General features: G+C 62.9%; 51 protein-coding genes (2 of these 51 only partly in view). 20 read left to right on the top strand and 31 right to left on the bottom strand.

Going from position 1 to position 56,923, the window contains the following annotated elements; all coding sequences use genetic code 11:
* Positions 1-1,094, bottom strand: the 5' portion of a protein-coding gene (locus tag H163_RS0101860) for a dipeptidase (protein ID WP_019962840.1). 295 nt of this gene lie to the left of the window's left edge; only the first 1,094 of its 1,389 coding nucleotides appear in the window; its start codon is at positions 1,092-1,094; the stop codon falls past the left edge of the window.
* Between the two features lie 227 nt (positions 1,095-1,321).
* On the opposite strand from H163_RS0101860, the gene H163_RS0101855 reads away from it, so the two are divergent.
* The gene (locus H163_RS0101855; RefSeq protein WP_019962839.1) at positions 1,322-2,707 is read left to right on the top strand and encodes a multicopper oxidase family protein; all 1,386 of its coding nucleotides are present in this window, start codon (positions 1,322-1,324) and stop codon (positions 2,705-2,707) included.
* Between the two features lie 8 nt (positions 2,708-2,715).
* Here H163_RS0101855 and panC read toward each other — a convergent pair whose 3' ends face one another.
* The 3 genes from panC to H163_RS0101840 form a co-directional block, all read right to left on the bottom strand.
* A complete protein-coding gene (panC, locus tag H163_RS0101850) occupies positions 2,716-3,570 on the bottom strand; it encodes a pantoate--beta-alanine ligase (RefSeq protein ID WP_019962838.1) in 855 nt (284 codons plus the stop codon).
* Positions 3,567-4,406: a 3-methyl-2-oxobutanoate hydroxymethyltransferase gene (gene panB / locus H163_RS0101845; protein ID WP_019962837.1), complete on the bottom strand. Its 840-nt coding sequence runs from the start codon at positions 4,404-4,406 to the stop codon at positions 3,567-3,569. Before panB ends, panC begins: the two co-directional genes overlap by 4 nt.
* Positions 4,407-4,554: 148 nt before the next feature.
* Positions 4,555-6,114, bottom strand: a complete 1,560-nt coding sequence (locus tag H163_RS0101840) for a helicase HerA-like domain-containing protein (RefSeq protein ID WP_019962836.1) — start codon at positions 6,112-6,114, stop codon at positions 4,555-4,557.
* Between the two features lie 185 nt (positions 6,115-6,299).
* Here H163_RS0101840 and H163_RS0101835 point away from each other — a divergent pair, with 185 nt between their 5' ends.
* A complete protein-coding gene (locus tag H163_RS0101835) occupies positions 6,300-6,707 on the top strand; it encodes a DUF4332 domain-containing protein (protein WP_026355344.1) in 408 nt (135 codons plus the stop codon).
* An 84-nt stretch (positions 6,708-6,791) separates the two neighbouring features.
* Here the strand turns inward: H163_RS0101835 and H163_RS0101830 are convergent, their stop codons facing one another.
* Positions 6,792-7,493, bottom strand: coding sequence for a helix-turn-helix transcriptional regulator (locus tag H163_RS0101830; protein WP_019962834.1), 702 nt, complete (start codon positions 7,491-7,493; stop codon positions 6,792-6,794).
* A gap of 407 nt (positions 7,494-7,900) precedes the next feature.
* Between H163_RS0101830 and H163_RS0101825 the strand changes: the two genes are divergently transcribed.
* Both H163_RS0101825 and scpA read left to right on the top strand, forming a co-directional pair.
* Positions 7,901-9,889, top strand: coding sequence for a methylmalonyl-CoA mutase family protein (locus tag H163_RS0101825; protein WP_244296058.1), 1,989 nt, complete (start codon positions 7,901-7,903; stop codon positions 9,887-9,889).
* A complete protein-coding gene (gene scpA, locus H163_RS0101820) occupies positions 9,886-12,051 on the top strand; it encodes a methylmalonyl-CoA mutase (RefSeq protein WP_019962832.1) in 2,166 nt (721 codons plus the stop codon). Before H163_RS0101825 ends, scpA begins: the two co-directional genes overlap by 4 nt.
* A 183-nt stretch (positions 12,052-12,234) precedes the next feature.
* Here scpA and H163_RS0101815 read toward each other — a convergent pair whose 3' ends face one another.
* Both H163_RS0101815 and H163_RS0101810 read right to left on the bottom strand, forming a co-directional pair.
* Positions 12,235-13,554, bottom strand: a complete 1,320-nt coding sequence (locus tag H163_RS0101815) for a type II toxin-antitoxin system HipA family toxin (RefSeq protein ID WP_026355343.1) — start codon at positions 13,552-13,554, stop codon at positions 12,235-12,237.
* Positions 13,555-13,803 (bottom strand): helix-turn-helix domain-containing protein, encoded by a 249-nt coding sequence (locus H163_RS0101810; RefSeq protein WP_019962830.1) that lies wholly within the window; start codon positions 13,801-13,803, stop codon positions 13,555-13,557.
* Between the two features lie 355 nt (positions 13,804-14,158).
* Between H163_RS0101810 and H163_RS0101805 the strand changes: the two genes are divergently transcribed.
* From H163_RS0101805 to katG, 4 genes are all read left to right on the top strand, one after another.
* The gene (locus H163_RS0101805; protein ID WP_019962829.1) at positions 14,159-15,481 is read left to right on the top strand and encodes an NAD(P)/FAD-dependent oxidoreductase; all 1,323 of its coding nucleotides are present in this window, start codon (positions 14,159-14,161) and stop codon (positions 15,479-15,481) included.
* An 813-nt stretch (positions 15,482-16,294) separates the two neighbouring features.
* Positions 16,295-16,738, top strand: a complete 444-nt coding sequence (locus tag H163_RS0101800) for a type III PLP-dependent enzyme domain-containing protein (protein ID WP_019962827.1) — start codon at positions 16,295-16,297, stop codon at positions 16,736-16,738.
* A 33-nt stretch (positions 16,739-16,771) separates the two neighbouring features.
* On the top strand, positions 16,772-18,256 hold the full coding sequence (locus H163_RS0101795; protein ID WP_019962826.1) for an aldehyde dehydrogenase family protein: 1,485 nt from the start codon (positions 16,772-16,774) through the stop codon (positions 18,254-18,256).
* A 578-nt stretch (positions 18,257-18,834) separates the two neighbouring features.
* Positions 18,835-21,012: a catalase/peroxidase HPI gene (gene katG, locus H163_RS0101790; protein ID WP_019962825.1), complete on the top strand. Its 2,178-nt coding sequence runs from the start codon at positions 18,835-18,837 to the stop codon at positions 21,010-21,012.
* 159 nt (positions 21,013-21,171) lie between these two features.
* Here katG and H163_RS21960 read toward each other — a convergent pair whose 3' ends face one another.
* The 6 genes from H163_RS21960 to H163_RS0101765 all read right to left on the bottom strand — a co-directional run bounded on the left by H163_RS21960 (position 21,172) and on the right by H163_RS0101765 (position 24,149).
* Positions 21,172-21,498, bottom strand: a complete 327-nt coding sequence (locus tag H163_RS21960) for a hypothetical protein (RefSeq protein WP_147290399.1) — start codon at positions 21,496-21,498, stop codon at positions 21,172-21,174.
* A 110-nt stretch (positions 21,499-21,608) separates the two neighbouring features.
* A complete protein-coding gene (locus H163_RS0101780; protein ID WP_019962823.1) occupies positions 21,609-22,271 on the bottom strand; it encodes a haloacid dehalogenase type II in 663 nt (220 codons plus the stop codon).
* Positions 22,272-22,361: 90 nt separating this feature from the next.
* Positions 22,362-22,550 carry a hypothetical protein gene (locus H163_RS24240; protein ID WP_147290400.1) on the bottom strand — a complete coding sequence of 63 codons (189 nt, stop codon included), beginning with the start codon at positions 22,548-22,550 and terminating at the stop codon, positions 22,362-22,364.
* Positions 22,519-22,944, bottom strand: a complete 426-nt coding sequence (locus tag H163_RS23530) for a TM2 domain-containing protein (protein ID WP_019962822.1) — start codon at positions 22,942-22,944, stop codon at positions 22,519-22,521. Before H163_RS23530 ends, H163_RS24240 begins: the two co-directional genes overlap by 32 nt.
* Complete coding sequence (locus H163_RS0101770; protein ID WP_019962821.1) at positions 22,941-23,294, bottom strand: zinc-ribbon domain and TM2 domain-containing protein; 354 nt, start codon at positions 23,292-23,294, stop codon at positions 22,941-22,943. Before H163_RS0101770 ends, H163_RS23530 begins: the two co-directional genes overlap by 4 nt.
* 243 nt (positions 23,295-23,537) lie before the next feature.
* Positions 23,538-24,149: a LysE family translocator gene (locus tag H163_RS0101765; protein ID WP_019962820.1), complete on the bottom strand. Its 612-nt coding sequence runs from the start codon at positions 24,147-24,149 to the stop codon at positions 23,538-23,540.
* A gap of 282 nt (positions 24,150-24,431) precedes the next feature.
* On the opposite strand from H163_RS0101765, the gene H163_RS0101760 reads away from it, so the two are divergent.
* Positions 24,432-25,289, top strand: coding sequence for a branched-chain amino acid aminotransferase (locus H163_RS0101760; protein WP_019962819.1), 858 nt, complete (start codon positions 24,432-24,434; stop codon positions 25,287-25,289).
* Positions 25,290-25,301: 12 nt separating this feature from the next.
* Here the strand turns inward: H163_RS0101760 and H163_RS0101755 are convergent, their stop codons facing one another.
* The 5 genes from H163_RS0101755 to H163_RS0101735 all read right to left on the bottom strand — a co-directional run bounded on the left by H163_RS0101755 (position 25,302) and on the right by H163_RS0101735 (position 30,033).
* A complete protein-coding gene (locus tag H163_RS0101755) occupies positions 25,302-26,471 on the bottom strand; it encodes a YbfB/YjiJ family MFS transporter (protein ID WP_026355341.1) in 1,170 nt (389 codons plus the stop codon).
* 103 nt (positions 26,472-26,574) lie between these two features.
* A complete protein-coding gene (locus H163_RS0101750; RefSeq protein ID WP_019962817.1) occupies positions 26,575-26,940 on the bottom strand; it encodes a c-type cytochrome in 366 nt (121 codons plus the stop codon).
* Positions 26,941-26,997: 57 nt separating this feature from the next.
* Positions 26,998-27,786: an ABC transporter ATP-binding protein gene (locus H163_RS0101745; RefSeq protein ID WP_019962816.1), complete on the bottom strand. Its 789-nt coding sequence runs from the start codon at positions 27,784-27,786 to the stop codon at positions 26,998-27,000.
* Positions 27,783-28,826, bottom strand: coding sequence for a FecCD family ABC transporter permease (locus H163_RS0101740; protein ID WP_019962815.1), 1,044 nt, complete (start codon positions 28,824-28,826; stop codon positions 27,783-27,785). Before H163_RS0101740 ends, H163_RS0101745 begins: the two co-directional genes overlap by 4 nt.
* A gap of 82 nt (positions 28,827-28,908) precedes the next feature.
* Positions 28,909-30,033 carry an ABC transporter substrate-binding protein gene (locus H163_RS0101735; protein ID WP_019962814.1) on the bottom strand — a complete coding sequence of 375 codons (1,125 nt, stop codon included), beginning with the start codon at positions 30,031-30,033 and terminating at the stop codon, positions 28,909-28,911.
* 201 nt (positions 30,034-30,234) lie between these two features.
* Between H163_RS0101735 and H163_RS0101730 the strand changes: the two genes are divergently transcribed.
* The 4 genes from H163_RS0101730 (at position 30,235) to H163_RS0101715 (ending at position 32,730) form a co-directional block, all read left to right on the top strand.
* Positions 30,235-30,684, top strand: a complete 450-nt coding sequence (locus H163_RS0101730; protein WP_019962813.1) for a c-type cytochrome — start codon at positions 30,235-30,237, stop codon at positions 30,682-30,684.
* Positions 30,685-30,708: 24 nt separating this feature from the next.
* Complete coding sequence (locus H163_RS0101725; protein WP_040677766.1) at positions 30,709-31,626, top strand: c-type cytochrome; 918 nt, start codon at positions 30,709-30,711, stop codon at positions 31,624-31,626.
* An 85-nt stretch (positions 31,627-31,711) separates the two neighbouring features.
* The gene (locus H163_RS0101720) at positions 31,712-32,395 is read left to right on the top strand and encodes a Crp/Fnr family transcriptional regulator (protein WP_019962811.1); all 684 of its coding nucleotides are present in this window, start codon (positions 31,712-31,714) and stop codon (positions 32,393-32,395) included.
* 134 nt (positions 32,396-32,529) lie between these two features.
* The gene (locus H163_RS0101715; RefSeq protein ID WP_019962810.1) at positions 32,530-32,730 is read left to right on the top strand and encodes a YgaP family membrane protein; all 201 of its coding nucleotides are present in this window, start codon (positions 32,530-32,532) and stop codon (positions 32,728-32,730) included.
* Between the two features lie 75 nt (positions 32,731-32,805).
* Here the strand turns inward: H163_RS0101715 and H163_RS0101710 are convergent, their stop codons facing one another.
* Positions 32,806-33,153 (bottom strand): hypothetical protein, encoded by a 348-nt coding sequence (locus H163_RS0101710; RefSeq protein ID WP_147290401.1) that lies wholly within the window; start codon positions 33,151-33,153, stop codon positions 32,806-32,808.
* A gap of 409 nt (positions 33,154-33,562) precedes the next feature.
* On the opposite strand from H163_RS0101710, the gene H163_RS0101705 reads away from it, so the two are divergent.
* Both H163_RS0101705 and H163_RS0101700 read left to right on the top strand, forming a co-directional pair.
* The gene (locus tag H163_RS0101705) at positions 33,563-34,018 is read left to right on the top strand and encodes a cache domain-containing protein (protein WP_019962808.1); all 456 of its coding nucleotides are present in this window, start codon (positions 33,563-33,565) and stop codon (positions 34,016-34,018) included.
* 72 nt (positions 34,019-34,090) lie between these two features.
* Positions 34,091-35,791: a methyl-accepting chemotaxis protein gene (locus H163_RS0101700; protein ID WP_019962807.1), complete on the top strand. Its 1,701-nt coding sequence runs from the start codon at positions 34,091-34,093 to the stop codon at positions 35,789-35,791.
* 68 nt (positions 35,792-35,859) lie between these two features.
* Here the strand turns inward: H163_RS0101700 and H163_RS0101695 are convergent, their stop codons facing one another.
* The 5 genes from H163_RS0101695 to H163_RS0101675 all read right to left on the bottom strand — a co-directional run bounded on the left by H163_RS0101695 (position 35,860) and on the right by H163_RS0101675 (position 41,141).
* Entirely contained in the window at positions 35,860-37,068 is a 1,209-nt protein-coding gene (locus tag H163_RS0101695) for an ABC transporter permease (RefSeq protein ID WP_019962806.1), read from the bottom strand.
* Positions 37,069-37,071: 3 nt separating this feature from the next.
* Positions 37,072-38,214, bottom strand: coding sequence for an ABC transporter permease (locus H163_RS0101690; protein ID WP_019962805.1), 1,143 nt, complete (start codon positions 38,212-38,214; stop codon positions 37,072-37,074).
* The gene (locus tag H163_RS0101685) at positions 38,214-38,927 is read right to left on the bottom strand and encodes an ABC transporter ATP-binding protein (RefSeq protein ID WP_019962804.1); all 714 of its coding nucleotides are present in this window, start codon (positions 38,925-38,927) and stop codon (positions 38,214-38,216) included. Before H163_RS0101685 ends, H163_RS0101690 begins: the two co-directional genes overlap by 1 nt.
* Complete coding sequence (locus H163_RS21950; protein WP_160118252.1) at positions 38,924-39,994, bottom strand: efflux RND transporter periplasmic adaptor subunit; 1,071 nt, start codon at positions 39,992-39,994, stop codon at positions 38,924-38,926. The genes H163_RS0101685 and H163_RS21950 overlap by 4 nt, the downstream gene beginning before the upstream one ends.
* A 91-nt stretch (positions 39,995-40,085) precedes the next feature.
* Positions 40,086-41,141, bottom strand: coding sequence for a helix-turn-helix domain-containing protein (locus tag H163_RS0101675; protein ID WP_040677947.1), 1,056 nt, complete (start codon positions 41,139-41,141; stop codon positions 40,086-40,088).
* A 389-nt stretch (positions 41,142-41,530) separates the two neighbouring features.
* On the opposite strand from H163_RS0101675, the gene H163_RS0101670 reads away from it, so the two are divergent.
* Both H163_RS0101670 and H163_RS0101665 read left to right on the top strand, forming a co-directional pair.
* Positions 41,531-41,992 (top strand): cache domain-containing protein, encoded by a 462-nt coding sequence (locus tag H163_RS0101670; protein WP_019962801.1) that lies wholly within the window; start codon positions 41,531-41,533, stop codon positions 41,990-41,992.
* Between the two features lie 95 nt (positions 41,993-42,087).
* The gene (locus H163_RS0101665) at positions 42,088-43,788 is read left to right on the top strand and encodes a methyl-accepting chemotaxis protein (RefSeq protein WP_019962800.1); all 1,701 of its coding nucleotides are present in this window, start codon (positions 42,088-42,090) and stop codon (positions 43,786-43,788) included.
* Positions 43,789-43,862: 74 nt separating this feature from the next.
* On the opposite strand, the gene H163_RS0101660 is transcribed toward H163_RS0101665, so the two are convergent.
* On the bottom strand, positions 43,863-45,944 hold the full coding sequence (locus H163_RS0101660; protein WP_019962799.1) for a S9 family peptidase: 2,082 nt from the start codon (positions 45,942-45,944) through the stop codon (positions 43,863-43,865).
* Between the two features lie 196 nt (positions 45,945-46,140).
* Between H163_RS0101660 and H163_RS0101655 the strand changes: the two genes are divergently transcribed.
* The gene (locus tag H163_RS0101655) at positions 46,141-46,530 is read left to right on the top strand and encodes a hypothetical protein (RefSeq protein WP_019962798.1); all 390 of its coding nucleotides are present in this window, start codon (positions 46,141-46,143) and stop codon (positions 46,528-46,530) included.
* A 45-nt stretch (positions 46,531-46,575) separates the two neighbouring features.
* Here H163_RS0101655 and H163_RS0101650 read toward each other — a convergent pair whose 3' ends face one another.
* The 6 genes from H163_RS0101650 to mobA all read right to left on the bottom strand — a co-directional run bounded on the left by H163_RS0101650 (position 46,576) and on the right by mobA (position 52,320).
* On the bottom strand, positions 46,576-47,457 hold the full coding sequence (locus tag H163_RS0101650; RefSeq protein ID WP_019962797.1) for an NAD(P)-dependent oxidoreductase: 882 nt from the start codon (positions 47,455-47,457) through the stop codon (positions 46,576-46,578).
* Positions 47,458-47,539: 82 nt separating this feature from the next.
* Positions 47,540-48,373, bottom strand: a complete 834-nt coding sequence (locus H163_RS0101645) for an ABC transporter permease (RefSeq protein ID WP_019962796.1) — start codon at positions 48,371-48,373, stop codon at positions 47,540-47,542.
* Positions 48,370-49,083, bottom strand: coding sequence for an ABC transporter permease (locus H163_RS0101640; protein WP_019962795.1), 714 nt, complete (start codon positions 49,081-49,083; stop codon positions 48,370-48,372). Before H163_RS0101640 ends, H163_RS0101645 begins: the two co-directional genes overlap by 4 nt.
* Positions 49,084-49,277: 194 nt before the next feature.
* The gene (locus H163_RS0101635; RefSeq protein WP_019962794.1) at positions 49,278-50,054 is read right to left on the bottom strand and encodes an ABC transporter substrate-binding protein; all 777 of its coding nucleotides are present in this window, start codon (positions 50,052-50,054) and stop codon (positions 49,278-49,280) included.
* 261 nt (positions 50,055-50,315) lie between these two features.
* Positions 50,316-51,578: a molybdopterin molybdotransferase MoeA gene (locus H163_RS0101630; protein ID WP_019962793.1), complete on the bottom strand. Its 1,263-nt coding sequence runs from the start codon at positions 51,576-51,578 to the stop codon at positions 50,316-50,318.
* 115 nt (positions 51,579-51,693) lie between these two features.
* Entirely contained in the window at positions 51,694-52,320 is a 627-nt protein-coding gene (mobA, locus tag H163_RS23880; RefSeq protein ID WP_026355337.1) for a molybdenum cofactor guanylyltransferase MobA, read from the bottom strand.
* Positions 52,321-52,441: 121 nt separating this feature from the next.
* Here mobA and H163_RS23520 point away from each other — a divergent pair, with 121 nt between their 5' ends.
* Both H163_RS23520 and H163_RS23515 read left to right on the top strand, forming a co-directional pair.
* Positions 52,442-54,445: a HAMP domain-containing methyl-accepting chemotaxis protein gene (locus tag H163_RS23520; RefSeq protein WP_019962791.1), complete on the top strand. Its 2,004-nt coding sequence runs from the start codon at positions 52,442-52,444 to the stop codon at positions 54,443-54,445.
* A gap of 810 nt (positions 54,446-55,255) precedes the next feature.
* Positions 55,256-56,923: the 5' portion of a HAMP domain-containing methyl-accepting chemotaxis protein gene (locus tag H163_RS23515; RefSeq protein ID WP_019962789.1), read on the top strand. It continues 336 nt past the right edge of the window; the window shows 1,668 of its 2,004 coding nt (coding positions 1-1,668); it begins with the start codon at positions 55,256-55,258; the stop codon falls past the right edge of the window.

The raw sequence follows: 56,923 nt of genomic DNA, 5'->3' as shown, positions 1-56,923 counted from the left end.
AAGTCCACCGTGCAGTCTGCCGGGACCTTGGAACGCACATAGGCACGGAAGGCTTCGCGCACCTTTTCCGGGTCCTGATCGCCAACGAGGCGGAAGGTGAACTTGGCGTGCGCCTCTGCGGGGATCACCGTCTTGGAGCCGGGGCCCTGATAGCCACCCCACATGCCGTTCACTTCGGCGGTGGGACGGGTCCAGATATGCTCCAGCGGCAGGCGGCCCTTTTCACCGCGCGGATACTTGAGGCCGATCTCGCCGAGGAATTCCTCCGCCGAGAAGTCGAGCTTCGACCACATGGCGGCGAGGCTCTCCGGCAGGTCATGCACGCCGTCATAGAAGCCGGGCAGGGTGATGCGGCCATTCTCGTCATGCAGGCCCGCAATGATGCTGGCGACGATGTGGTTCGGGTTCTGTGCCGAGCCGCCGTAGCTTCCCGAGTGCAGATCGCGGGCAGCGGCCTTGACGATGATCTCGTCTCCCACCATGCCACGCAGCATCAGCGAGATGGCCGGGGTGTCCCGGTCCCACATGCCCGTGTCGCAGACAAGTGCGAGGTCGCAGGAGAGCTCGTCCTTGTTGGCTTCGAGGAAGGGATGCAGCGAGGGCGAGCCGGATTCCTCCTCACCCTCGAACAGAATGGAGACATCCACCGGCAGATCGCCCGTTTCGGCGATATAGGCGCGGGCGGCTTCGACGAAGGTCATCAACTGGCCCTTGTCGTCGGCGGCACCGCGCGCAACGATCATCTTCGAGCCATCGGCGCGGGTCACAATGCGCGGCTCGAAGGGATCAGTCTCCCAAAGGTTCAGCGGATCGACCGGCTGCACGTCATAGTGGCCGTAGAACAGCACATGCGGGCCGGGCTTGCCGGACTTGCGGTGGCCGACGACCATCGGATGGCCCGCCGTGTCGCGCACGCTTGCGGGAATGCCGATGCCGGTCAGTTCTGCCGCCAGCCACTCGGCCGCCTTGCGGCAATCGGCCTTGTAGGACGGGTCGGTGGAGATGCTGGGGATTTTGATAAGGTCGAAGAGGCGCGCAAGGGCGTTGTCGAGATCCGCGTCAATGCGGGCGAGAACCTTGTCGATCTGGCTCATGAAGAGGCTCCTGGGGTATGTCTGCCATCAAGGGGCAAAAGGCGGGGGGCGAAGGCATGGGGCCTTGCTCCGGTTGCGCCACAATGGCGGCATCGGACAAGCGGGGCAAGTGTGCTGCGGACAAAGGACACAGTTGGCTGCGCCCTGCGTCAATCCGTTCCTTCCGGCCAAATTGCATCTGGCCGCGCCGGTGCTAGGATCGCCGGTACAAGCTGAAGGAAAAACTCATGTTCTCCATCTCCCGCCGCGAATTCCTGACCGGGACTGCCGCAAGCCTTGCGGCCTTCGGGGCGGGCGGCCTCGCCGCAAGCCGGGCAAAGGCGGCGGATTTCGTGCTGCCGATCCGCCCTTGCGAGCATGAATTGCGCCCCGGCATCGTCACCCGCGGCATGATGGGCTTCGGCGAAACGGGCGTGCCGCCCGTGCTGCGGCTGAAGCAGGGGCAGCCCTTCATTGTCGATGTGCAGAACCAGCTGGAAGAGGCTTCCGTGGTGCATTGGCATGGCCTGCGCATCGCCAATGCCATGGACGGCGTGCCCTATCTGACGCAGGACCCGATCGGGCCGGGACAGAGCTTCCGCTATGAGCTGACCGCGCCGGATGCCGGCACCTTCTGGTATCACCCCCATTGCAACACGCTGGAGCAGATGGCCAGAGGGCTGACGGGCACGCTGATCGTGGAAGAGGCGGAAGATCCCGGTTTTGATCTCGACCTGCCGCTGAACCTGCGCGATTTCCGGCTGGGCAGCGACGGGCAGTTCATCGAGTTCTACAAGCTGCGCAATGCGGCCAGAGGCGGCACGCTGGGCACGGTCTCCACGGCAAACTGGCAGGAAGAACCCGTCTATGAGGCTCCTGCCGGCGGGCTGGTGCGGCTGCGCCTGATCATGACGGACGTGACGCGCGTTGGAACCTTTGCTGTGTCAGGCGGCGAGGCGCAGGTGATTGCGCTCGATTCCAACCCGCTGGCGTCTCCTCTTTCCGCAGACAGTATTCTTCTTGCCCCCGGCCAGCGCGCGGATGTGGCGCTGCGCATGCCGGACGGGGAAGGGCAGGAGGTGCTGGTGACGCTGGCTACCCAGAAGGGGCCGCGCGTAATGGCCAGGCTGAAGGGGCAAGGACAGAGCCTGAAGCGCAGTCTGGCGGAGCTGAAGCCGCTGCCCGCCAATCCCGTGCCGCTGCCGGATCTGGCTTCTGCGGAGACAATCGACTTCGTCTTCGGCTGGACGCCAGACGGTACCGCCCCGCAGCCCAGCATCTGCGGCACGCTGGGGCTGAACTTCTGGTCGATCAACCGTGTGGCCTGGCAGGGGGACACGCCGGGGCCGGTCGATCCGCTGGCGGTGCTGCGCAAGGGCAAGTCCTATGTGCTGCGTCTGCGCAACGAGACGCAGAACGACCACCCGATCCACCTGCACGGCCTCTCGTTCCAGCTGCTGCGCTCCAACAAGCGCGAGTTGCCGCCGCTGGTGACCGATACGGCGCTGCTGATGGCGCAGGAGACGATCGAGGTTGGCCTTGTGGCCGATAACCCCGGCAACTGGGCCTTCCATTGCCATGTCATCGAGCACCAGAAGACCGGTCTGACGGGATATATCGCCGTTGAGGCGTGATGCCGGGGTTACCCCCTCGGCATCACCTCCACATTGTCGATGAGGCGCACGCCCTCGAGCCAGACGGCGGCGAGGAGGCGGGCGGGGCGGTCGGCGCGGGCAAGCGGCGTCAGATCGCTTTCAGCGCGCAGTTCCAGATATTCAAGGTCGCCAAATCCGGCAGCGGCAATGGCTGCGCGGGCGTCTGCCAGAACAGGCTCAGCCGCTTCGCCGCCGGACAGGCGCTCTGCGGCGGAGAAGAGGACAGAGGGCAGGGCTGCTGCCGCGCTGCGGGCCTGCGCTGACAGGCGCACATTGCGGGAGGACATGGCCAGGCCATCCGCCTCGCGCACCGTCGGGCAGGGGACGATCTCCACCGGGATGTCGAGATCGCGTACCATGCGCTTGACCACTTGCAGCTGCTGGAAATCCTTCTCGCCGAAGAACGCAAGGTCAGCGCCGGTCTGCAGCAGAAGCTTGCTGACGACCGTTGCGACACCATCGAAGTGCCCGGGCCGGTGCGCGCCGCACAGACCTTCGCTGACGCCGCTGACGGAGACATTGGTGGCAAAGCCGTCGGGATAGATCTCTTCCACTTCCGGCGCGTAGAGCACATGGGTGCCGAGCGGCGTGAGCTTGGCCGCATCGCTTTCGACCGTGCGCGGATAGGCGGCCAGATCTGCGGCGTTGTTGAACTGCTTCGGGTTGACGAAGAGGGTGACGATGACCCGGTCGGTGCGGGTGAGGGCGTTGCGCACGAGGCTGAGATGGCCTTCATGCAGCGCGCCCATGGTCGGCACCACGCCAATGGTCAGCCCCTCGCGCCGCCAGCCGGCGGTGCGGGCACGCAGGGCGGCAAGGCGGTTGATCGTCTCAAGGCTCATGCTTTTTCTCCCTTGGAGCGCGGTGCGTCAGCAAAGACATGCTCGGGGCCGGGGAAGCTGCGGGTGCGCACCTCTTCGGCATAGGCGGCAACGGCGGCTTCAGCCGTGTGGCCCAGTTCGGCGTAGCGCTTGACGAAGCGGGGGCGGAAGGCGGTGAACATGCCGAGCATGTCGTCGATGACGAGGATCTGCCCGTCGCAATCCACCGAGGCGCCGATGCCGATGGTTGGAATGGCAAGCTCCTGCGTGATCTGACGCGCGAGGCTGTCCGGCACTTTTTCCAGAACCACGGAAAAGGCGCCGGCCTGCGTCACCGCATGGGCATCGGCCAGAATGCGGGCGCCATCCTCGCCCCGTCCCTGCACCTTGTAGCCGCCAAAAGCGTTGACCGCCTGCGGCGTCAGGCCGATGTGGGCCATGACGGGAATGCCGCGCCGGGTGAGGAAGGCCATGGTTTCCGCCATCGTCTCGCCGCCCTCCAGCTTGACCGCGCCTGCGCCCGTTTCGCTCATCAGCCGGGCAGCGTTGCGGAAGGCCTGTTCCGGGCTCTCCTCGTAGGAGCCAAAGGGCATGTCGATGACGAGAAGAGCCTTTTCGACCCCGCGCCGGACGGCCTGGCCATGCAGGATCATCATGTCCATGGTGACCCCGAGCGTCGATGGCAGGCCATGCAGCACCATTCCGACACTGTCGCCCACCAGGATAATGTCACAGGCGGTGTCGGCGATACGGGCGACAGGGGTGGTGTAGGCGGTGAGGCACACCAGCGGTGTGCCGCCCTTGCGGGCCTTGATGGTGGGCGGCGTCAGGCCGCTGACGGAAGCCGAAGCGCTCATGCTGTACCTCCCAGAGGCCTGAAAGCGGAGGCTGCCGGAAGGTCCGGGCGGGGCCACCGCAGGCCGATGCGTTGCGCATGGCCTGCGTCATTGGCATATTTTCTTGCGCCTGCGAAGTGAATTGTGCGCTGCGATGGTAGAGCCGTGCTCAGAAGCCCCGCTTCAGCGAGCCCAGAACACCGCGCACCAGCGCCCGGCCCAGCGAGGAACCAAGGCTGCGGGCGGCGGACTTCATGCCTGCCTCCAGTGCAGTGTCGCGGGAAGAAGCCCGCTGCCGCCGCTGGGTCTGGCTGTCCTGCCGGGGCCGGTCGTCGCGGCCGAAATCCGGCAGCTGAAAGCCGGTGCGCGTGCGGCGGACAGGCTCCTCCCGGTCATAGGCGCCGGTGCGAAGATCGTCTTCACGCTGGCGCTCCTCGACCCGCGCCTGATCACGCGCGCGCTCGGTCAGCATTTCATAGGCGGATTCCCGGTCGCGGGCGCGCTCGTAAAGGCCAAAGAGAGGACTGGACTGGATGCAGTCGCGCCGCTCCGCCGCGCTGATGGGGCCAAGGCGGGATGAGGGCGGACGGATGAGCGTGCGCTGCACGACAGAGGGCACGCCCTTGCCTTCCAGCGTCGAAACCAGCGCCTCGCCGACGCCCATTTCCATGATGACGCTGCTTGTATCAAGGTTCGGGTTGGGGCGGAAAGTTTCAGCGGCCGCACGCACGGCCTTCTGCTCGCGCGGGGTGAAGGCGCGCAGGGCGTGCTGCACGCGGTTGCCAAGCTGCGCCAGCACCGTTTCGGGCACGTCCATCGGGTTCTGGGTGACGAAATAGACGCCCACGCCCTTGGAGCGGATCAGGCGGACAACCTGCTCGACCTTCTGAAGCAGGGCCTTGGGCGCTTCAGTGAACAGCAGATGGGCCTCGTCGAAGAAGAAGACCAGCTTCGGCTTCTCCGGATCGCCTACCTCGGGCAGCTCCTCGAACAGTTCGGACAGCATCCACAGCAGGAAGGTGGCATAGAGCCGGGGCGAGTGCATCAGCCGGTCGGCGGCCAGAATGTTGATGGTGCCAAGCCCGTCGCGGCTCTGGCGGGCAAAGTCGCGGATGTCGAGGGCAGGCTCGCCAAAAAACTTGTCCGCCCCCTCGCGCTCCAGCACCAGCAGGGCGCGCTGAATGGCACCGACAGAGGCGGAAGAGACATTGCCGTAGATGCGCGACAGTTCGGCCGCCCGTTCGCCCACATGGGCAATCATGGCACGCAGATCCTTCAGATCCAGCAGCAGCAGGCCTTCGTCATCGGCCAGTTCAAAGGCGATGTTCAGCACGCCTTCCTGTGTGTCGTTGAGGTCCAGCATCCGGGCGAGCAGCAGCGGCCCGATCTCCGAGACGGTTGCCCTGAGCGGATGGCCCTGTTCGCCGAACACATCCCAGAACACGGTTGGAAAGCCTTCAAACTCATAGCGGTCAGCAAAGCCGATTTCCTTTGCCCGCTTCAGCAGGAAGTCCTTCGGATCGCCCGGCATGGCAAGCCCGGACAGATCGCCCTTCACATCGGCGCAGAACACCGGAACGCCAGCCTTCGAGAAGCCCTCCGCGAGGATCTGCAGTGTCACCGTCTTGCCGGTGCCGGTGGCGCCGGTGATGAGGCCGTGCCGGTTGGCAAGCTTCAGGTTGAGCACTTCGTCCTTGCCGCTGCCACCAATGAAAATGCTGTCCGTCACGTTTTCCGTCCCCTGGCGTCTGTCTGTCAGTGAGTTCTATCACCGCATGTCGCCCGGTCCAGAGGCAAATCTGCCTCGGGAAAATGTTGCGGCATGGCTGATTGTATTTTCTGACGCAGCGGCTTCAATGGATTGGGGTAGGCGCTGCGGCGCCGCACCGGTGGGAGCCAAAGGGAGTAATGCGCATGTCTTATTCAGTCATCGACATTGAAGGCATCGGCCCTGTCTATGCCGAAAGGCTGCATGCCGTAGGGATCCGGACGACCGCTGATCTGCTTGAGCGTGCCAGTGACCCTAAGGGGCGTGAGGCGCTGGGCGCCGAAACTGGCATCGACCACAAGCGGATCCTGAAATGGGCCAACATGGCCGACCTGATGCGTATCAAGGGCGTTGGAGAGGAATACTCTGAACTGCTGGAAGCTGCCGGTGTCGATACGGTGAAGGAACTGAAGCACCGGGTGCCCGCAAATCTGACCGCGAAAATGGCCGAGGTGAATGCGCTGAAACACCTCGTCCGTCAGGTGCCATCAGAGGCAATGGTGGCCCGCTGGATCGAAGAGGCCAAACAGCTTCCTGCCGTCCTCACATACTGACGGCAGAGCTTTGCAGCTGCCTGACAAACGAAAGGCCCGCCGGATGATGCCGGCGGGCCTTCAAAGTCTTGCTGTGATCCGCACTCAGACGCGGATCTGGCCGTAGCGCAGGGCCTCAACGACCGTATGGGTCTTGTTGGAGGCGTTCAGCTTGACGCTGGCGTTCTGCAGGTGGGCATGCACCGTGCGCTGGGAAATATCCAGCAGCTCGGCGATTTCCCCGGCGGTCTTGCCGAAAGCGGTGAGCTCAAGCACCTTGCGTTCGCGGGTGGACAATGCTCCGGGGCGCTGGGCGGTGATGACGCCCATGTCCTGCAGCTTGACGAAAACGGCTTCCGCGATCATCTCGATGGCTGCCAGAGAGCACTTGTCAGCCTTCAGGCTGGGACCGGCGCAATAGACGAAGGCCTGGAAGGGCTGCAGCTCGGTCACCGGTACGGCGATGATCTGGTAGCCTTCTCCAACCGCAGCCATCAGGCGCGAATGCTGGGTGTCTCCGGCCGAAACAGTCCAGACCGATGCCCGGTCGGAGGCAAGGCCGAGGGACAGGACGGCATCATTGGCCGAGAGCGGCGGGTTGTCACCGGCGCCGGAGCGGGCATCCGGCCAGCGGTAGCGCTGAACAAGGCTTTCGATGGAGCGCTTGGGCATCGGCAGGCCGGTGACGAGGATATGGGTTGCCCCAAGGCGGCGCAGATTTGTCTCCAGAACGTCAAGGACAATCTGGGCAGAGTTAGACTCTGAAATGGTACGCAGCTGCGTGCTGAGTTCAGCTTCATCCATCATTGTGCACATCCATATATAGGCGGCATGAACCGCTTGTTGTTATACTTCCGGTAATACGGAAGTTTGACCTCGTTCGGGTCTGCAGGCCGCTCGCTGTTTTTTGATGGGAAGCGTTTCCGGTCTGCGGGCTGCTGGGAAACAAGAGTTTTGCTTGCCCAGAAGCTTATCTTTGCTTTTAGCCCAGAAACCATAAAAATACCAACCGTAATATGAGCATAGTTTTTGCCAAATCCGCCAATTTGCACTCTGCAAGCGGAGCAATTTGCCAAAGACGGGGGAAGGTGCGCCTTGGCGGCTTCAATCCGGCGGCCGGGCTCGCGAAGGCGAAAAGGCTTCAGCCTTTGGGCGAGCTTGTTTCGCTCTTCTCCAGATGGAATAAAGGTGACATTCCCGAGGAGTTGAGCGTCGTGGCAGAACTGCACCCGGACTGGACACCAGATGAAACCGCTTGGCTGGCGGCCGTTGACAAGGCGCTGAAGGGCGCCCCGCGCGAGCGTCTGGTCGCGCGCAGTGAGGACGGTTTTGCTATCGAGCCGCTGTATGCGCGCAAGGCCGATGCCGCCCCGCGCGCAGGCCGGCAGGCCGGTCAGCCCTGGAAGATCCTGCAGCGCGTTGATCATCCGGATATCGAAACGGCCAACCGGCTCATGCTGGAGGACCTGGCTGGCGGTGCCGATGGCATCGATCTGGTGCTCACCTCATCGGCCAGTGCCTATGGGTTCGGCTGCGGGGCGCAGGACGCGGCAGGCTTCGACCGTCTGTTCGAGGGCGTCTACAGCGATCTCATCACCATTCGCCTCGACGGTGGCTATGAAAACGGATCGGCGCTGACCCTGCTGCTCGGCCATGCCCTGAGAAAGGGGCTCGACCCCTCGCAGCTGAACATCATTTCCTGCAGTGATTATGTCACCAAACTTGTCCTCACGGGCACGCTGAAGAACTCGGTTGCCGTTCTGCGCAAGCGGATGGCCGATCTGGACCGTTTCGCTGCGGATCGCGGCCTGAACGGGCCGCTGATGTGCGGCGATGGCCGCAGCTGGCACAACCGTGGGGCGACAGACGCGCAGGAACTTGCCTGGACGCTGGCAACCGCCCTGCAGTATCTGCGCGACTTTGATGCAGAAGGGGCAGGGGGGGACAACCCAGCCGCCCGCATCAGCATGACGCTGGCTGCCACGGCCGATCAGACCGGCACCATCGCCAAGGCCCGTGCCATCCGGCGGCTCTGGGCCGCGGTGCTGGCGCAAAGCGGCTTGCCGCAGCATCATCTGCAGCTGCACATGGAAACATCCTGGCGGATGCTGACCAAGGCCGATCCATACGTGAACATGCTGCGCAGCACCGTCGCCTGCTTTGCCGCCGGTGCCGGCGGGGCGGACAGCATCACGGTGCTGCCCTTTACCGCCGCCTGCGGCTTGCCGGACAGTCTGGCCCGGCGCGTTGCCCGCAACACGCAAGCCATTCTGATCGAGGAATGCAACCTGCACCGGGTGGCCGATCCGGGTGCCGGTTCTGGCGCCATCGAAGCCCGCACGGACGCTCTGGTGGCTGCGGCCTGGGAGCTGTTTCAGGAAACGGAAGCTGCCGGAGGCATCCTGGAGGCGATGGTTGCGGGCAGCGTGCAGAAGCGCCTGGATGCGGCAAGGGCGGAGCGATGCCAGAAGATTGCCCGGCGGCGCCAGCCGATCACCGGCGTCAGTGCATTCCCTAACCTTAAGGAAGGGCCCGTTCGCGTGCTGTCCGGTGAGCATCTGCTGCTGGATACAGGATCGGCGGCCATTGCCCTGCCCAAGCCGGGGGAGGGGCCGGTGATGCAGAGCATCTTCGAGGCTCTGGAACAGGGCGCAACGCTGACCGACATCATGGCTTCCCGCCCGTTGATCGACAACATTCAGCTGCTGGCACTGTTCCCCCGGACGGAGCGCCTGTCCGAGCCATTCGAGCACCTGCGGGAGGCTGCAGCCCTGACCAATCCGGCAGGGCGCACCGTTTTCCTGGCGGTTCTGGGGCCGCTGGCGGATTTCACCGCAAGGGCAACCTGGGCCAAGAACTTCTTCGAGGCGGGCGGCCTGCCGGTGACCGGCGGGGCTGAGACAGATGGCATCGGCGCCACCGTCGAGGCCTGGCGCGCCAGCGGGGCGCCGCTGGTCTGCCTCGTCTCTTCCGACAAGATTTATGCCGCGCAAGGCGCGGAAGCGGCCGCTGCCCTGTCTGCCGCCGGGGCCAGGCACATCTATCTGGCCGGAAAGCCGGGTGAACTGGAAGCGCCGTTGAAGGATGCGGGTGTCGGCGTCTTTGTCTTTGAGGGCTGTGCCATGCTGGACATCCTTGCCAATGCGCACCGGCGTCTTGGATTGCCGGTTGCGGCGGAAACATCAGGGGAGGGGCTGCTGTGAGCCGTATTCCGAATTTTGCCGACCGCCCGTTCCGTGACGCACTGGGCAAGGCCGAAGCGCCTGAGGGCCTGGACAGCTGGATGACGCCGGAGGGCATCGCCGTGCCGCCGGTGCCAACAGCTGCCGATCTTGAGGGCCTCCCGCATCTCGACAGCTACCCCGGCCTGCCGCCTTTCGTGCGCGGGCCTTACCCCACCATGTATGTGCAGCAGCCCTGGACCGTGCGCCAGTATGCGGGCTTCTCCACGGCGGAGGATTCCAACGCCTTCTACCGGCGCAATCTGGCGGCCGGACAGAAGGGGCTTTCCGTCGCCTTCGACCTTGCCACCCATCGCGGCTATGACAGCGACCACCCGCGTGTGGCCGGGGACGTGGGCATGGCGGGCGTGGCCATCGACAGCATCTTCGACATGCGCACGCTGTTTTCCGGCATTCCGCTGGACCAGATGAGCGTGTCCATGACCATGAACGGTGCCGTGCTGCCGGTGCTGGCGCTCTATATCGTTGCCGCCGAAGAGCAGGGCGTGGCACAGAACCTGCTGTCGGGGACCATCCAGAACGACATCCTGAAGGAGTTCATGGTCCGCAACACCTACATCTACCCGCCCGCGCCCTCGATGCGGATCATTTCGGACATTTTTGCCTATACCTCGCAGAACATGCCGAAATTCAACTCCATCTCCATTTCCGGCTATCACATGCAGGAGGCCGGGGCGACGGCGGATCTGGAGCTGGCCTATACCATCGCCGACGGCATCGAATATGCCCGCGCCGGGGTGGCGGCAGGCATGGACATTGACCAGTTCGCGCCGCGCCTGTCGTTCTTCTGGGCCATCGGCATGAACTTCTTCATGGAAGTGGCCAAGCTGCGTGCCGCGCGCCTGATCTGGGCGCAGCTGATGCAGCAGAACTTTGCGCCGAAGAGTGACAAGTCCCTGTCGCTGCGCACCCATTCGCAGACTTCCGGCTGGTCGCTGACGGCGCAGGATGTCTACAACAACGTCATCCGCACCTGTGTGGAGGCAATGGCGGCGACGCAAGGCCACACGCAGTCGCTGCATACCAACGCGCTGGATGAGGCGCTGGCCCTGCCGACCGACTTTTCCGCCCGCATCGCCCGCAACACCCAGTTGTTCCTGCAGCAGGAAAGCGGCACCACCAGCCCCATCGACCTGTGGGGCGGGTCCTTCCATGTGGAGAAGCTGACGGCTGACCTCGCCGCCAAGGCCATGGCGCATATCACCGAAGTCGAGGCGCTGGGCGGCATGGCCAAGGCCATCGAAAAGGGCATTCCGAAGCTGCGCATCGAGGAGGCCGCCGCCAAGACGCAGGCGCGCATCGACAGCGGCGCGCAGACCGTGGTGGGCGTCAACAAGTACAAGCCGGACTTTGAAGAGCCCATCGAGGTTCTGAAGGTGGACAACGCGCAGGTGCGCGCCATGCAGATCGAAAAGCTGCAGCGCCTCAAGGCCGAGCGCAACGAGGCCGAAACACAGGCCGCGCTGGCCGCCCTTACCGCCTGCGCTGCCTCCGGCGAAGGCAACCTGCTGGATCTTTCCGTCAAGGCGGCAAGGGCGAAGGCGACGGTGGGCGAAATCAGCCTGGCGATGGAGCAGGTGTTTGGCCGCCACAAGGCGGAGATCCGCTCCATTTCCGGCGTCTACAAGCGCGAGGCAGGAGCCATGTCGGACAAGGTGGGCAAGGTGCAGAAGCTCGTCGAGGCCTTCGAGGAAAACGACGGGCGCCGCCCGCGTATCCTCGTCGCCAAGATGGGGCAGGACGGCCACGACCGCGGCCAGAAGGTGATCGCCTCCGCCTTTGCTGATCTCGGCTTCGACGTGGACATCGGTCCGCTGTTTGCAACGCCTGAGGAAGCCGCCCGGCAGGCGGTGGAAAACGACGTGCATGTGGTGGGCGTCTCGTCGCTGGCCGCCGGCCACCTCACCCTGGTGCCCGCCCTGAAGGCGGCACTGGCCGCTGAAGGGCGCGAGGACATCATGATCGTCGTCGGCGGCGTCGTCCCCCCGCAGGACTACGACGCCCTCTACGCCTCCGGCGCCACCGCCATCTTCCCCCCCGGCACCGTCATCGCCGACGCCGCCGTGGACCTCATCGCCAAGTTGAACGCGAGGCTGGGGTATGAGGGGAGTGCGGCGGCGTAGCGGCTCAGATTCCTCACAAAGCTGGTGTTCTCTCCTTCGTCATGGCCGGGCTTGTCCCGGCCATCTGCAGGTCAACGGCTTGTGCAGATCCTCGGTACAACGCCGGGGAGGGCGATGGAGGGGCAAAGGTATTCGGTTTTGGAGCCACCGTTGCCTTGTGTGCCGGCAATGCCTCAAGCTGCGTCAGTTGGCGTTGCGCCAGAGTTCGATGCTGCGAAGGCGGGATCTCATGCCTTGCAGGGTTGAGTGCACCAGCTCTTCAGGAAAGGAGCCGGGCAGTGAAGAGATGCAGGCCTGCGCGGCTGCGTGGCCTGTGTCGAGCAGCGTTTCGAGTTCCCGGGCGATGATGGCCGGATCAAAGTCACACCGTCCTGCCGTCTGAAGGAAGTGGCGGGGTGTGATGCTGGCGATCTTGTAGTGATTGCGGTCCCCTGCCGAAATGGCCATCTTGAACCTGCTGATATCCACCTGACCGGCATCAACGCTCGGCTGTGCTGTCAGCACATCATACAGCGGGGTCAGCTGGTAGCGGCCTCCGGTCAGCAGGAAGATACTGAAGTTCTTGGCGTGGCCATCCGTTGCTCCAATCAGCCAGAAGACGATCTGAGCCTTGAGGTAGGCGCGTTGATCCTCCTCCGGCCTATCGCAGCCCTTCAGCAGCGTCATGACAGCTTGATTGTCCGGCCCGCCATCCGCCTGGTATTTGCGCTCGGGCGGTACGGACAGCGCCTGACACATATCCTCCTGCGGCAGCCGCAGCAGGCGGCCATCAGCTGTCCAGAAGCGGTCGAAACGCTCAATGACAAGGGCCTTGGTGCCAGCAAAGTCCACGATCCCGGCATTGGCTACCGGGAGGCCGAAAGCCGCACAGAGGCGCAGGCAGAGATATTCATTCTCGACGCTGTTGCTGAGGTCGATGCCGCCCGGAATCTGGCCGATCTGAGGCTTGATGATATGCGTCGTGGGTGTCGTCCCCTGGGGGATCATCCATTGCCCGGCATGGCGCAGCAAGGCGGTCTTTTCCTGCGCGCCTGCAATTGAAATCCTGAACGCGTCCTCGCCATCCATGCCTAGCGGGGCCATCTTGAGGGCTGCGATCTTCCGGGCGATACCTTCATTGCTGATCGGGTGGCCGGAGATGGTTCCGGCCTTGCCCGGATCAGCATCCTCTGCAAGGAATTGAAGCGCTCCAACGCAGTCGCCGCCGATCTTGCTGAGCAGGCTGTAGGCATCCGTGCCGTGCGCCTTCACCCTTGCAGCGACCTGACGGCGTATTCCGATGTTGTCCGGCAGCAGGTTTTCAAAGAAGGAAATGACGGCAGCACCGGAATAGCGCTCTTCGCGCAAGGGGAGGGACAGGGAGACCGGAAAGGCATGTTCCCAATCCAGCCAGTCCCTTTCATAGCTGAACAAGACGGCGCCGTTGGCTTCCTGCATGAACAGACCTGCCCTGCGCCCGTTGATCAGCACCTGTAGCGGAGGGTTTTGCCTCTTGCGCGCCATTCAGAAGATGTCCTCGAAGCTGACCGGGGAGGTGGTGCGCTCCTGGATGACGAGTTCGAGATTGAGGGCGGAGAGAACGTCAGTCAGCGTTTTCAGCTGGGCGCCGCCTTCACCCTTTTCCAATTGAGAGATTGTCGCCTGCCGCAGGCCGGTCTTTTGACCAAGCTGGGCTTGTGTCAGGCCTTTCAGTTTGCGCTGCCGCCGTATGGCGGCGCCAATCTGGAATGGGATGCGGACAATGGTGCTCATGAAGCCTCGCAGGCGCTGCTGCTCATCCTATACGCCCCAGCGTATCAAAATAATTTATACGCTACAAGGTATAAAATTACGTTATACGCAGCGGCGTATAAATGAAAATAATACGCTTTAGCGTATGTATGGCACTGACTTGCTTGAATGCTGGTGTCAGGCCAAACGGGCACCCCGTTGGATGCAGAACCAGACCCTGCCAGACGTGAGCAGATCGTACCGGCCGGACGGCCCGAAAGACCGCAGATCTGGCGGCATCCTGGGTGATTTCGGCGCATTGTTTTGCCGGCATGGTGCGATGAAGGGCTGATCGGGCCTTTGTGTCCGCAGTCCTGCAGCCGAGGTTGATTGGAACATGCCGCCCATAGTCGAACGCATTCCGAGCGATGAACGCCTTCCGGCTGAGGCCGATGCCGTCATTGTGGGCGGGGGCATCCTCGGCGCCACCGCTGCCTATTTCCTGGCAAAGCGGGGCCTCTCTGTGGCGCTGCTCGAGAAGGGGCACATTGCCTGCGAACAATCGAGCCGGAACTGGGGCTGGTGCCGCCAGCAGAACCGCGACAGGCGGGAGTTGCCGCTCTCGGTGATCTCCATGCGGCTGTGGGACGAGCTGACCCGGGACATCAATCGGGATCTCGGCTTCCGGCGTTGCGGCCTTGTTTATGCGACCCATGACGAAGCGGTGCTCGCCGGCTGGGAAAAATGGCGTGAAGTCGCCAGAGACTATGGCGTCGGCACCCGCGTGCTCAGCCGGGCCGAGCTGGCCGAGCGGGTTCCCGAGACGCGTGGCAAATGGGTTGGCGGCACCTATTCGGAGCACGATGGCAAGGCCGAACCGGCACTCGCCGCGCCAGCCATCGCGGAAGGGGCCAGAGCTTTGGGCGCCACGATCCATCAGGGATGCGCCGCCCGGGGGATTGATCTGGCCAATGGCAGGATCGCCGGTGTGCACACGGAGAAGGGCTATATCAAGACCAGCGCCGTGCTGTGTTCGGCGGGTGCCTGGTCCTCGCGGTTCCTGAGGCCGCTTGGGGTCAGCTTCCCGCAGGCAAGCATCCGCCAGACTGCGCTGCGCTCCGCCCCGACGATCAATATCGGCGAGGCAATTTCCACGCCCTATTGCACGATCACGCGCCGGCTGGATGGAAGCTACACACTTGCCATCAGCGGCAAGGCGAACCTCGAGATCACACCCCAGGCCATCCGCTACAGCCGGGAATTCATGCCGCAGTTCATCCGCCGGCTGAAGAATGTCAAACTCGGCATTGGCAAGTCGTTCCTGTCCGGGCCGGATTCACTGTCTGCCCTGCTGGCCAGCGACGACCGGATCTTCGAGAAGAACCGGGAGTTGGACCCGCCGCCGTTGAAGTGGCTGATCCGCCAGGTGGTGGAGAGCGTCAGCAAGACCTTCCCCCAGCTGGAGGGCATCAAGATCGAAAGTGCCTGGGGCGGCTTCGTCGATTGTACGCCGGACGCCGTGCCTGTGGTCTCCAAGGTGGACAAGGTGGAGGGGCTGGTGCTCGCGGCGGGCTGTTCGGGCCATGGCTTTGGTCTGGGGCCGGGGCTGGGCTATCTGGCCGCGGAACTCATCGTCAACGACACGCCCAGCGTCGATCCGGCGCCGTTCCGCCTGTCGCGTCTGGTTGATGGCTCGAAGCTGGACGTCTCCGCCATCTGAGGGAGGCTGGAAGACGGCATGCCCGTGCGGGCGGCCCGGATACTGGCCGGGGGAGCTGGCATCCGCCGTTTTCCCGGCCCGGTGTGTCAGTCCTGCGGCGTCCGGGTGCCCGTTCCTCGATGACGCCGCCGATCTGGGTGACCTTCAGAGTGCCAGCTTCGATCTCCTGCCGCGCGTGCTGGAAATCACCGATCTGGACGGATTGGGACAACAGATCGCAGAAGAGGCGTGCCCGCGGATAAAGAGCGGCTGGCAACTCGTGCTTGCCGTGACAATGATATCGGCGGCGGCGGTCCGGTAGGGGTTGACCTTGCCGCCCTCAAGCACGGCGCGCAGCCGGCCGGTCCGCTGGCCGAGCTGTACGATGGTTGAATTGTGCTGCGGCAGGCCGCTGGCCGGGGCAGTGCCAGGGCGGCCGTGTCAGGGCGGCCGTGTCAGGGCGGTGGTGTCAGGGGGCAGACTGCATCTTTGCCCGCGCTGCCGCCGCCAATTGTGCCGATTGAACGGCAAAAACGAATGATTCCACTGGCTTGGCTGCGGCAAACGGCAGGGGCGCCTGGCCGGGGAGTGTCATTTTGTCCGTGACTTCAGCCGAAGCCGGACCTTGTTGCACCTTATGACAGCCCGGAGCGTGAGAGAAACGGCAGCCGGCACGATCATCAGTGCGGCCCAGTCCTAGCCATAGCCTTGGGGCCTGCGCAGCGTTGCGGCAATGGCGTGCGGCTCTTCCAGAGTCTGCTTGCGCCGCAGGACGGTCCTCAGGTCCGTCCCTGAAAACCAATCTTTCGGCCGGTGATGAGGATCGTGCCAAGCATGCAAACCGCAGAACAAGCCAGCTCTTACCCGCCATCGATCCACGATCTCGTCACGCCATCGTTTCTGCTCGGCCGCAGCAAGCTCGGCCGCAACATCACCCGGCTGGCGGATCATGCGAGGAAACTGGGCGTGATCCTGCGCCCGCATATGAAGACCGCAAACAGCATTGATGTGGCACGGCGTGTCTTTCCGGATGGGCCGGGGCCGATCACCGTCTCAACGGTTGCCGAGGCCGAGTATTTCGGCAGCCATGGTTATCGTGACATGACTTATGCAGTGGGCCTGTCGCCGGCTTCTGCCCTGCGCGCCATGAAACTTTGCGCCCGCACCGGCGCAGAACTCAAACCGCTGCTCGACACGGTGGAACAGGCCGATGCCCTGGCTGCGGTACGCGAGGCGGCCGGTATCGAGGCGCGCTGGGAACGCATTCGCGGCTGGTGAAAGCCGCCGCCACGACAAGAGGCAAGAAGCAAGATGAAACTGACAGCTGGCGGGGCGGCGTCCCCGCTCACGCACCTCGCCGATAACGGCCATCTCGGCCTTTTCTACATCGGCGGCCAATGGGTTTCCCCCAAGGGCGCTGCCCACGCCGATGTGGTCAATCCGGCCACCGAAGAGATCATCGCGCGGGTTCCGCTCGGAAACGGCGCTGATGTGGATGCTGCGGTGGCTGCCGCGCGGCGGGCGTTCCCCAGCTGGAGCCGGACGCAGCCGGGCGAACGCGCTGCGCTGCTGGAACGTCTGCAGCAGCAGCTCGAGGCGCAGAGCGAACGCATCGCGCAGTGCCTCAGCCTCGAAATGGGGGCGGCGATCAGTTACGCGCGGAGCGCCCAGGTGCCGCTGGCCATCGCCCATGTGAAGGCCGCAAGGGAGATCCTCGCAGACTTCCAGTTCATCGAACGGCGCGGTCAGACCGCCATTGCACGCGAGGCAATCGGCGTGTGCGCGCTGATTACGCCGTGGAACTGGCCGCTCTACCAGATCACGGCCAAGGTGGCTCCGGCCCTTGCTGCGGGCTGCACCGTGGTGCTGAAGCCGAGCGAACTGTCGCCGCTGAGTGCGCTGCTGTTCGCCGAAGCCATCGAGCAGGCGGGCTTCCCGGATGGCGTGTTCAACCTCGTCCACGGCAACGGTCCGGACGTTGGGGCCGCGCTCGCCTCGCACCCCGATGTCGACATGATCTCCATAACCGGCTCCACCCGCGCCGGCATTGCGGTGGCCCAGGCTGCTGCAATGACGGTGAAGCGCGTGGCCCAGGAACTCGGGGGCAAATCTCCCAACGTTATCTTGCCGGATGCCGATCTTGCGCGTGCGGTTCCCCCCGGCGTTGCTGCCAGCTTCCGCAATCTGGGGCAATCTTGCAGCGCACCGACCCGCATGATCGTGCCGCGCGAGCGGCTGGCAGAAGTCGAGGCGCTCGCCGTCAAGGCTGCAGCCGAGGTCGTTGTCGGGGATCCCTTTGTGGAAACGGCAACGCACGGGGCCATCGCCAATCGCGCCCAGTTTGACCGCATCCAGACCATGATCGGCGCGGCCATTGCCGAAGGCGCCAAGCTGCTGGCGGGCGGGCCGGGACGACCGGATGGCCTCAAGGCCGGGTTCTTCGTCAAGCCAACCATCTTCTCAGACGTGCGCACGGATATGCGGATCGCACAGGACGAGGTCTTCGGGCCCGTGCTCTGCATCCTTCCCTATGACACTGTCGAGGAAGCCATCGCCATCGCCAACGACACGGTCTATGGCCTCGGAGCTCATGTTCAGGGCAGCGACATGGATCTGGTCCGGCATGTGGCATCGCAGATCCGCTCCGGCCAGGTACACCTGAACTATCCGGCCTGGGACCCCCACGCCCCGTTTGGCGGCTACAAGCAGTCCGGCAACGGGCGCGAATATGGCCTTGAGGGCATGCTGGAATATCTCGAAGTCAAGTCGGTGCTGGGGTACTATCAGGACGCCTAGGTCCGGCCGCTTCTGTTGTTGTTTGTTGACAGCGTCCGGACACACCGTGCCGGACGCTGTCTGCTTTTGTGAGGGCAGTGTGAGCGGCGAGCAGACTGCTGGCTGGTCAGGTGTTTGGCCCCACGACGCGGGATCTTTGACCTGTTGCAGCGGTTTGGATGGGATGGGCGGATCAGGGTTCCCGCGTACCCCTGCCTGGAACTGACCTAACGTCCTGAATTGCATGACCAAACCGTCATTTCGGCGGTTAGATCAGAAAATCTGATCAATGCAATCAGAAGATACGAATTTTGCTAATTCCAGCAAGTGGGTAACGTGATGTCGCTGGCGCTGTTCCTGAAGAGGGAACGTTGGCTGATCCCCGCTGAAGCGGGGCAGAGTTCTGAGTGGAATTTCCGGGCAGCGTACCCCGCCGCTGCCTGCCGAAGGAGAGGGCGGCGCGCCGTGCCGCCCTGCAGACGTGCCTCAGGCGGCAGAGATGCTGCCGGGGCCAATGTTCGGGCGGTCGGCTGTACCGCTTGGGGTAAACACAGGCGGCGTCTGGCCGCCTCAAGAACCATATGGACCGGAGAGAGACAATGGACGCGACGAATGCCAGCAAGGCAGGCAAGTGCCCGGTGATGCACGGTGGCAACACCGCCACCGGCAATTCGAACATGGAGTGGTGGCCGAACACCCTCAACCTCGACATCCTGCATCAGCATGACGCCAAGTCCAACCCGCTGGGCAAGGACTTCAACTACCGCGACGAGCTGAAGAAGCTGGATGCAGAGGCGCTGAAGGCCGATGTGAAGGCGCTTCTCAAGGACAGCAAGGACTGGTGGCCGGCTGACTGGGGCCACTACGGCGGCCTGATGATCCGCCTTGCCTGGCACTCGGCCGGTTCTTACCGCCTGGCCGATGGCCGTGGCGGCGGCGGTTCTGGCAACATCCGTTTTGCTCCGCTCAATTCCTGGCCGGACAACGCCAGCCTCGACAAGGCCCGCCGCCTGCTGTGGCCGGTGAAGAAGAAATACGGCAACAAGATCTCCTGGGCCGACCTCATCCTCCTCTCCGGCACCTTGGCCTATGAGGACATGGGTCTGAAGACCTTCGGCTTCTCGTTTGGCCGTGAGGACATCTGGCATCCGGAAAAGGACACCTACTGGGGTGCGGAAAAGGAATGGCTGGCGCCGTCCGACAACCGCTATGAGGACGTGACCAAGCCGGAGACCATGGAGAACCCGCTGGCCGCCGTGCAGATGGGCCTCATCTACGTGAATCCGGAAGGCGTCAACGGCAAGCCGGACCCGCTGGCCACTGCCGCCCAGGTGCGCGAGACCTTCGCCCGCATGGCCATGAACGACGAGGAAACCGCAGCGCTGACCGCTGGTGGCCACACCGTCGGCAAGGCCCATGGCAATGGCGATGCCGGTGCGCTCGGCGTTGAGCCGGAAGCGGCAGGCATCGAGAACCAGGGCCTCGGCTGGGTCAACCCGAACCACACGGGACGTGCCAGCGACAACATCACCTCGGGTATCGAAGGTGCATGGACCACCAATCCGACCGTGTTCGACATGGGCTACTTCGATCTGCTGTTCGGCTATGAGTGGGAACTGACCCGCAGCCCGGCAGGGGCCCAGCAGTGGCAGCCGGTCGGCATCAAGGAAGAGCATATGCCGGTCGACTCGACGGACCCGTCCGTCCGCCGCATGCCGATGATGACCGATGCCGACATGGCCATGAAGATGGATCCGAAGTACCGGGCCATCTGCGAAAAGTTCATGGCTGATCCGGAGTACTTCAAGGACACCTTCGCCCGCGCCTGGTTCAAGCTGACCCACCGCGACATGGGCCCGAATGTGCGCTACATCGGCCCGGATGCGCCGAAGGAAGACCTGATCTGGCAGGACCCGATCCCGGCTGGCCCGAAGAACTACGACATCGGCGCCATCAAGTCGAAGATCGCCGCCAGCGGGCTTTCGGTTGCCGAACTGGTGTCCACCGCCTGGGACAGCGCCCGCACCTATCGCGGCTCTGACATGCGCGGCGGTGCCAACGGTGCCCGCATCCGCCTTGCCCCGCAGAAGGACTGGGAAGGCAACGAGCCGGCCCGTCTTGCCAAGGTGCTGGGCGTGCTGGAGCCGATCGCCAAGGCCTATGGCGCAAGCCTCGCTGACGTGATCGTGCTGGCAGGCAGCGTGGGGATCGAGAAGGCTGCCAAGGCCGCCGGTTTCGATGTCTCCGTGCCCTTTGCTCCGGGCCGTGGTGATGCCACTGCCGAGATGACCGACGCGGACTCCTTCAGCGTGCTGGAGCCGATCCATGACGGCTTCCGCAACTGGATGAAGAAGGACTATGTGGTTTCGCCGGAAGAGCTGCTGCTCGACCGCGCCCAGCTGATGGGGCTGACCGGTCCGGAAATGACCGTTCTCCTCGGCGGCATGCGCGTTCTGGGCACCAATCACGGCGGCTCCAAGCATGGCGTGTTCACGGACCGCGAAGGGGCGCTGACGGCGGACTTCTTCGTCAACCTGACCGACATGGCCTACACTTGGAAGCCGGCTGGCAAGAACCTCTACGAAATCCGCGACCGCAAGACCGGCGCGGTGAAGTGGACGGCGACCCGTGTGGATCTGGTGTTCGGTTCCAACTCGATCCTGCGCGCCTATGCCGAGATCTATGCCCAGGATGACGCGGCAGAGAAGTTCGTGAAGGACTTCGTGGCTGCCTGGGTCAAGGTGATGAATGCAGACCGCTTCGACCTGACGGCCTGATCTGATCCGTCCGGTCACGGAAACAAAACACGCGGCGCTCCGGGAAACCGGGGCGCCGTTTTGTGTCTTCATGTGGAGGCTTGTCACGGCAGAATGTGCGGCGCCGAAGGACCTGCGCGAATCCGCATGGTTGCGGCCTGGTTGGCCAGCTGACTGGCTTCAGATCTGAAGACCCTGATGCCGGCTGGCGAGCATTGGCTGGCCCGTCAGGCTGAGGGCAGCCTGGCGGCCGTGATGCCATAGAACGCTGGCTGGGCAAACCGTCTGATCCTGCTCGTCCAGCACCAGAACGCGGGGCGGCAGGGTGACTTTCACCTCGATGAGGGCGCCTGTCTCGCCGCTTTCCGCATCAAACAGGGTGCAGGGCGTGATGTCCGCGCCGTCTTCCGTCTTCAGGCGGCCGCCGCGCATCCGGGCCCTTAAGGCTGGCTTGAGCTGCGGCGGGCGGAAACGGTGGCCTGTACGGGCCGGGGTTGCGCGGGTCATGGTTTGTCCAAATGGCAATAGCGGCGCGCAGCATGCGCAGCCGTTCATCCTCCTGTCAGTTATCACAGGGTTAGACGCCTTAACTTGCCCGGAGCTTGCCGGAATGGCGGTCAGACCAGAAACGGCAGGCCCGTCAGGTCCGACAGAACGGCGCTGGGGGCCAGGTCCGGATATTCGTCCGGCTGGGCGGTGCGGTTCATCCAGACGGTGCGGAAGCCATAGGCGGTGGCGCCTGCAATGTCCCAGCGGTTCGAGGACTGGAAGGAAATCGCCTCCGGATAGACCCGGAAGTGGTTCGTGACCAGTTCATAGACGCGCGGATCGGTCTTGTAGGTGCGCAGGTCATGCACCGAGAAGATCTCGTCCAGAAGCTCGGTGATGCCGGCAGCCTTGGCCGCTGATTCCAGCATGGACGGCGTGCCGTTGGACAGGATGGCGAGCCGCGCCCCGGCCTGTTTCAGGCTGGTGAGCACTTCCGGCACTTCCGGATAGCAGTCCAGCGCCCAGTAGGCGTTGAGAAGGTCGGCCCTGAGGCCCCGGTCGGCGGAGGGGAAGAGATTGAAGGTGGTGTCGAGCGCCTGCTCGGTCAGCACCCAGAAGTCCTCGTAGCGCTGCATGAGGGCGCGGACCCAGGAATATTCCAGCTGCTTCTGCCGCCACACGAAGGAAAAGGTCTGCGCGTCGGGCCCCAGTTTCGCAGCATGTTTGCGCACGGCGGCGTGAACATCAAAAAGGGTGCCGTAAGCGTCAAAGACATAGGCCGAATGGGCCATCGGGATGCTCCGTGGGGTCGCAGGACAAGATCCGCCGTCAGCTTTCCTGAACAGCGTCCGAACATATGCCGATCATTTGCCGGGATGCAATCAGGACAAAGGGTAAAGGCCGATATCGCTGTTGACCTGAACAGCGGACGCTGGAGCACTTTCGATGAAGACGCTGCCATCGAAAGTGCTCTTTCCGTTCATTTCACGCAATTCCAGCCGCAGAACCGGTTCTAGTTTTTTGCTCTGGCCGGGCTGTTCAGGGCACTGCGACGAGCCGTCCGCTGCCATCGCGCTGCTTTCCAACGATGAGCCGGAAGAACACATAGATTGTGTGCAGCACATCAATGGCCAGAAGCAGAAGGCCAATCAGGATGAGGTTCGTGCCCTGGGCAGGTGCCACGAGAAGGCAGAAGATCCAGAGCGCGAAGAGCCCAAGGTCGAACAGGCCGTGCAGGATGTTGCCGAGGTAGAAGTGATGGAGCCCCATCACGCCGAAAACGCCGCACAGGGCAACCCCAACGCCGTAGCTCTTGTCACTGACGTTCTCTGCCTGTGCTTTGCCTGCTTCCGGCTGGGGGGAACCGCAATGCGGGCAGAAATGCGCCCGGAAAGCGATCTTGTCCCCGCAGTGGATGCAGAAGCTCCATCCGCCGCCCTGCGGCTCTGTGCGGGGCTCACTCATCGGCGGAGCGGCAGCCCCTGCTTGTCCTTGTAGGACCCGACGATGATCATGATCAGGTCAATGAGCGACCAGATGCCAAGGCCGCCGAGCGTCAGGATCATGAGGATGCCGGTGCCGATCTTGCCGGTGTAGAAACGGTGGATGCCGAAGGTGCCGAGGAAGAAGCAAAGCAGAGCCGCAGCAACCATGCTCTTCTCGGAAACAGGCGTTGCGGCCAATGCGTTCGGTGCGCCGCACTTGGGGCAGGACGGTGCCGTTGACGCAATCTGATGGCCGCAGGTGCCACAGAAAATCATGGACGGATTGGCACCCATGCCAGAATTGGGAACCGAAACGGTGCTCGACGACATTTGAAGACCTCTGATCGAAAATTGAGTTGCTTTTCGCAACAAGCGGACGGGTCTTAACACGGTGAAAGCTGCAGGGTCATGTCCGCAGGATCACAAATTGCAGGTTTCCGGCTGGTAGTCACAGCTTCTCCACCGCCCGGCCTGAACCTTCAGCCCGGCAGCGCGATGGCGCCGTTTTCATCCACGGTCCAGAACGGGTTGAAGGCGCTGTTCCAAGATCTGGCTTCCTGTGAGGGGGAGGTTTCAGCGGGTAACGATGAGCGTGGCACCCGTTCCGGCCATGACAGCTCCGGCGGTGCGGTTGACCCGGCGCACGACGGCAGGGCTGCGCAGCAGGCGGCGGGCGCGCATGGTGAGGAGAATATGCCCGCCGATGACCACCACTTCAACCGCCAGAATGACGGCGGCAAGCTCCAGCACACTCAACGGGGTGAGGGCGGTTCCGGCCACATTGGGCAGAAGCGCCACATAAAACAGCGGCATCTTCGGATTGCCGAGGTTGAGGGCAATGCCGGTGGCGAAGGCGGACAGGAGATTGCCGCTGCCGGTGGGCTGCAGCGCTGGCACCACCGGCTCCGCTGTCCACAGGCGGATGCCGGTCCAGATCAGCCACAGGGCGCCGGCGTAGCGCAGCACGGTCATGGCCGTGCCCATTTCCGAGGCCAGCAGCGACAGGCCGAAGGCGGCAAGGCAGAGGAAAATGAGGATGCCCGCCACGGTGCCTGCCCCATAGGCAAGACCGGAAGCGGTCCCATGCGACAGGGTGCGGGCGATGATGGTCATGTTGTCCGGGCCGGGGCTGGCGGCAAAGACGAAGAAGGCGGCAGCAAAGGCAAGAAGCGTGGAGAGGTCCATGGTCAGTCCTCCGGATAGCGCCAGGCGAGGGGCGGGCAGACGGAGGATCAGGCGGAATCCGTGAAAGATCAAAGGCTTTGTGAGCCGGGAAGTAGACAGTGCAGATAGCTGCGCGGATCAATTTTCCTGCAAGGCCGCTTTTCAGGAATGAGAGCCTGTCCGGGCGCGGCCTTGCCGGAGCAAGTCTTCCGATTTTTGGGTGAAGGGCGTCAAACGGTTGACCTTGCCTTTTTCCGGGCGTTTGTTCGCTGGCAGTGAAAAATACAGCGGAGGGCGCGCAAGATGAGCGGCTGGAGTGAGACCTGGACCTATGTGGATGGCGCCTGGCATGAGGGCAATCCGCCGCTGATGGGGCCGCGCACCCATGCGGCCTGGCTGGGATCTTCGGTCTTTGACGGGGCCCGGTTCTTCGAGGGCGTGACGCCGGATCTCGACCTGCATTGCCAGCGCGTGAATGATTCGGCTGTTGCCCTTGGTCTCAAGCCCACCGTCAGTGTTGGCGAAATGATCGAGATGACCCGTGAGGGCGTCGCCAAGTTCAAACCGGGCAGTGCCATCTACATCAAGCCGATGTATTGGGCGGAAGGCGACGGGCCGGGGGTGATTGTGGGTGATCCTGACAGCACCCGGTTCTGCCTGTGCCTGTTCGAGGCGCCGATGGCGCCGGCCGGTGCTTCCTTCTCCATCACCCTGTCCCCGTTCCGCCGCCCGACCATGGAAACCATGCCGGTGAATGCCAAGGCAGGCTGCCTTTATCCCAACAACGCCCGCGCCATGGCCGAAGCCAAGGGCCGCGGCTTTGACAATGCGGTGGTGCTGGACATGCTGGGCAATGTGGCCGAGCTGACCAGTGCCAACATCTTCATGGTCAAGGACGGGGCGTTGCATACGCCTGCGCCGAATGGAACATTCCTCAATGGCATCACGCGCCAGCGGGTGATCCAGCTGCTGCGCAAGGCGGGCCATGCGGTGCATGAGCGCACCATTGGTTATCGTGAGTTCCAGGAGGCGGACGAGATCTTCTCGACCGGCAACTACTCCAAGGTGGTGCCGGTGAACCGCATCGAGGAGCGCAGCTTGCAGCCGGGTCCGGTGGCAGCCAAGGCGCGGGAACTCTATTGGGACTTCGCCCACGGCTGAAGATTCGGCTGATCACTGCTGCCGGGCAGGGATAAGCACCAGTCCGGCAGCCAGCAGCAGGCAGAGGGCGGCCCCTGCCGAAGGCAGGGCAAAGCTGCCGGTGCTGCCTGCGGCAAAGCCAGCAAGGCTGGGCCCCAGCATCTGGCCAAGGCCGAAACTGGCGGTCATCAGTGCGATGGTGCGGCGAGGATCGCCGGTGGACAGCCGGCGGGCCTCGATAAGACCCAGCGCGGTGATGCCCATGAAGGTAGCGCCGAGCAGAAACGCCGCCAGCAGGATGCCTGCGGGACCGGCCGCCGTGACGCTGAGGGCAACGCCGCAAGCCTCAATCACACAGGCCAGCGCATAGGCACGCGGCACGCCGGTGCGGGCGGCTATCCGGTTCCAGATGAAAATGGACGGGGCCGCGGCGAGGCCGACGATCAGCCAGAGATAGGGTTCGGCCGTTGCCAGCGCCGGATCGGAGCGGGCGATCACGGCGATGAAGGTGGCCGTCACCACATAGCCTATGCCGAAAAGCCCGTAGGCTGCGATCAGCTGAGGCAGTCCGGCGGGAAGGCGGCGGGGGCCGGTTTTCGCGGGGGCTGCTGGGGCTGTATCGGGTGCGCCCGGCACCATCCATGCGATAATTGCCGTCAGTGCCAGACTGATGACGCCGCAGCCCGTCCACAAGCCCTGCCAGTCTGCGCCCATGGCGGCAAGGCCGGAGACGATGAGGGCAGAGCCCGCAATCCCCGCACCAACGCCCGAGAAATAGAGCGCCGACAATCCGGGCCGTCCGGCCTGCGCCAGCCGGTCGAGGATGAGTGTTGCGGAGAAAACGAAGGCGAATGCGCTGGCAAGACCCGCCAGAAACCGCAGCAGCATGAAGGCCGGAACGCTGTCCGTCCAGGCCATGGCGAAGGAAAGGGCAGAGCTGGCAATCAGCGAGCCGAGAAACCACACCCGGCGGCCACCGGGCAGGGAACCGGACGAGGCTGCAAGCGCCCCCAACAGATAGCCGAGGAAATTGGCAGAGGCGATCAGTCCGCCGTCTGCCTTGCTGAGAGGCACCTGCGCGATCATGAAAGGCAGCACGGGCGTGTAGACGAAACGCCCGATGCCCATGGCCGCCGCCAGCGACAGCAGGCCGCCGAGAGCAAGATGGACGGGGGAGGCAGTAGAAGGGGCGGCAGATGTCACGGATGGGCTCCGGCTGGCAGGTGAGCCGACACTAGACCAGCTCTGCCGCCCGGCGAAGCCCCTCAAGTGGATGAGGAAGCCTGAAGGACGGGGCTGTCCAGCATCAATGTCCTGTTCCATCAGGCTGTATCTGGCGCAGATAAACCAGAAGGAAGTCAACTTCCGCCTGCCGCTTGAGCCCAGCAAAGGCCATGCGTGTGCCGGGCACAGCTGCCGCCGGATCCTGAAGGAACAGGGCAAGAAAGGCCTCGTCCCATACCTTTCCTTCCGCCCCGAGGGCGGCCATGGCAGTTGAATACTGGAAACCGGGCTCGGAGCCTATCGTCTTGCCGACAATGCCGTTGAGGCCAACACCGGCTGAGGTAACGCCTGCATCTGGCCCAACCTTGTGGCAGATGGCGCATTTGGCGAAGACCTTGCGGCCCTTGGCGGCGTCATCCGCAGCTTGGGCGGTGAGCGTCCCGGCCATGAGCAGAGTCAAAGCTGTGAAGAGTGGCCTCATTTTTTCTCTTTCGGTCCTTGAGTGTCAGAATGGGCTTGCCAGCGCTGTCCGCAAGGGGCGGACGACGGGGGCGCCGGCACTGTCGGTGAGGATTTCCACATCGACGCCATAGGTGCGGCTGATGAGGTCCGCCTTCAGCACCTCGGCGGGGCTGCCTGCGGCTTTCAGTTCTCCGCCGCCGATGAGGATCAGCTGGTCGGCATATTGGGCGGCAAGGCTGAGGTCATGCAGGATCAGGATGCTGATGCGGTTTCGAGCACGGGTCTCGCGGTGGACGATATCCAGCAGCTTCTGCTGATGGTGCATGTCGAGCGCGCTGACCGGCTCGTCCAGCAAGAGGATGCCGGGATCGCGCAGCAGCACCTGCGCAAACAGGGCGAGCTGCCGCTGGCCGCCGCTGAGCGAGAGAATGTCGTGGCTGGCCAGATGCGCAATTCCTGCCGCATCCATGGTGGTGACGGCGGCATGGAGCGTTGCGTCATCCACGTGGAAGGAGAGTTCATCCATACGGCCCAGAAGCACCACTTCCAGCGCGGTGAGGGAGGCCTCCAGGGCAGTGTCCTGCGGCATGTAGCCGATGGCCTTGCGCCACTGGCGCAGGGTTTCGCGGGTGAGTTGCTTCTCGCCATGGGCGATGCGGCCCGTCTGCGGCCAGAACTCGCCGAAGAGCGCGCGCAGCAGCGAGGACTTGCCTGCGCCATTGGGGCCGAGGATGACATGCACCTTGCCCGGCTCAAACCGCAGGGAAAGGTCACGGGCGACGCAGTGCTTGCCCCGGAAGAGGGTGATGTCCTGAAGGATGAGATCGTTCATCGCCGCCGTGCCAGCATGATCCAGAAGAAGAAGGGCACGCCGACCATGGCGGTGACGATGCCGACCGGAAACAACGCGCCGGGAATGACCACCTTGGAGATGACCGAGGCCATGGACAGGAAGGCTGCGCCCGCCACCATCGACATGGGCAGGAAGAAGCGCTGATCCTCGCCCACCAGCAGCCGCGCCACATGCGGGGCGACAAGGCCGACGAAACCGATGATGCCGACGAAGCTGATGGCGGTGGAGGTCATGAGCGCCGTCAGCGTCAGCGTGGTGACGCGCAGATGCGTGAGGTTGACGCCAAGGCTCTGCGCCCGCGCCTCGCCCAGCCTGAGGGCGGTGAGCTTCCAGGCGTCACGGAACAGCAGCGTCACGCAGAAGACGGTGACGCCAAGCGTGACCCAGAGGCTGGTCCAGGTGGTCTTGGTCAGGCTGCCGAACAGCCAGAACAGGATCTGTTGTCCCACTTCCGGCGAAGCGATGAACTGCAGCAGCGACAGAAGCGACTGGAAGAAGAAGAGCAGCGCAATGCCCGCCAGCACCAGCATGGTGGAGGACACCCGCGCAAAGGCCGCAAGGGCGAAGAGGAACGCCGCAGCCAGCATGGAGAACAGGAAGGCACCCAGCGGCACAGCGATGGCCGGATGCAGGCCGAAGCCTCCGGTGAAAATGCTGAAGGCTGCGCCGAGCCCGGCAGCAGCGGCAAGGCCGAGGGTGTAGGGGCTGGCCATGGGGTTGTTCAGAAGGGTCTGGATTTCCGCCCCGCCCGCCCCCAGCGCGCAACCGACAACAAGGGCCATCAGCGCCATCGGCAGGCGCAGGCCGTTGACGATGGTTACCGTCATGCTGTCCGTGCCTTCCAGCCGTAGAAGGCCCGCCAGAACATCGGCAGGGCTGAGCATGGAAGGGCCGGTGCCGATGTCGAGCACCAGCGTCACGCAGCAGAAGAGGGTGAGGCCGAAAAGCAGGCGCCAGCGCCGCCGTTCCCGGTTGCGCTGGCTTGCAATCGCGGTCGCAACATGAGTTGTGCCGGTCACTGGTTTGCGAAGTCCCTGAAAGAGGCAGCTTGCATGCTCGCGCCCGGGAGGTTCATGTCCCGGGCGCTGGCTATGGGAGGGCTTATTCCTTGATGGCGAGGGTGAAAGTGCCCTCGGGAGCCACCGGCAGGTACTTCTTGTAGAAGGCCTTGTAGGTCTCGTCCGGGTTCAGGTCGGTGAAGAGGTCCGGATAGAGCACCTTGGCGAAGAACTGCAGCATGGCTTGGTCGGCCAGGGTGCGGGATGCACCCTGATAGACGCCATAGAAACGCCCGTTCTGCACTGCGGGGAGTTCGTTCCACCCGGCGCGGCTGGTGAAGCCCTTCAGGCGTTCAAGCGCCTCGGCCTTGGTCACGTCCTCGCCCATGAGCATCGACGTCGGATTTTTGCGGGACTCGGTGCCGGAGATCACAATGACGTCCGGCTTGGAGGCCAGCACCTGCTCCGGATTGATCGGGCCCCACCATTCGACGAAGGGGGCTGCGATGTTGTCGCCGCCCGCCGCAGTGGCCATGGCGCCCCACATGTTTTTTCCAAAGGTGAAGCTGTGCTCGGCCGGACCCTTGTTGCCGAACTCAACGTAGATCTTCGGCTGCGGCTTGCCCGCATCGGCGATGCGCTTGGTGATCAGGTCGGCGGTTGCCTTGTACTCACCTGCGATCTGCGCGGCGCGGTCTTCCTCGCCCGTGATCAGGCCGAGGACACGGGCGCTGTCCAGATGGCGTTCCAGCGTCTGGGCGTTGAAATCGACGACAGCAATCGGAATGCCTGCCTCTTCGATGCGGTCAGCGTCAAGGCCGAGACCCTTGTACTGCCAGTCGGCGAGAACAACCATGTCCGGCTTCAACTCCAGAACCTTTTCGACGGAGAAGGTCTGGGCTTCCACTTCGCCCACGTCCGGCAGGGCATCGAGGGAGGGGCGGTGCTTGACGTAACGGGTCCAGGACGCCGGGCGCCAGCCTTCCCAGGCTTCGCGCGAAATGCCGACAACGTTGTCGTAGGAGGCTTCGCCGCCAACGGCCATGAAGTCTTCGAAGTAGAAGCCGAGCAGGACGCGCTTGGACGGCAGGTCCGCCTTGACCTCACGGCCGATCACATCCGTGAAGGTTTTTTCTTCCGCAAAGGCGGTTGTGGTGAGGCTGGTGGCGGCGGCAAGGCCCAGCAGACCCGCGAGGGTGCCGGTTCTCAAGTGCTTGAAAATGCGCATGGACTACTCCCGATTGAGGATGTGTCCGTTTGTCAAACTTGATAAAAATAGTCAACTTTAAAGCCCTCCTGTCCGTAATCCTCCATAGTCTTTTGTGGATCATCCGCTCTCACGCGTCCGTGATTTCAGTTTTGCGGCGCAGTCGGGTCTGAATGGGCGTACCGGCCAGTGACGCGGCCGGCTCTTTTGAGGGAGACTTTGATGCGCAAATATTTTGTGGCTGGCGCTCTGCTGGCCGTAACCCTGACTGCGGCATCGGCTGCCGGTGACCCTGTCGCGACCCGCAAGGCCATCATGCAGTCCGTGGCTGCCAATGCCGGTCTTGCCGGTGCGATGATGAAGGGGGACATGGCTTACAGCCCTGCAGCAGGCAAGGCGGCCATTGCCTCGATGAATGCAGCAGCACATTCCTTTGGTGCGTTCTATCCCGATGGCACACAGAACGCAGCCGGTTCTTCCGCCAGCCCGAAGATTTGGGAAGATTCGGCTGGCTTTGAGGCAGCGCTTGCCAAGTTTGCGGCCGCCACGGGCGCTGCCGCACAGGCCTCCGGCAAGGATGGCCCGGCCGATGTGGAGGCCTTCAAGGCTGCGATGGGGCCGGTCATGGGCAGCTGCAAGGCCTGTCACGAGGTTTACCGGGTGCAGAAGTAAGAGAGCCGTGGAAGGCGTGGTCCGATGCTGAAGAAACTGGCTCTTGCCGGCGCTCTTGTCATGGGAGCGGGTGGATTGGGTTTCTGGGCGCTGACTGCGCCTGCCGCGATTGATCCCGTGCGGCTTGCGGCCCTTCCGGAGGGTAATGCCGGGCGGGGAGAAGTGATGTTCTGGGCAGGAGGCTGCGCCTCCTGCCACGCCGCGCCGGGCGCATCGGGGCTGGACAAGCTGAAGCTGGGCGGCGGCCTGAGGCTGGAAACCCCTTTCGGTGTCTTCGTCGCCCCGAATATCTCACCGGACATTGAAGCGGGCATCGGCAGCTGGGCGCTGCCGGACTTTGCCAATGCGATGCTGGCCGGAATTTCGCCCGAGGGCGAGCATTACTACCCCGCCTTTCCCTACACATCCTATGCCCGCATGAAGGATCAGGACATTTCCGATCTCTTCGCGTTCCTGAAGACGCTGGAGCCGGTGCAGGGCGCCGCGCCCGGCCATGAGCTGGCCTTTCCCTTCACCTTGCGGCGGGGACTGGGACTGTGGAAGCTCATGTATCTCGATCCGGGTCCTGCCACCGTGTTGCAGAGGATCGACGAGCAGCTGCAGCGGGGCCAGTATCTGGTGGAAGGGCCCGGCCACTGCAGCGAATGCCACACGCCCCGCGACATGGCGGGTGGCCTGAAGCTGGATCAGTGGCTTGCGGGCGCAAAGGTGCCCACAGGAGAGGGCACGATCCCCAACATCACCGGCGGAGAGGGTGGTATCGGGGAATGGTCCGCTGCTGACATCGCCTATTATCTCGAAAGCGGCTTCACGCCCTCCTATGACTCCGTTGGCGGGGAAATGGTCGCCGTACAGGAGAACATGGCCCGGCTGACGTCAGAAGACCGGGAGGCCATTGCCGCCTATCTGAAGGCCATTCCCGCCCACGCGCAGGGCCAATAGATGAAAGGCCGCAGTCTTCCGCACTGGCTTGCCCCGATCTGCTGCCGCTAGACTGGCAGCGATTACAGTGGTGCGGAGCAGGGGCATGAGCGGACAGATTGCGGGCAGCAATTTTGAAGAGGCGCTGCGCCTGATGGGGCTTTCGGATATCTCCGAAGCCGGACGCCGCGCCGTTGAACAGGCCCTGCGGCAGATGACCATTCCGGCTGGAACCGAAGTCTTCGCGCCCGGGCAGGCCTGCCCTGGTTGGCTGGTGCTTACCTCGGGCAGCGTCCGCGTGCTGATGACATCCGATACAGGCCGGGAAATCCTCCTGTACCGCGTCGCCCCGGGCGAGAGCTGTGTGCTGACCACATCCTGCCTGCTGGGCGAAGAGCCTTATGCCGCGTCAGGCATCACGGAAACAGCATGCCAGGCCTTCATGATACCGGCCGGAGTTGTGGCACGGCTGCTCGACAGCGAGCCGGTGTTCCGAAGGCGCATCTTTCAGGGGTTCAGCCTGCGTCTCGCCAGCATTCTGCGGAAGATGGAAGACGCCATGTTTCACCGGCTGGATGCCCGGCTGGCCCGGCTGCTGCTTGAACTGGCCGGGGACGGGGCAGCCATTCACCTGACACAGGCTGCGCTTGCCGCAGAAACCGGCAGCGCCCGCGAGGTGATTGCCCGGCTGCTGGGACGCTGGGCCGAGGCGGGCCATATTGCGCAAGGGCGTGGTGAGGTGCGGCTGCTTGACGCTGCGGCGCTTCGCCGGATTGCCAATGCGGGCTGAGCGGGCGAGAAATAAGTGCAACTACGCGGCTGAGCCTCGATTGTGACCATGTCACAGACGGGGCTCTCCGCCGGGGCTAACGTCCTCTGACCGTCCGGATTGTCCGGACAGGCCTTGAGCCAAGGGGACGGGATATGACTGTGAACATGGGAACCCTCGACCGGGCCATCCGCTTTGTGAGTGGCATCGCGCTGATCGGTTTCGCCCTTTTCGGACCAGCTGACATCAGCTGGAAGTGGATTGGCTGGTTCGGCGTCATTCCGGCAGTGGTTGCACTGGTGGGCTGGTGCCCTGCCTATACGCTGTTCGGGATCAAGACCTGCAGGGCAAACTGACCCCCTGCATTGATCCCGCAGACAGAAAGCCGGAGCAGCCCCATGCTCCGGCTTTCTTGCATCTATCGGGAATTTTTACAGCCGCTTGCATTCCCGCGAATAGACGAAGTCGATATAGCCGCCCATCACGTTCAGGAAGGCCTGGCATTCCTGTTCAGTCTTGAAACAGCCTTCGCGGCTGACGGGGCGGGTTTCCCTTGCATCCGGCCAGACCTGGCCACCGATCAGGCCGCGCCAGACACCAGCCGTCTGATTGGCGGCTTTCAGCGGACGGCAGTCATAAGCCGTGCCATAGGTCTCCGGGACGTCCCCCGGCGTGCGGGTCGGTGACAGGAGAAGATGCTCCAGAAAACTGCCCTGCGCCATGGCTGCCGATTGCCCGATCACGAGGACCAGTGCGGCGAGCGTGGATCTCTTCAACATTTTCATGACTTCTCCAAACATGAGGCGGATTGAAGTGTTCCCATCATCACAAATCCGGTGACTGTCTTGCTCTGAACCTTCAACGTGTCAGAGGCTATTGCATTCGCTTAGGGTTGTATCCCTGCAGATCTGCCCCTTGCTGCTTTATGAGGGGAGTTACGTCAGTTGGGAAGACGCATCTCCGGCAGCAGGACTGTGACGCTATCGAATTACGTTACCAAGAACGGAATTGACTTCTGGTTGATTATGTAAAAAATCACGTTATCTGAATTGTTTCGAAACATTTCAGAAATATATCGATGTATAAAATAGCGAAAAAAATTTCGCAAAGCGTTTTATGCTTGTGTAAAACGGAATCTTAACGAGATTTTGTTCATTTACTCCTGGGTTATATAAAAGGAGGGCAAAAATGCTCAAGATTTCCCGCATTGCTGTTGCTGTGATTTCGTCGGCTCTGGCCATGGGTGCTGCTTTCGCGGAAGAGCGCGCCAGCGCCGACGACGCCATGAAGCTGCTCGATAAGGCAGAGGCTCATTTCAAGACCGCTGGTGCCGAGCAGGCTTATGCCGACTTTTCCAGCAAGGACAAAGGCTGGCAGGACCGTGACCTCTATGTCTTCTGCTTCGACAAGGACGGCGTTGCTCTGGCGCATGGTGCCAACGAGAAGCTGATCGGCAAGAACCTGTCCGAGCTGAAGGACGCGGACGGAAACCTGTTCATCGGTGCGATGGTGAAGACTGGCCTTTCCGGTGGCGGCTGGACGGATTACCGCTGGGCCAATCCGGTTTCCAAGAAGATCGAACCGAAGTCATCCTACGCAAAGCCCTTCGCTGACGGCATCTGTGGTGTCGGTATCTACAAGTAACACCAGAGAACTTCTGCAAGGCAGGGCCGGGTTTCCGGCCCTGCTCATGCCTTGACGACTGCCGGGGGAACAATGCGCTGGTTTGCCAATCTGAAACTCTCATCCAAGATCTTCATTACGCCTATTCTTCTCATGCTCGGCCTTGCGGTCGTTTCGGTCATCGCATACCGGGCAATTGGCACGCAGCGCAGCGCAATTGACAGCCTGAACCGGGTGCAGATTTCTGCACTTGCGGACATGGGGCAGGCCAAGGAAATCCTGTCGGAAGCTCAGATGGCGCTTTACGCCCTGCTGCTGACGGCGGTGACCGAGTCTGACGCCGATCGTGTCAGCGTGTTGCTGGCTGAAACCCAGACGGCGATGAAAGGCTTCCTGCCGCGGCTGGAAGCACTGGATCTCAGCGCCATCGGCGACAGCGCCGTGAATGCCAAGCGTGATGACATCATCGCAACTTCAAGAAAATACATTGATTCAGCCACGAGCGCTGTCGACATGGCCGAGATTGATGCGGCGGCGGCCAGCATCGTTTCCGGCGAAGCGATCAAACTGCATGGCCAGCTGCTGCGTGATGTGAATGATCTGAGCACCATGGTCGGCGCCATTCGTGACCGGGCAGCCGCATCCAGTCTTGCTGGTGCCGACCGTGCGATGCAGTTGTTTCTGATCACCGTCGGCGTTGTCGTTCTTGCCGGCGTGCTGGTCAACTGGATCATTTCGCGCATGATTTCCGGCCCGATGGTGCAGATCATCGGTGCCATGACACGCCTTGCCGACGGAGATACCAAGATCGATGTGATGACAGGCGACCGCCGGGATGAAATCGGTCAGATCGGCCGTGCGCTTGAGGTCTTCCGGCAGAAGACGATCGAGGTTGACCGCATGCAGGCCGAGAAGGTGGTGCTTGAGGAGCAGGCAGCTCGTGAAAAGAAGGCGGCCATGGAAGCGCTGGCCGGAGAGTTCGAGGCCCGTCTCATGGGCATCGTGGAAACTGTGGCAAGCTCGTCGCAGCGGATGCAGACGACCGCGCAGTCCCTCTCTCAGGTCGCCGAGCGCACACAGCGGCAGGCAAGCACCGTGGCTCATTCGGCTGAAATGGCCTCCAGCAACGTGCAGACCGCAGCCTCGGCAGCGGAGGAAATGTCTGCCTCCATCGGGGAAATCAACCGTCAGGTGGCTGAAGCCACGCAGATCACCAATCAGGCGGATGCAGAAGCTGCACGTACCAATGAAACGGTGCGCGGACTTGCCGATGCCGGCAGCAAGATTGGCGAGGTCATCGAACTGATCAGCGGCATTGCAGAGCAGACCAACCTGCTGGCGCTGAACGCAACCATCGAGGCTGCGCGTGCCGGGGAGGCTGGCAAGGGCTTTGCCGTCGTGGCGTCCGAGGTGAAGAACCTCGCCAGCCAGACCGCCCGCGCCACGGAAGAAATCGGCGCGCAGATTGCCGGCATGCAGACGGCGACGGGCAGTGCCGTGTCGGCCATTTCGGCGATCGGCGCGACCATTGCCAAGGTGAAGGCCATTTCGGACACGATCTCGACGGCTGTCTCCGAGCAGGGCGTTGCCACGCGCGAGATTGCCATGAGTACCCAGCATGCGGCTGCGGGCACGGCCGAGGTTGGCAACACCATCGGCGAGGTGGCCGATGCGGCCTCGCAGACCGGCACAGCTGCCAAGGAAGTGCTGGATGTGGCGGTGGATCTGTCCCAGCATGCGGCCAATCTGCGCCACCAGGTCGAAGCCTTCCTGCATCAGGTGCGGGCAGCCTGATCTGGGCTGGTGACACAAATTGCGGGGCCGGGCAGTCTTATGGACTGTCCGGCCTTTTTGTTTCGCGGTCAGTTGATCTGCCGCAGCGCCTTGTGGAGGGGCAGGCGGGCTGCGGTCAGGGCGGGGAGGGCGCCGCCTGCAAGGCCGAGGGCGAGGCCGAGGAGGCCGCAGGTGAGCATCACGTGGCTATCGACGGAAAGTTCAAAGGCAAGGCGGGTGTTCCCGGCGGCAGACGTGCTGGCCTGCCAGCCGTTGAAGGCAAGCCATGAGCCGTAGATGCCGATGGCGGTGCCCAGACCTGCAAGGCAGATGGCCTCGATCCAGACTGCAAGAAAGGCGGGCAGACGGGCAAAACCGAGGGCCCGCAGCGTGGCGATTTCGCCGGAGCGGCTCGAGACGGCGCTGAACATGGTGTTGAGGACGCCTGCCGCCGCCCCCAGCGCCATCAGCCCGGCAACAGGCCAGCCGAACAGGCGGATGAGATCTGCCGTGCGGGCCGACTGGCCGGAATAGAGCTGTGCTTCGGTGAGGGCCGTGAGTGCTGGTCCGGGCAGAGAGGAGAGCTTTTCCTGCAAGGGTGCGAGGCCGCCCGGCTCCTTCAGCAGAAGCCGCAGGCTTTGGACATCTCCCGGGCGGTTGAAGGCGGCCTGCATGGCTTCAAGGCTGGTCCAGAGTTCCGATTCAAAGGCGCTGCCGCCTGCGCTGAACAGTCCGGTGACGGTCCATTCCATACCGGACAGCCTGATCTTGCTGCCCGGCGCGATACCGGACATGCTGCGGGCGAGACTTTCGCCTGCCACCAGCTCCCGCGCGCCGGGCGAGAACATCCGGCCTGCGGTCAGCCTCACATCCGGCCGGGCTGGAAGGCCTTCAACATCCATGCCGCGCAGGGCAAGGGTGGCTTCCTGGCCGTCCGGCCGCGTCAGGCTGGCAGGCATGACCAGTTCGCGCGAGACAAGCGGTGTGCTGGATGGCGTCCTGCTGATGCCGAAATCATCCCGCGATGCAAGCAGCGTGCGGATAGCACCGGCGGAGATGCTGGAGCCGGTTTCCTGCGCCTGCGTGCCGCCGAGAACCACGGCGGTCAGCGGTGAGCCGGTGCCCTTGAGCGTTTTCTCGAAACCGGCGGCCATGGCGAGAAATCCGGCAAGAACGCTGACGGCAAGCGCGGCTGAGAGCACCATGGAGAGGGCGAGCGCTGCCCGGCGCGGCAGGCTGAGGAGGCTTGTCTGCAAGAGGACGCGGGTCTGGCGGATGAGGGAGGCTGTGGCTGACATGGGTTACCTCGTGCGGAAGGCGGCAATGACTGGGATGTGCATGGCGCTCCAGGCGGGAAGAAGGCCGGTGAGAAGGGCAAGGCCTGCCATGAGCAGAAGCGCTTCGCCGATGACGGTACCGGTGAGCGCCAGCCCCAGAACGGGTGGGCCGAACAAGGCAGAAAGGCCGGTGAGGCCGAGGCCAATGGCGCCGCCAAGGGCAAAGATGAAGCCTGTCTCGCCAAGGATCAGCAGGGCGATACGCGAAGGCGAAACCCCGAGAGCCTTCAGCACGCCGGTCTCGAACCGGCGCTCGCGCACGGCAAAGACCATGGTGTTGGTGATGATCATCAAGAGGGTGATGAAGGCTGCGGAGGTGACGAGGCTGGTGATCAGCTTCACATCGGCGAACTGGCGCAGGAAGGCTTCCAGAAACTGCTTTTCCGACTGGGTTCGGGTTGGCGCAGGCGAGTTGGCGAATTGCGCGTCAATCGCGGCGGCCAGCGCGCTGGCGCTGGTATCCGGTCTGGGGCGGATGGCGAAGACATCGGCGGTATCGGTGCCGCCGGCGCGCAGGGCATTGATGTAATCGTACTGGGCAATCGCAAAATAGGTGTCCGTGCTGGCCGATGCGCCGTCGAAGATTCCCGCGATCCGGAAGCGCCAGATCCGGCTGCCATCCTTCTGCGCCATGGCGAAGGCGGTGACGGCAACGCTGTCCCCCACGGCCCAGCCTTGCGCCTGCGCCAGAGCGCGGCCCGCCAGAAGGTTGCCGCGGCTCTCGCTGAGGCTGGCGGTGAGGGCAGGCGTCAGCCCCAGCTCCGGTCCGTTGACGGCGGCGGCACGGGTGGGATCTACTGCCGCGACCGCGATGACATTCGTTTCCCGGTCCAGAAAGCCGCGCAGGCGGGCCACATGGGAGACGGCCGCAACGCCGGGTTCTGCCTCCAGCCGTGGCAGGTAGGAGAGCGGCAGCGGCTGGGCGGGGCCGGCGGCGGACATGACGCCGAGGAGGTCGTCACTCGCCGCCGAACTGCCCTGCGAGCCAGCCAGAAAGCTGGCGGTGAGGCCGTGGATCAGGAAGGCGATGGCCACGCTGAAGACGAGCAGGGCAAGGCGCAGCGGCTTGCGGGCGGCGTTCTTGCGGGCAAGGCGGAGCCAGGTCATCACGCGGCCCTCCGCTCTTCAAGGAAGCTGCCCTTGTCGAGATGCAGGGTCCGCCTTGCGCTGGCAGCGGCCAGAGGATCATGGGTGACCATGACGATGGTCTTGCCCAGTTCCGCATTCAGCACGCGCAGCATGGCCAGAACGTCATCGGCGGATTTGCGGTCGAGGTCGCCGGTGGGTTCGTCGCAGAGGATCAGCCCCGGATCGGAGACGATGGCGCGGGCAATGCCGGTACGCTGCTGCTGGCCGCCCGAAAGCTGGGAGGGCCGGTGGCGGGCGTGGCCGGACAGGCCCACGAGCTCCAGCACCCTCATCACCAGCTCACGCCGCTGGCGGGCAGAGAGTGGCTTCAACAGAAGCGGCAGCTCCACATTCTCCGCCACTGTGAGCATGGGCAGCAGATTGTAGAACTGGAAGACGATGCCGAGATGATGCGCCCGCCAGCTGGTGCGGGCGGCTTCGCCCATCTGGTCCAGCCGGGCCCGGCCAATGCGGATTTCGCCCCGGTCGGGATGATCTATGCCAGCCAGAAGGTTGAGCAAGGTGGACTTGCCGGAGCCGGAGGGGCCCATGATCGCGGCAAAATCCCCCTTCGGAAAGGTGAGGTTGAGCCCGGAGAACACCGGCAGCGTGCTGCTGCCGGAACGGTAGGACTTTTCAAGGCCCGTGAGAGTGATGAAAGCCGTCTCATCCTGTGGTGCTGGCTGTGTCATCGGGGTGTCGCTCCTGCTGTCTGTGTGGTGGAGGGAAGGCTGATGCGGATGCGCGCGGCCATGCCGGGGCGCAGGGTGATTGGCGACTCGAGCGGGGTGAAACGCAGGCTGAAGGTGCCTTTGGCCGGATTCGCCTCGGGCGCAGTCAGTGACAGGCGCACGGGGAACGGCGCGCCGGGGGCAGCGTCAAGCTCCGCCTCAGCCAGAAGGCCGGGCACGAGACCGGCGATGCTGCGCTCGGCCACATCCGCCTCGATGACGAGGCTGTCCATGCGGGTGAGGGTAAGCAGGCTATCCGCTTCACGGATGCCGTCGGCGCGATCGAGGACCATGGCGCCGGGGCGTGCGTTGAGTTGCGTGATGGTTCCGGCAAAGGGCGCAAGGATGGTGAGGGATGCGACCCGTTCGGCGGCGATGGCAGCAGCAACCCGGGCTTCTGTGATGCCCGCTTCCGCCAGCTCGACGGCATTGGCGGCAGTCCTTGCGGCTGTGCCGGCTGTTTCCAGCGCGCTTTGGGACAGGCTGCCGCGTGCGGCCAGAGCTTCGGCGCGGCGAAGGTCTGCGCTGGCCTGCGCAAGGGTGATCTGGCGGGAGGTGAGGGTTATTTCCGCCGTGCGCAGCCTGGCCCTGGCCTGATCCAGCGCAAGGCTGGCGGCCGGCTCCTTGAGCACGGCCAGCACAGCGCCTTCCTGAACTTCAGACCCCAGCGTGACATTGACGTTTTCGATCCGCCCTTCATAACGGGCGAAGACGGGGACAGACTGAAGCGCGGTGACATGGCCCGAGCCGGTTATCTCCCGTGCTGCCAGCGGGGCAGGTGGGGGAGCAGGCGGTGGCGGGGGTACCTGCTGCAAGGGAACAGATGTTCCGGCGGTCTCTGGTGCCGTGCCAACAAGCACGGCTGCCGTCAGGGCGAGGGCGGCGCTGCCAAGGCCAATCAGCAGAAGCCATCTGAAGGCGGGACGGGGCGCGGGCTGCGTCTCATCTCTTGTTGTCACGGGATCGGGGAGGGAGAGAGACCGCAGCGTCCCGGCGAGCTGGCGGTTCTGGTCTGTCAGGGTTGTCATGGACCCAGACTGGCGGCGCCAAGCCATCGGCTCGACCTTGAACACGATCAGGGAGGGTGCAGATCGCGATCGAGGACCTGAAAGGAGAGTTTCAGGCCGCGCCGGACTTCTGCTGGCGCCACTCCACCGGGCTCAGGCCGGTTACGCGGCGGAACTCGCGGTTGAAGTTGGATTTGGTCTGAAACCCGGCCTCGAACATGATGGCGGTCACCGGCTTGTCCGTGCTTTGGAGCAGGTGGCAGGCCTCCGCGATGCGGAACTCGTTGACATATTGTGAGACGTTCTTGCCGGTGGTGCGGTTGATTGCGCCGGAGATCTGCCGGGCCGGGATGCCCGCACGCCGGGCCAGCCTGTCCAGAGTGAGATTGGCGTCCCGGTAAAGCGTGCGGGCCTGCATCAGCGCTTCGATGTTTGCCATCACCTCACGGTCGGCAGCGGCGGTGTCTGCGGCGGGTTCTGCCGCTTCGGGAGCCGGGGTTTCATCCGGAAGGCCTCTGTCTGCAGCGGGGGACTCACCAGGCGTGCGGCTGGCGGCGGAAGCTGCGATGGCGAGAACGATCAGCACGCCGATGTTGCCGCCGGTGATGACGCCAAGCGCATGCCGGCCATCAAGCCAGACGAAATCCAGGGCAAGGTAGATATCTACCAGCGCGGACAGGATCAGTCCGGCAGCGGCAAAGAGTATAGCCTTGTGGGCGCGGGCGGCATCCTCGAAGGCGACAAGCCGCAGGGCATCCGTGCCCTGGCGCATGAGCCGCAGGATAGCGGCCGCATAGCCGAGAAAGATGGTCACCAGCGTGACATCGATGGCCATGGGCAGGACGGCGAGCATCAGCGCCACAAGCACCGCCGGAGTGCTGTGCAGGACAAGGCGCTGGAAGAGGGGAAGCGTGCTCTGGCGCACCAGCCGGGCGACGCCGCAATAGGCCAGTGGCGGCACCAGCGCGGCGGTGACGGGCAGGACATGCATGATGGCGGTGAGGCCATAGCCCCAGCGCAGGCCAATCAGGATGGATTGCACGGCCGCGAGCAGGATCAGGGCCAGAAAGGGCCGGTTCCGGCCTTCCCCTGCGGACCGGCGCAGCGACCCGGCGAAGAGCATCAGCAGCACCATGGCTGCGGCAAAGGGGAAGGGGATGAAGAGCATGGAGGAGATCACGCGGGTGCAGGTTGAACCCGCACTATGCCCGCCTCAGCCGATAAATTCGACCTGAAACACGTTTGAGGTCAGCTGTCTCCTTGCTACAGCGGTCCGCTTTCTTGATGGCTCAATTGGCTCGTATAACTGCCGGTAAGTTTTATTTGTGGACGGGGGTGGGTTAGGCGGGGGTTTGAATTTATTGGGAAATTATAATTTCCTTTTTGCCGAATTGTTTCTTGATTGAATTACGTTGTTCTAGTTTCATTGTTAAAAATGACAATTAGTATATTTGGTATTTTCATGTGGGCTAAAGAAAAAATAAACTCGTTTCATGAGATGCTGGCCAGGGAAGCATCATAACTGGATGCCGGGAAGAACAGTATTGGGAGATCGCAATGAACTATCGCCGTCTGATGGCACTCGCCGTGTTCGCAGGCCTTTCGGTAACTCCGTTTGCGGCTCATGCTGCTGAACGCGGCACTCCAGAGGAGGCACAGGCACTGTTGACGAAGGCCAAGGCGCATTTCGACTCCGCCGGCATGGAGCAGGCGTTCAAGGATTTTGCAACGCCGGGCGGTGAGTGGCATGACCGCGATCTTTACGTCTTCTGCCTTGATGCCACTGGTGTGATGCGCACGCATGGTGTGAATGCGAAGCTTGTCGGCCAGAACCTGGCGGGCCTGAAAGATGCGGACGGCAAGCTGTTCACCATGGACATCATCAATGCCGGCATGAAGGGCAGCGGCTGGGCCGACTATCAGTGGTCCAATCCTTCTACCAAGAAGATTGAGCCGAAAAGCTCTTATGTCGAGAAATTCGCTGACGATCTCGTGTGTGCGGTCGGCATCTACAAGTGAGAACCGGCCGGGTTAAACCTGGCATGCGAATAGGACAGGAAGCCGGTGCATGAGAAGATGGCACCGGCTTTTTGTCCCAACCGGCAAGGCACATCATGAACTGGTTCAAGAATCTCACGCTGTCGAAAAAAATGTTTGTCACCCCGGTCATTCTTCTGATCGGCCTGGGTATCGTTTCGCTTATCTCCTTCAATGCCATTGATCAGCAGCGCAGCGCGATCCAGAATCTCAATGAGGTACAGATCAAGGCTCTCTCGGATGTCAGTGAGGCGAAGGACAGGCTTGCTCAGGCGCAGTTGCAGCTTTATGCGCTGATGACGGTTGCCGTGAACGAATCCGACATGATGCGGATCCAGAAGGCGAACGAGGAGACGGCAGCAGTCTTCAAGACGCTTGAGCCGGCCTTGCAGCAACTTGATTTTTCGGCCGTTGGGAATGCTCAGGTCAACCAGGCGCGCGATGTTTTCGTTGGTGCCATCGCAGATTACGTCAAGGCTGCGATTTCCGCAGCGGACATGGCTTCACTTGATGTCGCCGCAGCCAGTATCATGATGAATGATGCCATCGGCAGGCATGCAGAGCTTCTGCAGGCTCTCAATACGTTGAGTGACGACATTGGCGCCATCCGGCATCAGGCTACCCAATCGACTCTGGCAGGAGCCAATCAGGCCCTGCAACTGTTTCTGATTACGGTCGCCTGCGTGACTGTGGCTGGTCTCCTGTTGAACTGGATCATCTCCCGAATGATCTCTGGCCCGATTGTCAGGATCATCCGCTCGATGGCAGAACTGGCAGGCGGGCGAACGGATATTGCCATTGAGCGCATGGACCGGAGAGACGAGATTGGCCAGATGGTCGAGGCGCTGGGGGTCTTTCGCGGCAACATGCTGGAAGTGGAGCGCATGCAGGCCGAGAGGTTTGAGCGCGAGCGTCAGGCCGGAGAGGAAAAGCGCCGGGCTCAGGAGGCTCTTGCTGCCGATTTCGAGCATCGCCTGATGGGGATCATTTCCAATATCGCAGTTTCCTCGCAGCGAATGCAGTCTACCGCACAATCACTCTCGGCTGTTGCGGAACAGACCACCAATCAAGCGAGCGAAGTGGCGAACTCGGCCGAAATGGCTTCCGGCAGCGTGCAGACGGCTGCTTCCGCAGCTGAGGAAATGTCGGCGTCGATTTTCGAGATTACCCGTCAGGTGAGCGAAGCGGCGCAGATATCGAACCAGGCCAACTCGGAAGCAATCCGTACCAACGAGACAGTGCGCGGACTGGCCGATGCAGGCAGCAAGATCGGTGAGGTCATTGAACTCATTCGCGGAATCGCAGAACAGACCAATCTGCTGGCCCTGAATGCCACCATCGAGGCCGCCCGTGCGGGGGAAGCGGGCAGGGGCTTTGCCGTTGTCGCTTCCGAGGTGAAGAACCTTGCCACTCAGACGGCGCGTGCGACGGAAGAAATCGGCGCCCAGATTGCCGGAATGCAGTCGGTGACTGGTGATGCGGTCAATGCCATCAGTTCGATTGCGTCCACGATTACAAGGGTCAAGGTGATCTCCGACACCATTGCTTCGGCTGTTTCCGAACAGGGCGCGGCAACGCGGGAAATCGCCATTAGCACCCAGCGGGCCGCACAGGGCACGACGGAGGTCGGGCATACCATTACGGGTGTTGCGAAGGCTGCTTCCCAGACCGGCGTTGCGGCCACTGACGTTTTGCGCGTGGCGGGCGAACTGTCGCAGCATTCGGAAAGCCTGCAGACACAGGTAGATGCCTTCCTGAACCAGATCCGCGCTGCCTGAGCGGCTTGCATTCAGCGTCTTGAAACGGCAAAGGCCGCGGAGATCATCCGCGGCCTTTGACATGTCTTGTTTTCTCAGGCCCTGCCGGTCAGCATCAGGGCGAAGGCCTGGACGAGGGCGACTTCCTTGAGGCGGTCGAAGCGGCCGGAGGCGCCGCCGTGGCCGGCGTCCATGTTGGTCTTCAGCATCAGCAGGCTGTCACCGGTCTTGCGCTCGCGCAGGCGCGCAACCCACTTGGCCGGTTCCCAATAGGTGACGCGCGGGTCCGTCAGGCCGCCGACGGCGAGAATGGCCGGATAGTCCTTCGCCGCCACGTTGTCATAGGGCGAGTAGGAGGCGATCAGGTCATAGGCCTCGCGCGAGGCAACCGGGTTGCCCCACTCCGGCCATTCCGGCGGGGTGAGGGGCAGGGTGTCGTCGAGCATGGTGTTCAGCACATCGACAAAGGGCACTTCGGCGATGATGCCGCCGAATTTCTCCGGCGCCATGTTGGCGACCGCCCCCATCAGCATGCCACCGGCAGAACCGCCCTGCGCGACGATGCGGTCATGGGCGGTGAAGCCCTCCTTCACCAGATGCACCGCTGCGGCGATGAAGTCGGTGAAGGTGCTGGTCTTGAACTCGCGGCGGCCCTTCTTGTACCAGGCGTAGCCCTTGTCTTTGCCGCCGCGGATGTGGGCGATGGCATAGACGAAGCCCCGGTCCACCAGCGACAGGCTGGTGGTGCTGAAGCTGGCCGGGATGGAGATGCCGTAGGAGCCGTAGCCATAGAGCAGGCAGGGCGCGGAGCCGTCCAGCGGCGTGTCCTTGCGGTAGAGGATCGACACGGGCACCAGTTCACCGTCCGGGGCAGGAGCCATAAGGCGGCGGGTGATGTAGTCGTCCGGATTGTGGCCGGAGGGCACTTCCTGCTCCTTGCGCAGGGTGCGCTGGCGCGTTTCCACGTCGTAGTCATAGACCCGCGCGGGCGTGGTCATCGACGAGTAGGTGAAGCGGATGATGTTCGTATCGAACTCGTAGCCATCGGCAAGGCCCAGCGAATAGGCTTCCTCGGCAAAGGCAATCGGGTGTTCGAGGTGATCCGCCAGCCGGTGGATGATGATGCGCGGCAGGCCCTCGGCCCGCTCCAGCCGCACCATGAAGTCCTTGTAGAGCGTGTGCGACAGGATCAGCCGGCCAGCCTCATGGGCGATGAAGTCGCGCCAGTTCTCCCGGCCAGGCGTCTCCACCGGAGCGGTGACGATCTTGAAGTCCTCGGCATCATCCGCATTGGTGAGGATATAGAAGGTGCCGCCGTTTTCTTCGACCGAATATTCGATGCCGGTTTCGCGCGCCGCGATCAGGCGCGGGGCGGCGAGCGGCTGGTCTGCCGGAATGACGTGGACTTCCGAGGTCTCGTGATCGTGGATGTCGATCAGGATATGGCTGTCCGACTGGGTCTTGCCGACGCCCATGAAAAAGCCTGCGTCCTCTTCCTCGAAAACCAGCACGTCCGTGGCCGGATCGGTGCCGATCTCGTGGCGGAAGAGCTTGGACGGGCGGTGGTTCGCGTCAAGGCGCACGTAGAACAGATAACGCCCGCATGCGGAGAAGACGCCGCCGCCAGCGGTGTCCTCGATCCGGGTGGGCAGGTCCTTGCCGGTGGCCAGATCGCGGATGAGCAGGGTGAAGAACTCCGAGCCCTTGTCGTCAAAGGCCCAGGCCAGCCGGTCGTGGGCGGGCGAGTGCATGGCACCGGCCATGCGGAAATAGGCCTTGCCTTCGGCTTCCTTGTCGCCATCGACGAGGACCTCCTGCGCGCCGCCGCCAAGAGGCGTGCGCACAAGGCGCGGATGCTGGCCGCCGGTGACGTAGCCCACGCCATATTCGAACGGGCCGTCCGGCATCGGCACGGAACTGTCGTCTTCCTTGATCCGGGCTTTCATCTCGGCAAAGAGCTTGTCCTGAAGCTCTTTCGTGGGCGCCATGACCGTTTCCAGATAGGCGTTTTCCGCCTCCAGATAGGCGCGGATATCCGGCGCCAGCACGGACGGATCACGCATCACGTCCTGCCAGTTTTCGGCCCTCAGCCAGGCGAATTCGTCCTGGCGGGTGATGCCGTGAGCTTCAAGGGTGAGGGAGCGCGCTTCGGCGCGGGGGGGAAGTGTCTGTGTCATGGCGGGGAGGTAGGGCTTTTCAGGAAAGGTAGCAAGGGTATGAACCTGATTCCGACACTACCGCATGGATGAAATGGCCGCAGCATCTTCGCTGGCACGTTCACAGTGATTTCAGAAGGCGTGCCGCGTGAACCGGCTTGCAAGGCATGGCGTATCTGGCAGCATCAGGATCTGGTTCAAAAGGGGGACGGGGCTGATGGAGCGCATTACCAAGCTTGCCCGTATTTCCGTGACGCGGGCCTGGGGCTTTTGCGGCCTCGCCATCCTGATGGTGATGATGGGCACGGCCTCGCATCCACCCTACTGCTTCACCTTCGGTGCGCTGGGCTGCGGCATCACAGGGCTGATCATGGCGTGGTATGGCCTGACCTATCATCACCGGCGGCGGGTCGAGGATACGGAAGTGTGGATGCTGCTGGCCCCCGAAGACCGCCCGGCCAAGGCGGTTGCCCTGCCGCTCATTGCCACGGCGATGCGCGATGAGCTTCTGGAAAAGGCCTGGTACTCGGCGCGGCTCTGCGGGCTGTTTCTGGTGCTGGCCGCAGCGCTTCAAGGCGTGCGTCTGGTTCTGGGGCCGGCGGGGTGAAGGCAGCGGCCCCAGAGTGGAGTGAAGCGGGTATTTGAAAAAGTCTCAGGCCTTGCCGGTTTTCTCCAGCCGGGCGATGAGGCTGGAGGTGTCCCAGCGGTTGCCGCCCATGTCCTGCACTTCGCCGTAGAACTGGTCCACCAGCGCGGTGACCGGCAGGCGGGCGCCGGTCTGGCGGGCGGTGTCGAGCACGATACCGAGATCCTTCCGCATCCAGTCCACGGCAAAGCCGAAATCGAACTTGCCGTTCAGCATGGTCTCCCAGCGGTTTTCCATCTGCCAGGACTGGGCCGCACCGCCCCTGATGGCGGCGATGACGGCGGGAACGTCGAGGTCTGCCTGCTTGGCAAAATGGATGGCTTCGGCAAGGCCCTGTACCAGACCGGCGATGCAGATCTGGTTGACCATCTTGGTGAGCTGGCCGGCACCCGGTGCGCCCATCAGGCCCACGAACTTGGCAAAGCACTCGATGACGGGCTTGGCGGCGTTGAAGTCTGCCTCCCCGCCGCCGCACATGACGGTGAGAATGCCCTTTTCAGCGCCTGCCTGGCCGCCGGAAACAGGGGCATCGACGAAGCCGCAGCCGGTGGCCTTGGCGGCAGCATGGAGTTCGCGCGCCACTTCTGCGGAGGCGGTGGTGTGGTCGATGAAGATGGCGCCCTTTTTCATGCCGTGGAAGGCGCCGTCCGGCCCGGTGGTAACGGCGCGCAGGTCGTCGTCATTGCCGACGCAGGCGAGAACGAAGTCGCAGCCTTCTGCGGCGTCACGCGGGGTTGCGGCAGACTTGCCGCCGTGTTCTGCCACCCACTTGTCCGCCTTGGCTGCCGTGCGATTGAAGACGGTGACCTCGTGGCCGCCGCGTGAGGCAAGGTAACCGGCCATGGGATAGCCCATGACGCCCAGACCAATGAATGCAACTTTCGCCATGTCAGAACTCCCGGTAAGCGGACTGTTGCGTTTTGCTCGCACAGCCGCGCGCCGGGTGCAACGGATAATCGGCCCGATGACGCTACTTGCCGTGACGCATATGGCGCGTCAGGCGCCGCTCCATCAGGTCCCAGGCGCGGCGGATGAGTTCCACCGCGATGAGATAGGCAACCGCCGCCCAGATATAGGCCTGAAAGTCGAAACTGCGCGAAAACGCCCGGTTTGCCTCGCCCATGATGTCGTAGATGGTGACGATGGAGGAGATGGCCGAGCCCTTGAGCAGCAGGATGATCTCGTTGCCATAGGGACGCAGGGCCACGATTAGCGCCTGCGGCAGGATGACCTTGAAGAAGGTGACACCGCGCGAAAGCCCGAGCGAGAAGGCACCCTCCCACTGGCCTTTCGGCATGGACTGGACGGCGCCGCGCAGGATCTCCGCCTGATAGGCGGCGGTGTTGAGCGCGAAGGTCAGGAGCACGCAATTCCAGGCATCACGGAAGAACCACCACAGGCCAACTGTGTCCAGGGCGCTGCGGAAGGAACCGAGGCCGTAGTAAACGAGGAATACCTGCGCCAGCATGGGGGTGCCCCGGAAGAAATAGACATAGGCATTGCCGAGTGACCTGATGGCGGTGTTTTGCGCCGAGCAGGCCAGCGCCAGCGGCACGGAGAGAGCCGCACCGATGAGGAAGGAGTAGATGGTCAGCTTCAGCGTTACCACCGCGCCGGTGACGTACTTGGGCAGATACTGGCTGGCGAAGGTGCTGAAGAGGTTCTGGCCGAGGTAAATGGCAAGGCCTATGCCACTGACGATCCAGAAGGCCATGAGCACATGACCGGTAATGCGCGCAGCCGTCCAGGGGCGGCGGGCAGCGGCGGGCGGACGGCTGATGGCGGGGGCGGCGGCCGGGCTCATCGGGCCATCTCCGCGCGCTTGGCCCAGCCTTCGGTGCGGCGCAGGACCAGGGAGGACAGGATCGCCAGTGTCAGATAGATGAGGCAGGCGAGACTGTAGAAGAAGAAGGCTTCCTTGGTGTTGCGGGCGGCAATGCCGGTCTGGCGCATGACATCGACAAGACCGACAGCCGACACGAGGGATGTTTCCTTCAGAAGGATCAGCCAGAGATTGGTCAGTCCCGGCAGGGCGAGGCGGATCAACTGCGGCATGACCACGAGACGGAAGGTCTGGAAGCGGCTGAGGCCAAGTGCCTTGCCACCTTCATACTGGCCCTGCGGGATGCCAAGGAAGGCAGAGTGGAACACTTCGCTGGAATAGGCCGAGAACACCAGCGCCAGCGCAATCATGCCGGCAAGGAAGCTGTTAACCTCGATGGTGATGCCATAGCCCATACGCTCGGAGAGCGTCTTGATGGCAATCTGGAAGCCGAAATAGACGAGGAACAGCGTCAGCAGCTCCGGCAGGCCACGGAAAATCGTGGTGTAGATCGTGCTGGCAAGCTGCAGGGACGGCTCGGGCGACTTCTTGCCAAGGGCAATGACAAACCCCAGCAACAGTCCGAAGGGCAGGGTGGCCAGTGCAAGGCTGACCGTGATGAACAGGCCGCCGAGAAGCTCATCGCCCCATCCCGTGGGGCCGTATGCAAGAAGTTCCAGATATTTGTCCATCAGCTGCCCGGACCCTGCGCGTCAGGGGCGCCCGCCCCTGATCCTGGCTTTGCCGGACATGCCATGCTGTCAGGGGACGGACCGGGAGCGCCGGGCAATCCTGCCTGCGCTTTCCGGCCAGTACCTGCATCCGGCGTTCCGGCCACTTGTCGGAAGCGGGGCGGGCAGGATGTAGCCTGCCCGCCCATTCCCCATCAATCGCCGTAAACGTCGAACTCGAAGTACTTGTCGTTGATTTCCTTGTACTTTCCGTTCGCGCGGATGGCGGCAATGGCCGCGTTCAGCTTTTCCTTGAGGTCCTGGTCTTCCTTGCGGATGGCGATGCCGGCGCCTTCGCCGTTGATCACCGGATCTGGCTTCAGAGTGCCAAGGATCTTGCAGCAGGCGCCATCTTCGCTCTTGACCCATTCCGAGAGCACGACAACGTCGTCAATCACGCCATCGATGCGGCCGTTGACGAGGTCAAGCTTGTACTCGTCGGAGGTCGGGTAGAGCTTGAGGTCTGTGGAGGGGAGCTTCACTTCGGCATAGTTGGAATGGGTGGTGGAGCTCTGCGCGCCGATGGCCTTGCCGGCGAGGGCCGCATCGGTGGCTTCCGTCAGCGGGCTGTCCTTCGGCACGGCAATGGCCGGGGGGGTGTTGTAGTACTTGTTGGTGAAGTCGACCTGCTGCTTGCGCTCTTCGGTGATCGACATGGAGGCAATGATGGTGTCGAACTTGCCGGCCTGCAGCGCCGGGATGATGCCGTTCCAGTCGGAGGTGATGAATTCACACTCGACCTTCATTTCGTCGCAGAGCGCCTTGGCAATGTCGATGTCAAAGCCCGTCAGCTGGCCATCGGAGCCCAGAACGTTGAACGGAGGATAGGCGCCTTCCGTGCCCATGCGGATCTTGCTCCAGTCCTTGGCTTCGGCTGCGCCGAATGCGGCAACGGACAGGATTGCAGCGGCGGCAATCGTCTTGATACCCATGTAACTTACCCCTCGCGCCTTGTGTCGCGGCAGCAGGCCGGTGGCGGCTGCTGTGACTCAGGTTGCTTGTTGCTTCATTCATCCGGGCGCGGTCTGCAGCACTTGAGAAAGCAGCGCACCGCAGCGCCCATTGTATGAACATATCCCGGCGAATACGGCTCGCCCAGATGAAAAAACATGCTGGCACAGAAGATGTGCATTGGCATTTTTGCCGGTATCTGCCGGATGACGCAGCGTCCTGCTTGGTCGGTTTGCGGGATCTCAGGCCCAAAAGCCGCTGAAAGGAAGAAAGCGGACCGGGTCCCCCCTGTGGATGGCCGCCGTTTCCTCCGGAATTTCGATGAGGCCGTCCGCCTCCCGGAGGCTTGAGATCAGTCCGGAGCCGGAACGGGGATAAAGCTCTGCATGCACGGAGCCATCGGGGTGTGTGACCAGACGCCCGCGGCTGAACTCCCGCCGCCCGGTCTTGCGCTTCGGCAGGTCGAAGCCGGCCTGCACCTGAAAGCCCTGGACTGGGGCGGCCGTCATTCCGGCGCGGCGCAGCAGCAGGGGGCGGGCATAGAGCAGGAAGGAGACCATCGCCGCCACGGGATTGCCGGGCAGGCCGATGATCAGGCAGTCTCCGGTCCGGCCCGTGATCAGCCTGCGGCCCGGCTTGATGGCAAGGTCGAACACCTGTGCCTCACCGATGCGCTCCAAGACGGCCAGAAGGTGATCTTCCTCGCCGTGGCTGGCTCCGCCGCTGGTGAGAATGACATCGCAGTGCTCCGCCCCTTCAGACAGGGCAAGCTGCAGGGCATCGCGCCGGTCCGGGCAGATGCCAAGATCGGTGATGTCTGCCGGGCAGCTTTCGAGCAGCGATGTCAGCAGAAAATGGTTGGCATCATAGAGCCCGCCCGCGCCAAGGGCGTTGCCGGGGCGGACGAGCTCATCGCCTGTCGAGATCACACCGGCGCGGATCCGGGTGAACACAGGGACCTCTGCTGTGCCGGTTGAGGCGATGGCGGCAAGATCCTGGGCCCGCAGCCGGTGGCCTTGGGCAAGGATCTGCGTGCCTGCCGCCAGATCCTCTCCCGCCAGCCGGCGGTTGGCGCCCTTGGGCAGGCCTGCAGGAACGATAACAACACTCTGGCCGCCGCCGGTCTCAAGGCGGCAGTCTTCCTGCATGGCCACTGTGTCGGCACCTTCCGGCATCACGCCGCCGGTGAAGATGCGGGCAGCTGCCCAAGGCGTCAGGGATTGTGCGGCGGGGTGGCCTGCAGGAATGCGCGTTTCCAGCCGGAAGAAGCCGCCGCAGGGGTCGAAGTCCTGATAGCGGAAGGCGTAGCCATCCACGGCGGAGGTGTCGTGCTGCGGCACGTTGCGCGGGGCCGTGACGGGCGCTGCCAGAATGCGGCCACGCCCTTTGCCAAGGCTGACGGTTTCGTGGCCGGGCGAGGGCAGAGGCAGGCGCCCAAGCAGATCCAGCGCCTCGTCATGGAGCAGCCGCTTGTCATCCGCGCCAAAACAATCCTCACCCCGCATCCGCTTTTCCCGCTGTCCCCGTGCCGCTGTCCCAGTGCCGCCCGTGTGCGGCTGCCCCGAACATTCCCTGCTTTGTGTCTGTGCGCAAGCTGCATCGGGGGCGTGCGTCAAGTGGTCAGGGGGATTTCAGGCCTGAACTCTGCCGGGCCGCGAGGATCCGCTGTGCTTCGGCAAGATCCTCCGGCGTGTTGATGTTGAAGAAGGGATCGGTGCCATCCTCATCGAGCGGAAAATCCACCTCGGCAGCGCCGCATTCGCTCAGGAACTGGCCCACGCGGGCGTTGCCGGCAGCCACCCAGTCCTGCAACTGCGGCAGCAGCGAAACGGGCCAGCAGGCGAACAGCGGATGCCTGCGGCCTTCAGACACGGCTATGGCCGGAGTGTCCGCGCCGCTGGCTGCGGTCAGCCGCTTGACCAGAGCTTCAGGAAAGAAGGGGCCATCACAAGGCACACTGACCAGACGACTGCTTTCCGGCTGGTTTGCCCTTGCGTAAAGCATAGCGGTAATAATACCGACCAGCGGCCCGCCGCGCCCTGGCTGAAAATCGCAGACGGCTGGCAGGTGCAGCGTTTCAGGCAAATTGCCGGGCTCATTACTGATAATTATGACAGTCTCGACTTGCTTCTGAAGCCTTGCTGCCACATGCGAAATCAGCGGAAGTTCCCTAAGTGGAACTGACGGCTTGTGTCCGGATTTCATCCTGGACCCAGCACCTCCTGCAATAATAAAGCCCATGATCATCGTGGTGTCTGACTTTCACATGTTGGAGCTGGCCGTTTTGCAGCGCATTGTTGAACAGGCTTGTTAACTTCACCTAGAGATTTCGCGACGTATTGTTGCGCGATCCAGAACAGGAGCTGTCATGTTTATCTCGACCGTTCGTGCGAAGCTTTTTGGCGGATTTGGCGCATCTGTTGCCGCCCTGCTTGTCGTATCGTACATCGGCTACAGTGGTTTGCAGACTGCTGCCACCTATTTCAGCCAATTCCGTGAAACCGCGAGGCAGAGCCTGACTGGTTATGAGGCGCAGGCCGCGCTGATGGAAGCCCGGCTTGCCGTCTTGCGGTATCAGCTGGAGGAAACTGCGGACAGCGCGGCCCAGGCGAATGACCTGATCGGAAAGATCAGCGCAGGCGCAACGCAGATCGAGGAGGTTTTCGCCGGATCTCCTCTGCTGGACGAGCTGCGGGAACTGATCCAGCAGGTTGACGCCTATCAAGCTGCCTTTGACGAGCTGCGCGCGGTGAATGAGGAAGTTGCCCTCAGCCTTACCCAGGTGAAAGAAGGGGGCGATGCCTTCCGGCAGAGTATGGCAGGCGTGATGCAGAAGGCCATTGAGGAGCAGAATTATCCCGCTCTGGAAACGGTGGCTCCTGCCATGCAGGAGTTTCTGCTGGCGCGTATTTATGTCGAGCGTTACGCGAGCGGCGGAAATGCGGACGACCTGAACGAGGCCATGAATTATTACGATGAGGCCACGTCCCTGCTTCAGCGGCTGCAGTTTGCCCAGAAGTCGCCCGAGCTGAACCGGCTTGTGGCACCGCTGCCCGCGCAGATGGAAGAGGTGATCAGCGAGGCGTCCTATCTGGAAATCGCTATTTCCAAAGCCGCTGACATTCGCAAGAACAAGCTCGACGTGCTTGGGCCGCTGATCATGTCCGGATATCAGGCGGCTGTCGACAAGTTGATCGATGCGCAGAACGAAATGGGCCCGGTGGCAGAAGCCGGCATTGAAAACACGAGTTCGACGACGCTGATGCTGGCGAGCCTCTTCACTCTGGTGATGGCAGCCATCGCGGTGTTCCTGGGCACATCCATTTCCCGCGCCATCAACGCGATCACTGAATGCATGCGGGCCATTGCGGCGGGCGACCTGACCATGAGGGTTTTCGGAGCGGGCCGTTCCGACGAAATCGGCAAGATGGCTGCCGCAGTGCAGGTCTTCCAGGCCAATGGCATCGAGAAAGAGCAGCTTGAGCGTGAGCAGGCCGCTGTCAAGGAACAGCAGGAAGTAGAGCGCCGCAGGTTGATGAATGAACTGGCTGACAGCTTCGAACGTGCTGTCGGAGGGATTGTTGATACCGTGTCTTCCGCATCGCGGGAAATGCAGGCTGCGGCGAACACGCTAAGTGCCTCGGCCGAACAGACGTCACATCAGTCTACGGCCGTTTCCGCAGCATCGGAAGAGGCGGCGGTCAATGTGCAGACAGTTGCAGCTGCCACCGAGCAATTGGCAGCCTCCGTGCGCGAGATCGGCCGCCAGGCGGAGGAATCCTCGAGCATGTCGCACCGGGCTGTCGGGGACACCCAGACCGCCAGCGAACGCATTGCCTTCCTGTCCTCGGCCTCGCAGAAAATCGGCGATGTGCTGAGCATGATTTCGGACATTGCAGGCCAGACGAACCTGCTGGCCCTGAACGCGACCATTGAGGCAGCGCGCGCCGGTGAGGCTGGCAAGGGGTTCGCGGTTGTGGCAACGGAAGTGAAGGCTCTTGCCGAGCAGACGTCCCGGGCCACGCAGGAAATCTCTGGACAGATTGCGGAGATCCAGGCAGCGACGAACGCCTCTGTTGATGCGATTCAGAACGTCGGGGATACGATTGCGCGATTGAACGGCATCGCTGCAACCATCGCAGCTGCGGTGGAGGAGCAGAATGCCGCCGCGCTTGAAATTGCCCGCAACGTGCAGCAGGCGTCGGCCGGTACGGTGGAAGTCTCCTCCAACATCACCGGCGTCAGCCGCGCTGCCGAAGAGACGGGGGCTGCAGCTTCAGAAGTTCTGGGTTCCGCAGGCGGACTTGCCAGGGACGCAGAAACCCTCAAGGTCGAGGTCGCCCGCTTCATCGCGCAGGTGCGCGCCGCGTAATACCAAGGCTTTCAATTGCTGACGCATCATGCCTTGAAAATGCTCAAGCGCCGCACGGGCTTATGATGCTGACGCATCATCGCCTGATAGGCCTGGACGCCGCAGGGGCCTGAGCCCTGCGTAAAACGTGACATCTATCAAGCGCTGATATCAGACGCAGCACAGGGCCGGGCAGCAATGTCCGGCTTTTTGCTGTTTGCTGCGGGTCCGGCTGCGTGCGGCTCCCGTAGGGAGGGCGAGGCGATGCCTAGCGGTCAGGTTTTTTTGCCGCAGGTGCTTGCCGTACCGCTGTTCCAGATGTCAGGCTTGCAACTTTTGGTGATTATCGCAAAAGTTTACAATAGTTAAAATTAACAGTAACTCTAAGTCAGGTTTTCTCTGGCGGACCATGTGAAGCTAGCTTTCGGTAACCTAGGATAACTTTTCGTCGCCAAAGGAAAAATTGCAATAAATCCGAGCTGCGCACGTCATTTCTGCTGCTGTCTATGGCGGGTGATCGGAAAGGTCAAGTTTTCCGCCAGTTTTTTGTAGACATATGACGGAAGAGTTGATTTGGCGCCGGGGGCGGCGATCTTTCTGTGATGAGTATGAATGATTTTCATTCCGTAGAGTTTGTTCTGTGTATTTTTTAAATGTGACTTTTATTATTATTTGTATATTGGAGTAAAATTCGACCAGTTTTCGTTTTTTTGGGCTCTATTTTGCTGGGTGAGGTGTGATTGTTCCGTATTTTTAGATTTAAATCGTGATGTTAACCATGTTTATATTGTTTTGGCGCAGTCTGCAGAGACCTGTTAACCGGGGGTTCTAATGCTAAATCTCACTGTGCGATCCAAACTCTTCGGCGGCTTCGGTCTATCTGTCGCTGCACTCCTTGCGGTCTCCTGGCTCGGCTATAATGGCCTGCAGACCGCCTCCAGTTATTTCGATGACTACCGGGCAGCGGCCCGGCAGTCGCTTGTGATTTCTGAATCGGCCACGACCCTGACGGAGGCTCGTCTGGCTGTTGTCCGTTATGCGCTGTCGCCCAATGACACGGATGGGCAGCGGGCCGAGAAACTGCTGTCCGATCTCAAGGCCAGCAAGGCGCAGGTCAGCCAGTTCTTTGCGGGCTCCCCTCAGCTTGCCGAGTTGCAGGCGCTTGAAAGCGATGTTGTCGCATATGAGCGGGCTTTCCTTGATTTCCGCACCTCTAACGCTGCTGCAACGAAAGGGCTTGAAGGACTGCAGAAAGACGGCGCGGAATTCCGTGCGCTTCTGACGGAGACCATCGAGACGGCGATCACCGAAGAAAATGCTGCCGTTCTGGCGGCTGCGGCGCGCACGCTGCAGGAGTTTCTGCTCGCCCGGGTGTTCATGGAACGCTATGGCCTTGCTGCCGATCCGGCTGACCTGACCTCGGCCAAGACCCGCTATGCAAATGTGGAGCCGCTGCTGAAGACGGTTGTTGCGGCGCAGCAGAGCGCCAAATTGTCTCAGCTGACAGCCAAACTTGCGGTGGAATTCGAGCAGGTGCGCCAGCAGGCGGCTGCCGTTGAAACCGGCGTTGTGGCCCAGCAGGAGGCGCTGACCGAGCGGATCTTCAAGATCGGTCCAGCCATTTCCACGGCCTATCAAACCGTTAGCAATGAAGTGATTGCAGTGCAGAATGAAGTGGGGCCGAAGGCCTCTGCCGGGATCGACAGCACCCTGTCCACGACCCTGACGCTGGCCAGCATCTTCACGCTGGTGATGACGGCGATTGCTGTCTTCCTCGGCATGTCCATCTCGCGCGCCATCTCTGCGATCACGGACTGCATGCGGGCGGTTGCAGCTGGCAACCTGACGATGAAGGTCTTCGGCTCTGGCCGCTCTGATGAGATCGGCGAGATGGCAGCAGCTGTCGAGGTGTTCCAGGCCAATGGCATCGAGAAGGAACGGCTTGAAAGTGAGCAGGCCGCCGTCAAGGGGCAGCAGGAGGCCGAGCGCCGCCGGATGATGAACGAACTGGCCGATAGTTTTGAGCGGGCAGTTGGCGGCATCGTCGAGACGGTGTCTGCTGCCGCGCAGGAAATGCAGGCTGCGGCCAACACGCTGAGCGCTTCTGCCGAAGAAACGGCCCAGCAGTCCACCGCGGTGTCGGCGGCGTCCGAAGAAGCTGCAGCCAATGTGCAGACCGTGGCCTCGGCGACCGAACAGCTGGCAGCCTCGGTAAACGAGATCGGCCGCCGGGCGGAAGAATCCTCCAGCATGTCCCAGCGGGCCGTTGGCGATACCCAGACCGCCAGCGAACGCATTGCCTTCCTGTCTTCGGCTTCGCAGAAGATCGGCGATGTGCTGAACATGATCTCGGAGATTGCCGGCCAGACCAACCTGCTGGCACTGAACGCCACCATTGAAGCGGCCCGTGCCGGTGAGGCTGGCCGTGGCTTCGCGGTCGTGGCTTCGGAAGTGAAGGCGCTGGCGGAACAGACGTCCCGCGCCACGCAGGAAATCTCC

This window comes from Pannonibacter phragmitetus DSM 14782, from assembly GCF_000382365.1.
In the GTDB taxonomy this organism is placed as follows: domain Bacteria; phylum Pseudomonadota; class Alphaproteobacteria; order Rhizobiales; family Stappiaceae; genus Pannonibacter; species Pannonibacter phragmitetus.
This window is presented reverse-complemented; position numbering and strand designations above follow the sequence as displayed.

Coding starts and splice junctions, on each gene's coding strand:
- H163_RS0101630 (WP_019962793.1), bottom strand. CDS start 51,578: ATGCGGGGTGAGGATTGTTTTGGCGCGGATGACAAGCGGCTGCTCCAT.
- H163_RS0101725 (WP_040677766.1), top strand. CDS start 30,709: ATGCTGAAGAAACTGGCTCTTGCCGGCGCTCTTGTCATGGGAGCGGGT.
- H163_RS0101700 (WP_019962807.1), top strand. CDS start 34,091: ATGCGCTGGTTTGCCAATCTGAAACTCTCATCCAAGATCTTCATTACG.
- H163_RS0101695 (WP_019962806.1), bottom strand. CDS start 37,068: ATGTCAGCCACAGCCTCCCTCATCCGCCAGACCCGCGTCCTCTTGCAG.
- H163_RS0101800 (WP_019962827.1), top strand. CDS start 16,295: ATGCAAACCGCAGAACAAGCCAGCTCTTACCCGCCATCGATCCACGAT.
- H163_RS0101685 (WP_019962804.1), bottom strand. CDS start 38,927: ATGACACAGCCAGCACCACAGGATGAGACGGCTTTCATCACTCTCACG.
- H163_RS0101670 (WP_019962801.1), top strand. CDS start 41,531: ATGAACTATCGCCGTCTGATGGCACTCGCCGTGTTCGCAGGCCTTTCG.
- H163_RS0101705 (WP_019962808.1), top strand. CDS start 33,563: ATGCTCAAGATTTCCCGCATTGCTGTTGCTGTGATTTCGTCGGCTCTG.
- H163_RS0101720 (WP_019962811.1), top strand. CDS start 31,712: ATGAGCGGACAGATTGCGGGCAGCAATTTTGAAGAGGCGCTGCGCCTG.
- H163_RS0101780 (WP_019962823.1), bottom strand. CDS start 22,271: ATGGCCCATTCGGCCTATGTCTTTGACGCTTACGGCACCCTTTTTGAT.
- H163_RS0101765 (WP_019962820.1), bottom strand. CDS start 24,149: ATGGACCTCTCCACGCTTCTTGCCTTTGCTGCCGCCTTCTTCGTCTTT.
- H163_RS0101650 (WP_019962797.1), bottom strand. CDS start 47,457: ATGGCGAAAGTTGCATTCATTGGTCTGGGCGTCATGGGCTATCCCATG.
- H163_RS24240 (WP_147290400.1), bottom strand. CDS start 22,550: ATGGCAGCGGACGGCTCGTCGCAGTGCCCTGAACAGCCCGGCCAGAGC.
- H163_RS0101830 (WP_019962834.1), bottom strand. CDS start 7,493: ATGATGGATGAAGCTGAACTCAGCACGCAGCTGCGTACCATTTCAGAG.
- H163_RS21960 (WP_147290399.1), bottom strand. CDS start 21,498: ATGACCCGCGCAACCCCGGCCCGTACAGGCCACCGTTTCCGCCCGCCG.
- H163_RS0101640 (WP_019962795.1), bottom strand. CDS start 49,083: ATGGACAAATATCTGGAACTTCTTGCATACGGCCCCACGGGATGGGGC.
- H163_RS0101770 (WP_019962821.1), bottom strand. CDS start 23,294: ATGTCGTCGAGCACCGTTTCGGTTCCCAATTCTGGCATGGGTGCCAAT.
- H163_RS0101655 (WP_019962798.1), top strand. CDS start 46,141: ATGGAGCGCATTACCAAGCTTGCCCGTATTTCCGTGACGCGGGCCTGG.
- H163_RS0101835 (WP_026355344.1), top strand. CDS start 6,300: ATGTCTTATTCAGTCATCGACATTGAAGGCATCGGCCCTGTCTATGCC.
- H163_RS23520 (WP_019962791.1), top strand. CDS start 52,442: ATGTTTATCTCGACCGTTCGTGCGAAGCTTTTTGGCGGATTTGGCGCA.
- H163_RS0101635 (WP_019962794.1), bottom strand. CDS start 50,054: ATGGGTATCAAGACGATTGCCGCCGCTGCAATCCTGTCCGTTGCCGCA.
- H163_RS0101675 (WP_040677947.1), bottom strand. CDS start 41,141: ATGCTCTTCATCCCCTTCCCCTTTGCCGCAGCCATGGTGCTGCTGATG.
- H163_RS0101730 (WP_019962813.1), top strand. CDS start 30,235: ATGCGCAAATATTTTGTGGCTGGCGCTCTGCTGGCCGTAACCCTGACT.
- H163_RS0101745 (WP_019962816.1), bottom strand. CDS start 27,786: ATGAACGATCTCATCCTTCAGGACATCACCCTCTTCCGGGGCAAGCAC.
- H163_RS0101645 (WP_019962796.1), bottom strand. CDS start 48,373: ATGAGCCCGGCCGCCGCCCCCGCCATCAGCCGTCCGCCCGCCGCTGCC.
- H163_RS21950 (WP_160118252.1), bottom strand. CDS start 39,994: ATGACAACCCTGACAGACCAGAACCGCCAGCTCGCCGGGACGCTGCGG.
- katG (WP_019962825.1), top strand. CDS start 18,835: ATGGACGCGACGAATGCCAGCAAGGCAGGCAAGTGCCCGGTGATGCAC.
- H163_RS0101815 (WP_026355343.1), bottom strand. CDS start 13,554: ATGGCGCGCAAGAGGCAAAACCCTCCGCTACAGGTGCTGATCAACGGG.
- H163_RS0101735 (WP_019962814.1), bottom strand. CDS start 30,033: ATGCGCATTTTCAAGCACTTGAGAACCGGCACCCTCGCGGGTCTGCTG.
- H163_RS0101795 (WP_019962826.1), top strand. CDS start 16,772: ATGAAACTGACAGCTGGCGGGGCGGCGTCCCCGCTCACGCACCTCGCC.
- H163_RS23530 (WP_019962822.1), bottom strand. CDS start 22,944: ATGAGTGAGCCCCGCACAGAGCCGCAGGGCGGCGGATGGAGCTTCTGC.
- mobA (WP_026355337.1), bottom strand. CDS start 52,320: ATGATCATGGGCTTTATTATTGCAGGAGGTGCTGGGTCCAGGATGAAA.
- panB (WP_019962837.1), bottom strand. CDS start 4,406: ATGAGCGCTTCGGCTTCCGTCAGCGGCCTGACGCCGCCCACCATCAAG.
- H163_RS0101710 (WP_147290401.1), bottom strand. CDS start 33,153: ATGTTGAAGAGATCCACGCTCGCCGCACTGGTCCTCGTGATCGGGCAA.
- H163_RS0101715 (WP_019962810.1), top strand. CDS start 32,530: ATGACTGTGAACATGGGAACCCTCGACCGGGCCATCCGCTTTGTGAGT.
- H163_RS0101660 (WP_019962799.1), bottom strand. CDS start 45,944: ATGACACAGACACTTCCCCCCCGCGCCGAAGCGCGCTCCCTCACCCTT.
- H163_RS0101805 (WP_019962829.1), top strand. CDS start 14,159: ATGCCGCCCATAGTCGAACGCATTCCGAGCGATGAACGCCTTCCGGCT.
- H163_RS0101810 (WP_019962830.1), bottom strand. CDS start 13,803: ATGAGCACCATTGTCCGCATCCCATTCCAGATTGGCGCCGCCATACGG.
- H163_RS0101665 (WP_019962800.1), top strand. CDS start 42,088: ATGAACTGGTTCAAGAATCTCACGCTGTCGAAAAAAATGTTTGTCACC.
- H163_RS0101690 (WP_019962805.1), bottom strand. CDS start 38,214: ATGACCTGGCTCCGCCTTGCCCGCAAGAACGCCGCCCGCAAGCCGCTG.
- H163_RS0101855 (WP_019962839.1), top strand. CDS start 1,322: ATGTTCTCCATCTCCCGCCGCGAATTCCTGACCGGGACTGCCGCAAGC.
- panC (WP_019962838.1), bottom strand. CDS start 3,570: ATGAGCCTTGAGACGATCAACCGCCTTGCCGCCCTGCGTGCCCGCACC.
- H163_RS0101750 (WP_019962817.1), bottom strand. CDS start 26,940: ATGGCCGGGACGCTCACCGCCCAAGCTGCGGATGACGCCGCCAAGGGC.
- H163_RS0101760 (WP_019962819.1), top strand. CDS start 24,432: ATGAGCGGCTGGAGTGAGACCTGGACCTATGTGGATGGCGCCTGGCAT.